This is a genomic window from [Clostridium] clostridioforme AGR2157, from assembly GCF_000424325.1.
In the GTDB taxonomy this organism is placed as follows: Bacteria; Bacillota; Clostridia; order Lachnospirales; family Lachnospiraceae; genus Enterocloster; species Enterocloster clostridioformis_A.
Genome location: NZ_AUJR01000030.1, coordinates 1 through 55,314 on the forward strand (window position 1 = coordinate 1; position 55,314 = coordinate 55,314).

Consider the following 55,314-nt stretch of genomic DNA (forward strand, 5'->3'; position numbering starts at 1 on the left):
TTCAATCCTGCGACCACGGCCTTTACTGTCTTCCATGGCAGCTTTCACGCCTGATTCCATATATTTTTTCAGGCAGAGCTTTACCGTCGGTCTCGAAATATCGAGTTTGTCAGCAATGGCTTCATCTGCCATGCCATCTGATTTTAATAAGAGGATTTTGGCTCTCCTGTGGACTCTGGCTTCAACAGTCCCCTTCTGTAGAATGGACTTTAAATATGACTTATCATCATTGGAAAGAAAAATAGGCGTAGCACTCTTTGGCATCATTTTACCTCCTGAAATGGTCTATAAGTATTATACCATTTCAGGATAATAATGTAAACTTATTAAAATCGAGTTATACTAGTATATCACTTCCTCCATGTCTTGAAAAAGTTTGTTACGCAGCAAGCTGCGGGGAATTAAACCCTCTTTTTGATTAAAATAAAGGCATTCTCTGCATTGTCTCGAGGGTATGAAAAAAAGTCTGTAAATTGAAATCTTCTATGATAGGTTAATGAGAAAGGTAGGTGGCTGTCGTGACCACCTACCTTTACTAGGCTACACAACAGAATTTCTCAGCACTTCAGCCATAAAAATGTCCTCAGGCGTCGTAATCTTAATATTGGCATAACTGCCCTTTACCATATGGGCCTTCACCCCCATCTGCGCCTCCACCACCATAGCGTCATCCGTTATACCGGTACAGTCCTCCTTCATCTGGCGGGTAAATGCCTCCACAATAAGAGGCACGGAAAATACCTGGGGCGTCTGTGCCTGCCACACCATGCTGCGGTCCGGGCTGGACTCAATCATCCCCTCCTGGTTCACCAGCTTGATGGTATCCTTTACAGGCATGCCCACCACGCAGGCATTATACCTGCACACTGCCCCGTATGCCCGTTCAATGATTTCGCCGGTGACAAAGGGACGGGCCCCGTCATGGATAAACACGTATCCATCCTGTCTGTCCCTGACCAGGGATTCCTTCTCCCCCTCTTCCCGGTCCATAAGGGTGCAGAGCGCCTTCCATACGCTCTCATACCGCTCGCCGCCTCCGGCTCCTATGGTACTCACCTTTTTCAGGCCGTACGCCTCCACAATCTCTGTTTTGGCATACTCTATATGCCCCGCATCTGTCATGAGTATGATTTCATCTATCACCGGAGATGCTTCAAACACCTCAAGCGCATAGGCCACCAGCGGTTTGCCGCCGATTTCCATGTACTGCTTTGCCGTATTCCCGCCCATGCGGCTGCCTTTCCCTGCTGCCAGGACAACAGCCGTACAATATTTCTTTTCCATTGCAGACCTCCTCCCTAGTATAACCCACACTAAATACCTTACTGTTTCGCTGGTCTGATTTTCCGATAGCACAGGTGCAAAATACTCAGCGTAGAGCCCACTACGCCTCCGTTTTTGCACCTGCACTCTCAAAAAATCATCCTCACCGAACCAGCAAGGCATTTAATGTGGGTCATACTAGTCCTTCCCAGACCGGAGCACGTTTGATCATTCATCCCCGCCATCTGTACGCCCTAACGCAATTTTCAAACACACCCTAACGTTCACCCAGCTTCAGATTGGGAATGGCATTCAAATCCCATCCGGATATATTTCCCTTTAAATACTCATAGTAGGCAGCTGTCCCGATCATGGCCGCATTGTCCGTACAGAAAACAGGGGACGGATAATAGAACTGAATCCCGTCCTTCTCACAGGCCTCTGCCATGGCCTTTCTCAGCGCAGAGTTGGAGGCAACGCCGCCGGCTATGGCCAGCTTCTTATATCCAAATTCATGGGCTGCCAGTATGGCGCGGCTTACCAGAGACTCCACCACGGAATTCTGGAATGAGGCAACCAGGTCAGGTACATGGATTTCTTCCCCTGTCATGCGGGCGTGGTTAATGTGGTTCAGCACAGCTGACTTCAGCCCGCTGAAACTGAAATCATAGGGAGCCCCCTCCACCTTGCCCCTGGGGAACTGGATGGCGTGGGGATTGCCCTCCTTTGCAGCCTTATCAATCTTAGGCCCGCCGGGATATCCCAGGCCCACGGACCTTGCCACCTTGTCAAATGCCTCTCCGGCCGCATCGTCCCTGGTCCTGCCGATGATCTCAAATTCCCCGTAGTCCTTTACAATCACCAGATGAGTATGGCCTCCCGACACAATGAGGCACACGAAAGGCGGTTCTAAATCCTGGTTCTCAATAAAATTAGCGGAAACATGCCCTTCTATATGATGCACTCCAATAAGAGGCTTCCCTGCCCCGTAGGCAATGGCCTTTGCCTCTGCCACCCCCACCAAAAGAGCGCCTACCAGACCGGGTCCGTAGGTCACACCGATTGCCGTGATATCCCGAAGAGCTGCCTGCGCTTCCGCCAGGGCCCTCTCAATCACATAATTGACCGCCTTTATATGCTCCCGCGACGCAATCTCCGGAACCACGCCCCCATAAACCGTATGGGTGGCAATCTGGGATGAAATCACATTGGACAGCACGGTCCTTCCGTTTTTCACCACTGCCGCGGCTGTCTCGTCGCATGAGCTCTCAATTGCCAGTATCAAAACATCCTCTGATGCCTGTCCTATCATAGTATCCTCTCCACTTCCATGTATCCTCCGGTACACCGTACCGTTCTATCAGTCCTCATCAAATTCCAGCTCCGCCGTCCATCCGTCCCTGGCAGCCTTTGCCCTTGGGAAAATAGACCTGACTTCCTCCATATACTCCTCCGGCTTGGTAAGGGAGGGGCTGTAGTGGGTAAGCCACATCTGTTTTGGATTAGCCTGCTTTGCAAGGGCCGCCGCTTCATAAAACGTCATATGCTTATATTCCCTGGCCTTAGCCGCTTTTTCCTTTTCCCCATACATTCCTTCACAGATGAAAAGGTCTGCACCGGCTGCATACTCTGCAATCACCGGCACCGGCCTGGTATCTGTGCAGTATGTCACCTTAAGACCTCTGCGGTCCGGTCCCAGCACCATCTCCGGCGTCAGGATCCGTCCCTCATGCTCTATCTCCTCGCCCTTTTGCAGCCTGCTCCAGAACTTCTGGGGAATCTCCTGGGACCTGGCCCTATCCACGTCAAAACGTCCTGTACGGGGGATGGTGATGGAGTAACCGTAACACAGCACATTGTGGTTTACCCTGTAAGCATCAATCACATAAGGGCCCATCTGCATCCGTTCCCGGTTCTCCGTAAGCTCCACAAACCGCAGTTCAAAGGGCAGCTCCGGCGCAATGGTGCGCAGCGCTCCCACCACCCGTTCCAGCCCCTTGGGACCAATCAGGGTCAGCGGCTCCACCCGCTCCGCATTGCCCATGGTGAGCAGAAGGCCGGGAAGGCCGCTTATATGGTCCGCGTGATAATGCGTAAAGCAAATCACATCTATGGGCTTGGGACTCCATCCCTTTTCCTTCAGGGCCACCTGGGTCCCCTCACCGCAGTCAATAAGCAGGTTGCTGCCCAAGCACCTTGCCATCATGGATGTGAGCCAGCGGTACGGAAGAGGCATCATGCCTCCTGTTCCTAACAAACATATATCCAACATACTGTAATCCTCATTCTCTCAATAACTTAACTCACAAAATCATATCACACTTTCCTCTTAATAATCAAGTATCGCCGGAAAATAACATGGCAAACACAAAAGTTAGATACAGGCAGCCAGACACAAAAAGGAGCTGCCGCAGCAGCTCCCATATTTATCTTATATAAATCCTGTCCCGCGAAAGGCTGGATGCCACCAGCTTCATGACCGGCATGAAGTTTTCCCCAAAGCTTTCCTTTGGAAGCACAAGGGCCGATGACTCCTCTATATAAAAAGCAATGTCCTTCGGAGTGGAGACAGCCTTCTGTACCGTATTCCAGCCATATGTCCTGACCTGTTCCCCCAGCTTCTCCTCGATGCCATTTTCATCAAATCCGTACTGTATCTCGGAATCATACCTGGGCTGTCCCATCATCCGTCCCGCCTGAAGCCTGAGATTAATGGGCGTAAACATGAGAATCATCACGCCGGCCGCAACATACGCAAACGCCTGACGGAGCTGTATGGTCTGATTCTTAAGCAGGAAGCCTCCTGTGATAATAACCGCAAGGCCCAAAAGATTGACCAGGAAGCCGGATAGCTTTGAATACGTATGGAACAGCAGCAAATCATAGATAAACTCTGCCTTCATCCTGACCTTCACATATACCTTCATTCAAATCATCCCTCTCTCAAATCACGCTTTTCCTGCAGCCCATCCCTCCGGGGAATAGATACCCTTCTTATTTTTCCTCATCCAGCCGTCAAAAAAGGCAGTGATGAACGGGCATAAGAACAGCGTTATGATGGATGCAGTGGCACACTGGGCAGTAGCCATATCCACATAGGGTTCCATGGACGGGTCAGCCTGGGCAACTGCCGCAGGCGTCATGGCCGAGTTTAACGCAGTGGTGCCCACTGCCGCGCCCATGGCGTTGCGTTCCTTTTTAGGCAGCAGAAGGTTGAATACGAAAAAGAACACTACGGCCGTTGCCGTGGATATCAGGCCCAGCACGATGCCTGAGGCGCCTGCCGTGACCAGTGTGGACACATCCGTCTTGGAACCAATGGAAATGGTCATGAAGAATGTGACAATGGGCTGGGCCGTTGCGCAGGCACTGCGAAAGCCCTTATCCATATTTCCCCAGATAAATCCGATGAGCAGGGGAATCAAAGTAGCCACCAGAGCCTTAAATGGAATGGATGCCAGTCCCGTGGCCCCCAGGGCCACCAGGGTAAAGAATGGGCCGTCATTTAAGGACAGGATAGAGATAGCGCCCGTATCCGTGGCATTGCCAAACTGGGATGACAGTGATATGTACAGTGAACCATTGGAATTGGTGATGGCTGCAATCAATACAAAGGGTGTCAGCCCCAGTATACCTGCGGGTCCGCATAACTTTCCCACCAGAAGTCCCACGGCAACTCCCAGAAGAAGCTTGATGCCGGTCAGCGTGACACCTTTATATAAAGGCATGCCCACCTGGCGGATATTGATAGCGGATCCGCACACAATAAGGAACAATCCCATCATGGCCGAATTCCCGTCATAGAATAGGGCTGTTACATATCCCCCAATCTGAAAGGCCTGGGGGAAAAATGTGGCTATGATAACTGCCAGAACCAGCGGTATGATGACCAGTCCTCCGGGCAGCTTTTTCATTTTATTCAGTATGTCAAAATCTTTCCTGTTATCTTCCATAAAAAACCTCCACCTGATTTATTTCATTTAATATTGCGGTCTGCCGGTCGCGGCATCCCCCTACATTTCCCTGGCTGCCTCTCTAAACAAGCGGTCTACAATGTCAACAGCAATGGTGTCGTATCCTGTCAGTCCTCCCTTTCCAATGATGGGAAGCCCCTGGTATGTCCCCACCATCCGTCCCACGTCGGTCTGCGCAATCACGTAATCCAGCACCTCAATGCACTCCACCCCCAGCTGAAAGCAGACATTCACCATGGTATCCCCTCCGGTGGTATATAACCCGGCAATCCGTTCCCGGCCAGCGCGCTCCAGCACCTTCTGCACAATGGTCCCCAGTCCTGCATTAATCCGGTTGGCGCTCATGCCGTCCGCATATCCCCTTTTGGCGTCTTCCTCTGCCAGGTTCAGAATCGGTCCGTTACGCCTGACGGCTGACTCTGCTTCCTCTGTGGCCTCCCAAGCCCCGTCGATCAGCGGGATGGGGTCCACACTGACCTGTACATGGCGCTGGTCCTCCAGCAGGATTCCCAGCTGCCGCTTTGTCACAGGGGTGGCGCTTCCGGCCGCAACCAGTACGGTCCTGCCTGTGCCGTCCAGTGTCTTTACCGGAACATTGGGCCGTTCTTCCTCAGTCAGCCCACGGCAGTATGCCAGCTTTGCCGTAAACGCCCCCGGGTCCACTGCCAGCACATTCCAATCCAATGAAATGCAGGCATGGGCTGTCTCCTGGATATCCTCCAGGGTTATGGCGTCCACCACAATAATCCTGTTTCCTCTCTCCCTCTGCAACTTAAGGGCACAGGCTATCTCCTCCCGCCCCTGTAGGACCGTTTTCAGCGTGACCAGGCCGGTCGCCTCCCCTGTCTGCCTGCCCAGAAGCTGGGGCACATAGCTCTCATGCACCGGGGTGCGCACATCCTGGGCCACCGGTGTCTTTGTCAGGGCAATGCCGTCAATCACAGAGAAGCCGCCTACCACAATCCGCCTGGACTGGGGCATGGAAGGTACCACCACTGCCACCGCATCCCCGCCAATCACATCCATCATAGCCTTGATTTCAGTGCCGATACCGCCTCTTAACGTAGTGTCAATCCGTTTGCTGAAATATCTGACTCCCATCCGTTTTAATGCCTGGGTGGCGGAGCTTACCTTTTCATAGGCTTCCTCCGCCGGCAGCGCCCTGCTGTTGCTGCTCACCAGTATGGCGTCCAGGGTCTCAGCCTCCCCTTCCCGCTCCGCGGCCTCCTCGTTGAAAAAAACGGCAGTCCTTGCCTTGGACCTGGCAAGCAGCACGCCGGTGGTGGTGGCTCCGGTCAAATCATCTGCCACTGCTCCTATTAACGGCATAGTATATTCCCCCTTTTTTGTTCCCCTGGTTATTGATCCATTTTTCCGTGCATGAGCGCCGCGTATTCAGCCACCACCTTTGTGGACTCAATCAGGCTGATGCTTCCCGCAATCCCCTTGCCGGCAATATCAAAGGCAGTTCCATGGTCCACCGAGCTTCTGATAAAAGGAAGCCCAAAGGTGAGGGTTACGGATTTTTCAAAGTCCAGGGTCTTGCAGGCAATGTGGCCCTGGTCATGGTACAGAGACAGGATAGCGTCGTATTTTCCGGATTTGCCGATATGAAATACTGAATCAGCCGGCACAGGCCCCACTGCGTTGATTCCCTCAGCCCTGGCCGCCTCCACTGCCGGAATCAGATGTTCTATTTCCTCTGTTCCAAAAAGACCGTTATCCCCTCCGTGAGGATTCAGGGCAGCAACCGCGATGAGCGGCTCCACGATACCTGTTTTCCTCAGTTCCTTGTCAATATTCTCCACAAACTCCAGCACCCGTTCCTTCGTGGCATACCTGCATGCATCCACCAGGGACATGTGGCGGCTTACAAAAAACACCCTCAGCTTGTGGCAGGAAAACATGGTAAGAGCATAGGGTGAATGCGTCTCGTCCTGATAGATTTCCGTGTGACCCGGCTGCTTTACCCCTGCCAGCTTAATGGCCCTTTTATGTATGGGAGCAGTGGACACCGCGTCAACCCTGTGGTCCATGCCCAGTTCAATGGATTTCATAATCCAGTCCACGGACATCCTGCCAGCCAGCTCCTGAACCGCTCCCCACTGGATGGAATCCGTATCGTAATCTCCTGTCTCCAGCACATCCACGGTCCCGTACTGATAGAGAGCTTCCGATGGACCCTCAATCCTGTTATACCTTAACTCCTTACCCAAAATCTTTGCCGCCCTGTCCAGGATGGCAATGCTGCCAATGACGAAGGGCCTGCAGCACTCGTGAATCCCCTCATCCAACATGGTTCCCACTACGATTTCCGGACCGATTCCTGCCGGGTCTCCCATGGTAATCGCTGTTACAGGTTTGAACTTTTCGTTCACTTTCTTTCTCCTTTGTATTTGTTTTTGTTTTTATTTCGTTTTATTTATCTATCTAACACAATGATAAACGGTAATTAACATTTTTTCAAGTATTTTTTACATTTTTGCTAATTCTAACAATTATGCTCTCGGTTTTTAACACTATTTCACAATTATGTTTTCTTTTTTATTTCTTTTTATCTTTCATTAGAAAGTTAATAGCATTATATTCAGGCACGGATATGCAAAAACCGCCTCACAGCCATAAAACCGTGAAGCGGTCACCCATACCATTTTGTATATTCACTTTTACTGCTAAACCACGTCTATATAAACATGCTGTTTTTCCGCCTCTTCCAGATACTCCGTTTTAATCCCGTCATCTGTGATGATACGGCTTATATCGTCCAGGGAACACACCACCATCACATACCCCCCGCCAAACTTACTGCTGTCAGCCAGCACATATGCCTGGTCGGAAGCAGCCAGAATCGCCTTCTTCACCTGCATCTGGGGCGAACCGATGGAGGTAAGCCCCACGGAAAAATTGATTCCATGGGCACTGATGAAAGCCTTATTGGCCCGAAACCCCTTTAATGTATTGACTGCCACATCGCCTACGGTGGATGCCAGCTTTCCTCCCACCTGTCCCCCCAGAAGGAACAGCTCTACATGGCTCAGATGTGACAGCACCCCTGCGCCGGCCAGGGAATTGGTGATGACCAGAAGATGCTTGGAGGAATCATCCCTGATACACTGGGCCAGATAATAGCAGACAGAGGAATCGTCCAGGATAATTGTGTCCTGGTCCTCAATGTATTCATATGCCTTCTGTGCAATCCGGCGTTTCCTGCCGCTGTTCTTAAACACATTCCCGGCGTCAAAGGGCACCATAAGCTGTCCTCCCGCCTTTACCGCGCCGCCGTGAATCCGCTTTGCAAGGCCCTTTTCCTCCAGCTTCTGTATATCACTGCGAATGGTCACCTCTGAACAGTTTAGCTCCCTGCTCAGCTCCGCTACCTTTACGCTGCCTGTACTGTCCAGGCGGGCGGCAATGTATTCCATTCTCTTATTCGACATGACTTACCTCTCTTTACATACACGCCTCCGCTGTGCCGTCCTACACCAGATGGAGGGGAATATCTTTCTCAGCGATGAGCTCCTGCCATTCCTGGCTCAGTCCGTCATCTGTCACGATTTCATCAATCTCTTCCAGTTCAGCAAAATATCCCGGCCTTACCTGGCCGAACTTGCTGCTGTCCGCCACCAGTATCTTCTGGAGGGATGATTCCAGGGCAGCCTTTTTGGTGACCACCTCGTAATTGTGCGCGCAGGTCATGCCCAGCTTTTCATGGACGCCGGAGGCAGACACAAACATCTTGCTGGCCCTTGTCCTCCTTATAAGCCCGATTCCCTCCACGCTCTCAAACATCAGGTCGTTCCTGTGGAAATATCCGCCGGCAAATATCAAAGAAAGCTTCTCATTGCCCTGAAGCTGGGACAGGATATGGTAATTATAGCAGAGTACCGTCAGCTGCATCTGTTCCGGTATATATTTGGACAATACGCCTGTGGTGGTTCCTGAATCCAGAATCAGGATATCTCCCTCCTCAATCATTCCCGCCGCAAACCGGGCGATTCTGTCCTTTTTATCAAAATTGCGGATCTGCTCCGAAGAGTACAGATATTCGTCATGTTCCCGCGCCGCAGGCTCTGAAGCCTGATTTTCGTAAAACAGACGGTTTTCTTTTAGATAATCAATATCACGGCGGATGGTCATTTCCGAGACCTGAAAACGGTCCGCCAGCTCCTTGATTGATAATACGGGCGATTCCTTCAGCGTATCCAAAAGCGCGTAAATCCTGAGATCCCTTTTTCCCATAACTTCTGTTTCCCCTCCTGTCGCAATCCTGCTGCGGCCCATGGGTGCACAGCGTTACGAATCTGACTGTAAAATATTATAATTGTATTTTCAGAAAATGTCCAGATGTTCCTGACCACGCGAAAATGTTATATAGTGTTTTAAAAATGTTATTTTCACATCTAATTTCACATTTTTTTGATAATATATCTTGATTTTTACATTTTAAAATGTTAATATATGCTCATAATAACATTAATTAACATTTTTAACATTATGGAGGTCAAAATATGAGAACAATTGTAATTGGGTGCGACAATGCTGCTGTACATTTAAAAAATGAACTTATGGCATTTATGGAGAAAAAGGGATATACCGTGGAGAATATGGGATGCGACAGCACTGAGGACTCTACCTATTATCCCTATGTGGCGGAGAAGGTGTGCCGGGGAATCATAAACAGCGGTTATCAGAAGCACGGCGTGCTGATCTGCGGCACAGGATTGGGCATGGCCATGACTGCCAACAAATTCAAGGGCATCCGCGCCGGCGTCTGCCATGATATCTTCTCGGCGGAACGTTTAAAGCTGAGCAATGACGGCAATGTGATCTGTATGGGCGAGCGGGTGATTGGAGCCGAGCTGGCAAAGCGGATTCTGGAAAAATGGCTGGAACTGGAATTCGTGGACTGTGCATCCACATCCAAGGTGGAGGCCATCAAAGAAATCGAAGGCGAAAATCTCAAATAGCGGAGGCGGCCTGATGGAAAAACTGAACCGGTTGTATCTTGGCACAAACACAAAGATGTACAAAACCATTGGGGACACAGCTTCATTTCTGACACAGCTCCGCCAACTGACAGAGGACCTGGCGGACAGCCCCCTTACCCTGTTTGTCATCCCTTCCTTTACCTCCCTGGAGTCCGCCAACAGGATTACATCCGGATCCCACATCCGGCTGGGAGCCCAGAACATGTGCTGGGAGGACCAGGGACAATTCACCGGTGAAATCTCGCCGGTCATGCTTAAGGAAGTGGGGGTAAGCGTAGTGGAAATCGGCCATTCGGAACGCCGCCACGTTTTCAGGGAGGATGACTTTGACCAGGAAAAAAAGACGGCTAAGGCAGCGCAGTCCGGTTTCACTCCTCTGCTGTGTATAGGAGAGACCCTGACCCAGAGGGAGTACGGCCTAAGCGGGGAGACCCTGAGCACCCAGTTAAAGGTGGGACTTCATTCCATCACCGTAGAACAGGCGGATAATCTCTGGATTGCCTACGAACCTGTATGGGCCATCGGCGTGAACGGCATCCCCGCGGACAGTGATTATGTGGCTGCGCGCCATGAAGGCATCCGGCGGATTCTGTGCCAGCGCTTTGGCGGGGAACAGGGAAGCCGCATCCCCATTCTTTACGGCGGCAGCGTAAATCCCCAAAACGCTCAGGAGCTGATTAAGCTTCCTGATGTAGACGGCCTCTTTATCGGGCGCAGTGCCTGGGACGCCTCTCAGTTCAACCGTATCATACGCCAGGTCATGCCTTTATACATGAATAAATAGCAGGAGGGAAATCACGGATGCACAATCTGCTTGTGGCCCAGTCCGGCGGCCCCACATCCGCAATCAACGCCACCCTGTCCGGAGTCATCACAGAAGCCATGATTCAGGGCGGCATTGACCGGATATATGGGGGACTCAACGGCATTGAGGGCATTTTACAGGAAAAAATAATAGATTTGCTGGATTATATCAATAACACAATGGACCTGGACAAACTGGCCCAAACCCCTGCCGCTGCCCTGGGTTCCTGCCGCTTCAAGCTGGCCGGGCCGGAAGAGGACGCTGCCCAGTACCGGGTTCTGATTGATATTTTTCGGAAATACGATATCTCCTATTTCATATACATAGGCGGGAATGACTCCATGGACACAGTGGATAAGCTGGCCAGGTACTGCCGTTCCCAAAAGCTTGAGGATATAAAAATCATCGGAGCGCCAAAGACCATTGACAACGACCTGATGGAGATTGACCACTGCCCTGGTTTTGCCTCGGCAGCCAAATATATTGCCACCACCTTTGCGGAGCTGGAGAGGGATGTGGCTGTCTATAATTCCTTCGGAGTCACCATCGTGGAAATCATGGGACGGAATGCAGGCTGGCTCACCGCCGCCTCGTCCCTTTCCAGGGTAAACGGCAACCGCGGGCCCGATTTTATTTACCTCTGCGAAGTCCCCTTTTCCATCAGCCGGTTTCTGGACGACATACGAAGCCGTCAGTCTGAAAACAGGAATCTGCTGATTGCTGTCAGCGAGGGCGTCCGGGATGAAAATGGTACTTATCTGTCCGAACAGACTCCCGGCAACAGTCCCGACCGGTTCGGCCACAAGGATATTGCAGGGACCGGAGGCGTCCTGGCTCAGATTGTCCGGAATGAGCTCGGATGCAAGACACGCTCCCTGGAGCTCAATCTCATGCAGCGCTGCGCCGCCCATCTGGCCAGCCGCACCGATTTAAACGAATCCCGGCTTCTGGGAACAAAGGCAGTTCAGTGCGCAGTCCAGGGACAGACCGGAAAAATGGCAGCCCTTCGGCGCCTGCCCTCAAAGGACCGTTACCGGATTCAGTTTACCGCCGCGGACGTGTCTCTGGTTGCCAACCGCGAAAAAACAGTACCCCGCCAGTGGATTAATCCAGAGGGCAACGACATCACCCGGGAAATGACGGATTACCTGACGCCCCTTATCGAGGGAGAGGTTCCGGTGCTGTACCGAAACCGCTTTCCTGAATATTTCACCATATCCCTTGCATGAAAAACAAGGGCACATATTAAGGAGAACCGCTTTGGCAGTTCTCCTTATCCCATCCTACAGAAATTCAATCTGTTCTTCCCTGTCCACAGGTATCTTGAAGCCGGAAACCAGTTCATCATAACATTCTTCACACAAATCAAAATGATGGACCTGTCCGTCCTTCTCAGAAAAATAATCCCATGCATGGTCAATACTGATACATCCTTCCCGGATAATTCCCTGCTGCACCACCAGCTTCTTTCCGCAGCAATTGCATATTATTGTTTCCAGCTGTCCATTTTTATTGTACCTTTTCATATGAACCCTCGCCTTTCTCTGTCATCGTATCCTTTCATTCATTCCCTTATCTTCCCCTTAAAGAAAAAAGGAGAGGAATGTCCGGTTCCTCTCCATTATATACATAAAATATTCACATTTTAAGTGGTAATTCTTTCATATTGTCCGGTTCCACATGATGATGGCATCCTCGGCAGGGTTATGATAATATCCCTTCCTGACAGCCTCCTGCCTGAAACCATAGGAATCATACAGGTTTCTGGCTCCCAGGTTGCTCTCCCGGACCTCCAGGGCAATGGCCCGGACCCCTCTGGCCCTGGCAAAAGTCACCATGGCATCCATGAGTTCCCGTGCGATTCCCTGACGCCTGTAATTGGGATATACCCCTATCCGCTGTATCTCCCCCTCGTCCGCCAGAATCCGCAAAACCGCGTATCCCAGGATGGTTCCGTGGTCCGCATAGACAAAATACGTATCCAGCCTGCTGTCCAGACCCATGCGTATCAGATTCTCAGACCAGCTCTCCGAAAAGCATACCTGCTCCAAATCCGCCACCTGCTCAATGTCCTGACCTGTCATGGGGCGCACCCCGCGAATCAGCTCCATTTCCCTGCTCCTTTCTGTTGCCGCAGCAGTTCAGACCGAGTATCAGACTGTGTATCTGCTGCCATTAATAATCTCCCGGAAGCTTTGCGGCAGCTCCCAGGGCAGACTGCTCCGCCTCTCTCTGGCGTTCAGCCTGGGGCTTTCTCAGATAATCCGGCGTGAACTCCGCCGCTGTCACCACCCGGGCATTATGCCAGCCCTCTGCATCCAAAAGCGCGTTCATCCCCAGGGCAGCCACGGAGGCAGCCCTCTGCCGGTTCATCTGGGCCGGCGCAAAGGCATGGGGCACGGTGAGCATTTCCCTGATAATATCCTTATATACAGGCACACCGTCTCCCAGGAATATGACCCGCTCTCCCTTTTCATTGAGAAGTCCTGCCAGCTTTCGCATATCCATGGGCTGCTGCTCCATCACCACCTCCAGGCCGCCTCTGGTATGGTATAGCCCCGTATAGACCTGGCTGCGTTTTGCGTCCATGATAGGACAGATAAGCCCCTCTGCCCCCCACATATTATATGCCATGGCATCCACGGTAGGAACATGGACCAGAGGCTTTTTAAGAGCCAGTCCCAGCCCTTTTGCCGTGGCAGCGCCTATGCGCAGCCCGGTAAAGGAACCCGGGCCGCCGGCCACTGCTATGGCGTCAATGGTATCCATATCCAGCTCCAGAAGCTTTACTATCTCATCCAGCATAGGAAGCAGTGTCTGTGAATGAGTCTTTTTAAAATCCACCGTATACTCTGCTGTCAATATGTCATCTGTCACCAGGGCCACGCTGGCCACCAGGGACGAACTCTCTATTCCCAGTACTCTCATCCTCTATCCTCCACGCTAATCCGCCTGTAATCAAATCCTTTTTCCAAATCCTTTTCAATGGTCACCCAGGTCACCCTCTCAGGCAGTATCTCCTCAATCAGGCCGGGCCACTCGATGAGGCAGACGCCGTCTCCGAAGAAACAGTCCTCATAGCCGATTTCGTCCATCTCGCTCACATCACCGATGCGGTACACGTCAAAATGGTACAGCGGAAGCCGTCCGTCCTCATACTGCTGCAAAATCGTAAAGGTGGGGCTGTTCACCGGCCCCTCTATGCCCAGGCCTGCCGCAAATCCCTGCGTAAACACAGTCTTTCCCACGCCCAAATCACCGCTCAGGCAGATTATCCGGCCCGGCTTCGCCTCCCTTCCCATCTTTCTTCCCAGCTCATATGTTTCTTCCGGTTTCCGCGTCTCGATTACCATTTCCTACCTCTTTCATCCTTACTTTACGCCCTTCATGGTCAGTGAAATCCTCTTCTTGGCCAAATCCACGCTCAAAATCTTTACATCAACGATATCCCCCACGCTGACAGCCTCCAGCGGATGCTTGATGTACTTGTCTGTCATCTGGGAAATATGTACCAGGCCGTCCTGATGAACGCCGATATCCACAAAGGCGCCAAAGTCAATGACGTTGCGCACGGTTCCCTTTAACACCATTCCCGGCTCCAGATCCTTCATCTCCAGGATATCGCTTCTGAGAATGGGCCTTGGCATCTCATCCCTGGGGTCCCTGGCAGGCTTCTCCAGCTCTCCCGCAATATCCCGCAGGGTAATCTCTCCTATGCCCAGATCCTGCGCTGTCCTCTTATAATCCTTAATCTTCCGGCTGATTCCCATAAGTCCCCCTCCGGACAGTTCCTCAGGCTTATAACCCAGCTTTTCCAGAAGCTTACCGGCTGCTTCATAGCTCTCCGGGTGGACGCTGGTGCCGTCCAGAGGATTCTCACCCCCGGTAATGCGCATAAAGCCGGCGCACTGCTCAAATGCCTTTGGTCCCAGCTTGGCCACCTTTAACAGCTGCTTCCTGCTCTTAAATGCCCCGTTCTCTTCCCTGTAGGCCACAATGTTCTTAGCCAGTGTCTTATTGATGCCGGACACATATTCCAGCAGGGAGGCTGAGGCTGTGTTCAGATCCACGCCCACCTTGTTTACGCAGTCCTCCACCACGCCTTCCAACGCCTCACCCAGACGTTTCTGGTTCATATCATGCTGGTACTGGCCCACGCCGATGGACTTGGGGTCAATTTTCACCAGCTCAGACAGCGGGTCCTGGAGGCGTCTTGCAATGGATACCGCGCTCCTCTGGCCCACGTCAAAGGCCGGGAATTCCTCGGTGGCCAGCTTGCTGGCAGAGTACACGGACGCTCCTGCCTCGTTTACAATCACATACTGGACCTGTTCCCTGATTTCCTTCAGCAAATCCACGATAATCTGCTCCGATTCCCTGGACGCTGTGCCGTTTCCCACGGATATAAGGGAAATATTATACTTTTTAATGAAATCCTTCAGTATTTTCTTGGATTCCTCCACCTTGTTCTGAGGCGCTGTGGGGTAAATGACCACCGTATCCAGCACCTTTCCCGTGCTGTCCACCACGGCCAGCTTACAGCCGGTGCGGAAAGCAGGGTCCCAGCCCAAAACCACCCGTCCCACAATGGGAGGCTGCATCAGAAGCTGTTCCAGGTTCTTTCCAAATACCTTGATGGCGCCTTCCTCTGCTTTTTCCGTCAAATCGTTTCTGATCTCCCGCTCAATGGAGGGACCGATGAGGCGGCCGTAGCTGTCGGCCGCCGCTTCCTTAAGAATTGGCGTGGTATATGGGTTGTCCCTGACAATGGTCTGCTTTTCCAGATACCCCAGAATCTGCTCCTCAGGAGCCAGAATCTTCACGGTCAGTATCTTTTCATTCTCGCCCCGGTTCAGGGCCAGGATGCGGTGGCCGGCAGCCTTCTTCACAGGCTCCTCATAATTATAATACATCTCATAGACAGACTGCGCCTTCTCATCCTTGGCAGAGGACTGGATAACGCCCTTGTTCATGGTTATGTTCCTGATATAGGTACGGAAGGCCGCGTTATCTGAAATGCGCTCCGCCAGTATGTCCCTGGCTCCCTGTATGGCCTCCTGGACGCTGGCCACTCCTTTTTCCTCCGACACAAAACCGGCAGCCGCCTTCTCAACAGGCTCGGCTGTCATCTGCATGCTGATAAGGTCCGCCAGGGGTTCCAGCCCCTTTTCCCTGGCAATCATGGCCCTTGTCCGGCGTTTGGGCTTGTAGGGGCGGTAAAGGTCCTCCACCGCCACCAGGGTCTGGGCCTCCATTATCTTAAGCTCCAGCTCCGGGGTCAGCTTCTCCTGCTCCGCAATGGAGGCAATGACCTGGCTCTTGCGGTCTTCCAGGCTGCGCAGGTATTTTAACCGCTCATCCAGGTTGCGCAGTACCTCGTCGTTCAAGGAGCCGGTTGCCTCCTTCCGGTATCTGGCAATAAATGGAATCGTATTTCCCTCATCAATGAGTTTGACGGCTGCTTCCGCCTGATGGCGTCCGATATTCAGCTCTTCCGCCAGTTTTTTAATAATATCCATGGTAAACCTCGCATATCTGTAATCTAACTAACTGTTATATTATAGTGCATCCCAACCGCTTATGCAAGTTCTGGCCGAAAGTTCCCCGCATATGGAAAGCTTCTTCATCTGGACAGTGCCGGTAATTCGTGATAAAATAGCCAGGATAGCAGTCACCATATTTCGGCACAGCATGAGCTGCTGCGCCTGACTAAAGAAAGGTTCTTATTCAGAATGATGAATGATACTCATAACAACCAGAAACCGCATTCAAACAAGCAGGGAAAGAACTTTACGTCCTCCGAACGCCTTGCCACCTGTTCCATGATAGCAGGCATCATCGGAATCGTGTGCAGCCTTTTCTATCTGCCCATGTCACTGGCCTATAACCAGACCGCCATGCCCACAGGTCTTGTCTGCGGCGTCATCGGCATCATACTTGCCCTCATGGCCAGGAACGCTGACATGAGTCCCAGGAAGTCCTTTAATGCCAGGGCCATTGCAGGACTGGTATTAAGCGCCATTGCCATCTCCCTTACATTTTTCTTTTTCTATGCCCTGGCCTGCTACTATGAGGCTCTCAGCGACCCGGTGACCGGACCTCAGATTAATGAGTTCATCAACCGGCTCCAGGAACAGCTGAACCAGCAGATGCAGCTGCCTAAGACCACCGGCTTCCTTTGGTTCTGATGCCGTTCCCGACGCCGGTTCTGATAACGGTCCGCTCCCGGTTCCGGCTCCATTCATATGAATCAGCGCGGCCAGAGGGGAAGCAGGTCCACGCCTCTTACCACCAGCATATAGTTCTTGTACACCCAGTTCACCAGCGCAATGGCTGCACCGATGTAAACCAGCAGTTTCTCATGCCCCAGATAATATCTGGGGTTTTTTGCTGCCCTGGACACCGCAAAGCTTACCAATTCAGCTGCCAGTACCACTGCCATATAGGCAACCAGGGGATGGTACCGGATGCTCAGGAGTAGATTGCCTGCAAGCAGCGCCCGAAACGCTCTGGTGCCGCCGCAGCCGGGACAGTAAAGTCCCGTTAAAAGATGAAACAGGCAGGGAAATCCCTGCCTTGTAATCTCACCGATAATCCGGCTTATGACCGATGCCATATGCTACAGCACCGCACGTATCATCTGCTTGATACCGTATTCAGACCGCTCCCGTTCCCTGGCGTCATAGGAAACAGCCCCTTTCTTAAATTCTCCTTCTGTCATCTGGGCGGTGAGGAACGCAAATTCATCCATTCCGTAGAGCTCGATTACCTCCACCTGGCCAAAGGCGTTCTTTACATCCTGCTCCTTATTGCGGCAGGAACCGGCCACCCTGACAAAGTACCTGAACTGTGCCTGGTCCATGGATTCAATGGCCTGTTTTTCGTCCGTCCAGCCCATGGGCACGTTCTTTTTGAGATTCCGGGCCGCTTCAATGATATCAGCCACCACCGCGCTTCCCGTCGGAAGCTTTCCCGCGCCGCTGCCATAGAACATGGAGGTCCCCAGCATATTGCCCTTCACTAAGATGCCGTTGAATACATCGTTCACAGAGTACAGGGGGCTGGTCTTATTAATCATCACCGGAGCCACGTAGGCCAGAACCCTGCCGTCCTTTATACGGCTGGTTCCGAACAGCTTCACCGATGTACCCATCTTCTCCGCATATTTAAAGTCGATATCCGTGATCCGCGTGATGCCCTCGGTGTAGATATCCTCATAATTCACTTCTTTCCCTGTTGCCATGGCTGTGAGAATAGCAATCTTACGGCAGGTATCGTGGCCTTCCACATCCGCCTCGGGATTGCGCTCCGCATATCCCAGGTTCTGGGCTTCCTTCAGGGCATTTTCAAAGGACTCCCCCTCTTTGTCCATCTTGGTCAGGATAAAGTTGGTGGTTCCGTTTAATATACCGGTAATTTCCTCAATGCGCTCTCCCATGAGACAGCGGTAAAGAGGACGTATAATAGGGATACCGCCTCCCACACTGGCCTCAAAGAAGAAATTCACATGCTTCTTCCTGGCAATAGCCAGAAGCTCCGTGCCATGGGCCGCCACCAGGGCCTTATTGGAGGTGACCACATGCTTGCCCGCCATGAGGCAGGCCTTCACGAAAGGATAGGCAGGATTCAGTCCGCCCATGGTCTCCACCACAATCTTCACTTCCTCGTCCTGCTCAATCACCTTGAAATCGTGGACGATCTTATCTGCCACCGGACTGTCCGGGAACTCCCTTAAATCCAGGACATACTTTAACTCCACTTCCTGTCCTGCCTGGCTTGCTATTACATCCCTGTTCTTGTCAAGTATCTCCGCCACGCCGGAACCAATGGTACCATACCCCATAACCGCTGTCTTAATCATAATTTTCCGCTCCCTGTGTTTTATTTTCCTCTGATATTGAAAGGCACGATCCGGCCATCACTCCCTGGCAAGTATTTTGACGTAATGAATTCCGTCCAGTACTTCCAGTTCCTCTATCATGCTGGATACATTGCCTGTATTCTCCCTTACCTCCACGCTCAGCGTAAGCGTTGCCACGCCGTTGACCGGAATGCTCTGGTGAATGGTCAGTATATTGGCCCTGTACACAGCCACCACGTGAAGCAGGTCGCTGAGAAGTCCCTGTTCATCGTCCATCTGCACCACCAGGGTAATGGTTTTCCCCTTGGTGTTGTCATAGAAGGGAAATATGTCATCCTTGTACTTATAAAAAGAACTCCGGCTGATTCCCACCTTATCCGTGGCTTCCTGCACCGTAATGGCCCGTTCTGTCTCCAGAAGCTTCTTGGCCTCCACAACCTTTAAAAGAACCTCGGGCACGGCCTTCTGCTTCACCACAAAGTATTTGCTTTTGTCTTCCATTGTTCAATCCTTTCGTAGGCCCAGTGTATGTCCGCATTGGAAATACATCTGTGCTCATGAGGAAGATATTAACACATTTTCATTTTAAATGCAACTGTTTTTTCTCTAATTTTTCACGATACACAGGATACACAAAGGACCGGAAGTTTCCGGTCCCCTGCGCGTTGGTTCTATTCTTATGCCTCATCTTCCCTTACATTCTTATCAGGGCATCCCAGACTCATCCAGCGGAGATAGGCACTGATAAAGTTATCAATTGCCCCGTCTAACACAGCGTCCACGTTACCGCTCTCCTCGCCTGTACGGTGGTCTTTGACCATGGTATAGGGCTGCAGCACGTAGGAACGGATCTGGCTTCCCCATCCGATATCCTTCACATCCCCGCGGATGCCTGCTGCCTTGGCCGCCTGTTCCTCCTGCTTTACCATAAGGAGCTTTGCCTTCAGCATCTGCATGGCCTTCTCCTTGTTCTGGAACTGGGAACGCTCATTCTGGCAGGTCACCACGATTCCCGTGGGAAAATGGGTGATTCGGATGGCTGAGGACGTCTTGTTGATGTGCTGTCCGCCGGCGCCGCTGGACCGGTAGGTGTCCACGCGGATATCGTCGGGATTCACCTCAATATCTATGTCCTCCTCAATATTCGGCATGACGTCGCAGGACACAAAGGATGTCTGGCGCTTGCCCGCGGAGTTAAACGGCGATATACGCACCAGACGGTGCACCCCGTGCTCAGAACGCAGATATCCATATGCATTCTCACCGTCAATCTGAACGGTGACAGATTTGATTCCAGCTTCCTCGCCATCCAGGAAATCCAGCACATGGGCCTTAAAGCCCCTGCTCTCAGCCCAGCGGCAGTACATGCGGTAAAGTATGCTGCACCAGTCACAGGACTCGGTTCCCCCTGCCCCTGCGTTCAGGCGCAGGATGGCATTATTGGAATCATACTCCCCGGAGAGCAGAAGCTTCATCCGCATATTCTCCAGCGTTTCCTTAAACTGTTCCAGCATCTCCTCAATCTCAGGAATCAGGGAGGAATCATTTTCCTCGTATCCCATCTGAATCATTACCTGGATATCCTCATACTGCTGTTCCAATGCCCGGTAGGTATCCACCTCATCCTTCAGGTTCTTGGACTCCCTGACCATCCTGGTGGACTGCTCCGGATCGTCCCAGAAGCCAGGCTCCTCCATGGACTTATCTAATTCCGCGATTCTTCTGACCTTGTTGTCCAGGTCAAAGTGAATCCCTCACTTCCACTAATGGTTTGTCATACGTTGATAACGTATACTTAAAATTATCTAATTCTACCACAGCTTCACCCACTTTCAATCTATATTTTGTGAGCCCCGGCTCAGGGCTGTTTCATGGCTATATGCAGCCATTTTCATAAAGGCCGGTGTTCAGATGATATCACACCGGCCCTGGTAATACGCGATTATTTAATTCTTCCGTGGCACTGTTTGTACTTCTTGCCGGAACCGCATGGGCATGGGTCGTTGGGGTATATCTTCTGCTCCGCACGCTTCTTGGGAGCGCTTGGGGCAGAGGCGTCCTTGTTCGTGCCGGTGACCTTGGCAGCCGGTTCACGCTCCACCTTCTGCTCTACGCGGATATGGAACAGAATCCGGATTGTCTCCTCCTGGATGGAAGCCATCATGGACTCATACATCTCGTAACCCTGCATCTTATATTCAACCACCGGATCCCTCTGGCCGTATGCCTGAAGGCCGATGCCCTCACGCAGTGCGTCCATGTCATCCAGATGCGCCATCCACTTGTTGTCAATTACCTTCAGCAGTACCACGCGCTCAATCTCACGAATCTGCTCCGGCTCCGGGAACTCAGCTTCCTTTGTCTCATAAAGCTTGATGGCCTCTTCCTTCAGATTGTGCTTAAGCTCATTCTTTTTCATGGACTTCTTCTGTTCGTCGGAAAGAGTTACCGGCTTCAGAGGAATGACCGGAAGAAGGAGGTTGTTCAGTTCCTGTAAATCCCACTTATCCGGGGTCTGGTCATCGGACACGGAGATATCCACCGCGTTCTCCACAATGTCCGTAATCATCTTAAGGACAAGGTCGCGCATGTTGTCGCCGTCCAGCACCTTGCGGCGCTCCGCGTAGATAACCTCACGCTGCTCGTTGTTGACCTCGTCGAATTTAAGGAGCTGCTCACGGATACCGTAGTTGTTGCTCTCTATCTTCATCTGTGCCTTCTCAATGGCATTGGACAGCATCTTATGCTCAATCTGCTCTCCCTCCGGCACACCCATGGCCTCAAACATGGCCATAAGACGGTCTGAACCAAAGAGCCTTAAAAGGTCATCCTCCAGGGACAGGTAGAACCTGGATTCACCCGGGTCTCCCTGACGTCCGGAACGTCCGCGCAGCTGGTTATCAATACGGCGTGACTCGTGACGCTCCGTACCGATGATCTTAAGGCCTCCCAGAGCCTTGGTTTCCTCGTCCAGCTTAATATCCGTACCACGGCCCGCCATGTTGGTGGCAATGGTAACAGAACCGTGGACACCTGCATCTGCTACGATTTCAGCCTCCAGTTCATGAAACTTGGCATTCAGTACCTTATGGGGAATTCCCCTTTTATTCAGCATCTTGCTCAGAAGCTCGGAAGTCTCAATGGCAATGGTACCCACCAGGACAGGCTGTCCCTTCTCGTGTGCTCTCTCCACCTCATCCACAACCGCTTTGTATTTTTCTTTCTTTGTCTTATATACAGCATCCTCCAGGTCCTTACGAATCATTGGCCTGTTGGTGGGGATGACGATGACGTCCATGGCATAGATGTTGCGGAACTCTTTTTCCTCGGTCTGGGCAGTACCCGTCATACCTGCCTTCTTCGCATACTTGTTGAAGAAGTTCTGGAATGTTACGGTAGCCAGGGTGCGGGACTCGCGGCGCACATTTACATGCTCCTTTGCCTCGATTGCCTGATGGAGTCCGTCGGAATAACGGCGGCCAGGCATAATACGGCCTGTAAATTCATCTACAATCAGGACCTCGTCATCCTTTACAACATAATCCTTATCCCTGAACATCAGGTTGTTGGCGCGCAGGGCCAGGATAATATTATGCTGGATCTCCAGGTTCTCAGGGTCTGCCAGATTTTCAATATGGAAGTACTCCTCCACTTTCTTGACGCCCTGTTCTGTCAGGTTGACCACCTTATCCTTTTCATCCACAACGAAATCGCCGGTCTCCTCAATCTCCTCGCCCATGATGGCGTCAATCTTGGAAAATTCCTTGGATACGGTGCCCCTCTCTAACTGGCGGGCCAGTACATCGCACACCTCATAAAGCTTGGTGGACTTGCCGCTCTGGCCTGAAATAATAAGAGGCGTTCTGGCCTCGTCAATCAGCACAGAGTCAACCTCGTCAATGATACAGTAGTCCAAATCCCGCAGCACCAGCTGCTCCTTATAAATGGACATGTTATCACGCAGGTAATCGAAACCCAGCTCATTATTTGTCACGTAAGTAATGTCGCAGGCATATGCCTCCTTACGCTGTTCGCTTGTCATGTCGTTCAGTACAACGCCCACGGTCATACCCAGGAATCTGTGCACCTGACCCATCCACTCGGCATCACGCTTTGCCAGATAGTCATTGACCGTTACGATCTGGACGCCTTTTCCCTTCAATGCATTCAGGTATGCGGGACAGGTGGATACCAGCGTCTTACCCTCACCAGTACGCATCTCGGCAATACGGCCCTGATGCAGTACGATACCGCCAATCAGCTGTACAGGGAAATGCTCCATATTCAGAGTTCTTCTTGCCGCCTCACGGACAGTGGCAAATGCCTCCGGCAGAACGTCATCCAAAGTGGCGCCGTCTGCAAGCCGTTCTCTAAAGATTCTGGTCTGGTCACGCAGTTCCTCATCAGACATGGCCATCATCTCGGGACGCAGCGATTCAATCTTTGTCACGATTGGCCTTATTATCTTCAGTTCTCTTTCACTGTGAGTCCCGAACACCTTTTCAATCAAGTTCATGGTATACTCTCCTAACTTCTTCCTATATAATGGAAACTAATTTTCAACCAGCGCCTGTATCTGCAGCATCTGCCTTATCATCTATTATCTGTCTGCTGATTCCTGTCTATTCCTTGCCTTTCCGCAATGCCTTTCATTGCGGACCTTTCGGATAAAATACTACAAATACTACGCCTATGATACAATCTTACTTATTGTAGCACTTGAGAAAGATTAATTCAACGGGTTAATGAAAAATTAACATTTTGTCCATATACTCAATGATTCCACGTTGATTTACGTGATTTTCGCATTTTCACCCTGCTCACCGCTTTATGAAACAGAAGCCATCCGCTCTTTCTTCGAAGCCGTTTTCCTCAGACTTATGGTCAACCAAGCAGATTGCACAAAAAATGTGTTCGATTTTTTACCTATCCACATTATCCCCAGCAGTTTATACACATTACCCCCAAAGTTATCCACATCACAGTTTGTCCATTTTAAGGCAAAAAATAGTTATACACCAACTTATCCACATTATCCACAAGTTTATAACTTTTCATTTGCTCTTCCCATTCAGACTTTACATTTATTTTATTTTTGTACACTTCTGATAAACTTGAAAAGTACGGAAGAAAAAACAGGGTTTTCTCTTGACATTTCAAGAAATCCGCTATTAGGAATGCAATAGCCTTTTACTGCATCTGAAACAAATTTTTATAAAAAATTAAGATAAATTGTTAAACAATTCTTAGGTTCTGATTGTAATTTTACAATAAATATGATATAATGTCACTATCCCAAGAAAAGGAGTTGATGTTTATGCGTTATACCATAACAGGACGAAATATTGAGGTAACTCCAGGTTTGAAGGCTGCCGTTGAAAAGAAGATTGGCAAGCTGGAACATTTCTTCACTCCGGACACCGAAGTAATCGTAGCGCTGAGCGCACAGAAAGACCGACAAAAAATCGAGGTGACTATCCCAGTCAAAGGCAATACCATCCGCGCGGAGGAATCCAGCTCCGATATGTATGTATCCATTGATCTGGTAGAGGAAATCATTGAGCGCCAGATCCGCAGATATAGAAAGAAACTCATTGATAAGAAACAGGCCGCCATCTCTTTCTCCCAGGCATTCATAGAGGAAGAGGACGAAATACAGGATGACGAGATTCAGATTGTCAAGACAAAGAAATTCGCCGTCAAGCCAACCATTCCCGAGGAAGCCTGCCTCCAGATGGAGATGCTGGGACACAATTTCTACGTGTTCCTGAACTCAGATACGAACCAGGTTAACGTGGTCTATAAGCGTAAGAACGGAACTTACGGACTGATTGAGCCGGAGTTCTAAACCACCTTTCAAGCTGAATATTTTTCTTATAATAAGTACAAGCCCGCAAATCTGCGGGCTTGTTTTTATATGTGGATAATTATTTTAATCCAAAAACGTCACTGCCTTACAGGGCGTCCTGTAATTTGCCGGTGTGATGCAGATACCCGTGGCGGGATTGCTGGCATGGATAACCTGCCCGCCGCCGATGTAGATAGCCACGTGGTTAATGTAATCGCCGCTGGCATAGAACAGCAAATCTCCCGGCTTGGCATCGCTGACCGGTATGGACTTTCCTCTGGCAGCCTGGTCCCTGGAGCTTCTTCCCGTACTGATGCCAAAATGGGCAAATACGCTCTGGGTAAATCCGGAACAGTCAGCTCCGCTTGTAAGGCTTGTCCCGCCGTACACATAGGGGTTACCCAGGAACTGTTTTGCGTATGCCACCACTGCGTTACGGGTAGCGGAGGCCACCTCTGTGGAGGTTCCTCCCGGAGAGCCCGGACCCTTGCTGTCCACGGTCTCAGGCGCCTTTGCCGTTGTGGGAGCTGCAACCGTACTGTCCTTGCCGTTCTCAGGATTGGCAGCGATAGTGGTGACGGCATCGGTTCCCTTTGTCTCCTCCTTCTTGGGAGCCGACGTGGCAGGCGCCTGCGTGGTTTTCTCAGCCTTCGTGGTGCCTGCCGTGGTCTTCTTGGCAGCATCTGCCTTCTTCGCATCCTCCAGAGCCTTCAGAGCCTTATCCGCCTCTTCCTTGCGCTTGGCCTCCTCTGCCGCCTTGGCTCTCTCCTCTTCCACCGACACAGCCTTGTTGAATTCCACGCTGGTCTTCATATATTCCTTAAACACATAGCCTTCCAAATCCGAATCCACCTGAACCTTCAGGAAATCCCCTTCCTCGCCCGTAACCACATAATGGGCGCCCTCTGACAGCAGTGTCAGCGTCTTTCCTTCCATGTCAGGGCTCTGTCTCAGACGCAGGCTGGGGGTGCCCACTATGGTGCCATAGGTGGTTCCTACCTGCTTGGCCCTGGATTCTGCCTGCTGTCCTGTAACAAAATAATCTGCTTTTATGTAGCCGGTAACGGAACCGGACTGAATCTTGTACCATTTGCCGCCCTCTCCATCCACCGTATCCAGGATGGTTGCCGCACAATCATTGTTAATCTTGCCGGTCACGCCGCTGCTGGTGTTGGCCTCTGTACGGATGTTTACCGTGCCGTTTATCTTTGACACGGCAATGTTATCATACGCTGAGGACTTTGGTTTGGATGCGGTCTCCTGGGCAGCCTTTTCCTTACCGGCGTCTCCGGATGCACTGCCGGACTGGCCGCTTCCCTTATTATGGCTGCCCTGGCCGCTGCCGGAACCGCTCTTGGCGGAACCCGCGGCTGTATTTGACTGGGCCGACTTGTTTTGTATGTTGGAATAAGATGAAGCCAGCTGCTTTTCCGGCTCTGTGTTACCTGCATAATAATTATTCAGTGCAACGGATATACCAGCCAGAGAAGATCCTGTCTCCAGGTTTGTGGACGCAAAGGCGTTCACAGAAAGCGCACAGCTACATAAACCGCTGAGCACGATTACTTTCTTCCAGTTATTCATCTGTAGCCTGCCTCCCCTAATTCTCTACCAGATACCGCTCCACACTGGTTATCGCGTTTGCCCCGTCCGCGGCAGCCGTGATAATCTGGCGGAGCGGCTTGGTCCTCACGTCACCTGCCGCAAATATACCGGGGGCCGATGTCACAGTGTCTTCCCCGGCCCTGATATAACCATGGTCCATATCCACCAAACCCTCAAAGGCCTTGCTCTCCGGTGATATGCCCACTGCAATGAACACGCCCTGCACTTCCAGTTCCCTTTTCTGTCCGTCCTTTACATTGGTCAGGGAAAGGCTCTTTACCATTCCGTCCCCATTGATACTGTCAGCCACTGTATCCCAGATTACCTCCACATTATCCAGGGACAACAGATTCTCCTGCAGGCTCTTGGCTGCCCGCAGTTCATTTCTCCTGTGAATCAGATATACCTTGCTGCACATACGCGCCAGGAAAATGGCATCCTCCACAGCCACATCGCCGCCTCCGATGACAGCCGTGACCTTATTGCGGAAAAATGCCCCGTCACAGGTGGCACAGTAGGACACCCCGGCCCCTGCCAGTTCTTCCTCGCCCGGCACGCCCAGCTTCCTGTGGACAGCTCCTGTGGCAAGTATAAGGGCCCTTGCCTCATAGGTGTTTCCCTGACACACCACGCCCTTGACGGCGCCCCTGCCTCCATCCTCGATATTCAGGACCTCGTCCTCCGCGAACTGGGCTCCCAGACGGTCCGCGTGTTCCCTAAACTTAAGCCCCAGGTCGTATCCGCCGATGCCGGGAAGTCCGGGATAGTTATCCACCTCATATGTGGTCAGGACCTGGCCTCCGCTGACCATGGCCTTCTCAACCACAAGCGTATCCAGCTTTGCCCTCTGGGCATAAACAGCAGCTGCAAGACCTGCCGGTCCGGAGCCGATAATAATTAAATCATAAATATGAGACATAGTTTCACCTTTTCCTTGTATTCAATTCAATGTTCTTACTATTTTGTTTCAATCCACTCTCGGTAATTTAACAGAGTACGACCACATCTTATACAGATGCGTGGTTTAACCTCATGTCAGTGGAGGACACCGATTTCTCTCCGCCTGCCACTGCCGTTAAGTTTGGTTCTGGCAATTCATCCCTCCACCTGTAGAGGCGGGGGAATTTTTGCTTCTTTTGTTAAACAATTTGTAATTATTATATCACAGATAATTTATTTATTACAATTCAATTTCTTACAATTCTATCATTGGTATGGTAAAATATGTTATAATCCATAACAGAAAGGATGTGTATCTTATGCCGCGTAAAACCGTACTGGTCACCGGAGCCTCCAGGGGCATCGGCAAGGCCGTAGCAGTTAAGTTTGCAAAGAAGGGCTATAATGTAGCTATCAGCTGTGTCCGCAGGGAGGAACAGCTGATGCAGACCCGGAAGGAAATCGAATCCTTCCAGGTCCCCTGCCTGGCATACAAAGGAGATATGGGGGACATGGCATGCTGTGAGGAGCTGTTCCTTAAGATTAAGAAGATGTTCGGAGGTGTGGACGTCCTTGTGAACAATGCCGGCATCTCCTATATCGGGCTTTTGCAGGACATGTCCACGGAGGACTGGGAGCGCTTGCTGCGCACGAACCTGACATCTGTTTTCAATTGCTGTAAGCTGGCAGTACCCTATATGGTTTCTCAGAAGCAGGGGAAAATCGTCAATATATCATCTGTGTGGGGCGTTGTGGGCGCGTCCTGTGAGACAGCCTACTCAGCCACCAAGGGCGGAATCAACGCCCTGACAAAGGCCCTGGCAAAGGAGCTGGCCCCCAGCAATATCCAGGTCAACGCAATTGCCTGCGGAGCCATTGACACGGAGATGAACCAGTGGATGGACGAGGACGACCTTATCGCCCTGGTGGACGAAATTCCCGCCGGCCGCCTGGGCCGGGCTGAGGAGGTGGCTGATTTGGTTTACCATCTTGGTTACAAGGAATCTTACCTTACCGGACAGGTCATCGGGCTGGACGGGGGATGGATTTAGGCCGGTGGATTTAGGCCAGGAGCCCATTATGCATCCCGAACCTTTCCGAAACTTTTCCGTATCCTTACGAAAATATTAACTGTATTGACCTTGGAGCCGCTCCATGGTTTAGAATTTACTCAGAAAAGCAATACACTAATATAAATCGCTAGGAGGCATGCTTCTTATGAAAAAGAAATATTTAGTAATCGCAGCTCTCTCCATGGCCCTGGTCGCAGGAAGCGCCATGACATCATTTGCAGCAGGATTCGTCCAAACCTCTCAGGGAACAAAATATCAGTGGGGTTCCGGGGATTACTGTACCAATAACTGGGTGAACTACAAGAACCACTGGTTCTTCTTCGGGGAGGACCAAATCATGCGTACCGGATGGATTCAGAGGGACGGCACCTGGTATTACGCCGCCGATACAGGCGAGCTCCAGAGCGGCATCATGAAGATTAACGGCAATGTCTACTACTTCGACAGCAACAGCTGTAAGTTAAAGACCGGAGAACGCACCTACAATGGTCAGACCCACGCCTTCACCGAAAACGGAACCACCGACGGCGGTCCATATGTTTATACAGAGTGGAACAGCAACGGAACACTCCGACGCGGTACCAAATTCGGGGTACGGTAATTCGTAAATTGCATATCACATACAAGATCAGGGATGCCTGAGCCGGAAGGTTCAGCATCCCTGTTCTAATGATATCAAAATGGCAGAATGAGTTTGACGGTGGTTGTTTTGCCGGAGCCGTTGGGCCCGATTAGCCCCATAATATATCCTTTTGGCAGGGTAAAGCTGAGCTTATGAAGCTGGCAACTGTCAAAGGATTTCGACAGATTTTTTACCTCTAAATAATTAGTCATCTGTGTTTGCCTTATACCGGTCACGCCGGCTCTTGCTTTCCCGCTCAAGGATGTCGGCTATGTAACTCCTGAAAACACGCTATACGAGTTTTCCTCGTTATCGCGGCATTCGCCAAGGTTTCGAGCAAGCTCGAACTTTGGCTCATTGCTTACGTAAAAAGAGTGGGGATTTTTGCGTCCCCACTCTTATCATTTTAAGACATGAAACTGTTTCACTCACTCTGTATCCCACAGGGTAAAGGTATCACTAAGGATACCTGCCAACTCATCCGGACGGTTGTACTTTGCTTTCGCGTAATGTCCATCGTAATCTTGCTGTTCTCATGACCTGCAAGATACTGAACAGTCTTCGGATCAACCGAGGCATGGATCAGATTGGTAATGTAAGTGTGCCGCAGCAAGTGCGGTGTCACTTCAAAGTCCAACTGTAAACCACATTTCCATTGTGTGCTGCTTTTTCGCCCAGCACCGGCTTTACGGTATGCTTGACCCTTCGGCCATCCTCATAGCAGTAATAGCTCCGCTCTTTCACTGTTCTTGTTACGATATACTGCCACAGCCGTTTGAACTGCGTGTACGATAGAGGTTCACCATCGCTGTTCGCAACAACATAATCCGATGTGGAAGCCTCTTTTGCTTCCTTCAGACATTCCGTCAGGCAGTCCGGCAATGGCACATCACGGTGTGCAGCCTTCGTTTTCAGCTCTGTCATAATCACCGGACGATTATGCTCTGTATGCCAAGCTCTGCATACCGTCAAATACGGTGCCGGGCCATCCAGATGAACGGAATCCCACTGGAGTGCGAGAATCTCTTCTCGCCGAAGTCCGGCACACACTCCGATCATAACAAATACATACGGCGGAAGCCCTTTTATCGCATCCAGCAACCTTGCTACCTATTCATCTGTCAGCGGGATTTTGTCTTTCTGCGCCACGCCGCCATTCTTAGATGTCAGGTAAATTGTCGGATTGTCTTGAATCACTTTGCTTTAAGCCGATTTTTTTGAAACCGGAACCAATGATCTGCGGAATGTGTTGTCCTCAATCTGTTCCCTTGCCGCTATAACCTTATCATATAATTCCTCACGAGTGCGTCCATAGAGTGCCACCCGCTTTCCGTCAGCGTCCTCAATACGGGTTCGGTAATACTCCGTACCAGCCATAATCACTGTCCCGTACCGAGGAATCGCATATCTTTTTCTTGCCACCTTCGACACCTCCAAATCTTTAGCTGATACCTCAATTATTACGGATTGTCCGTCAATACTCAACGATGTCGAATTTCACGGCTCACTGCTCGCTGCTTTCGGAAGGTAGGATTGCTATCATACCGGATGACGCAAATCTTGTCACAGGTGTCGAGCTGTTCTGCCAGCACCATGGAAGGCTTCGCCAGTCCCTTTGCCTTTCGGAGAAAGTAGTGTGTTGGTTGCCTTCGTTTTTTCTCGATTTTGGATGTCAGCGGAACAATCGTGATGGTCGGCGTATAAAAATTACCGACATCATTTTGAAGAACCACAACCGGGCGGACACCGCCCTGCTTTGATCCAACCGGAACACCGAGATTGGCGAGGTACAAATCACCTCGTCGATAAACCCAGTTTTCTTTCATTAGCTGTTGTCTCCAATCTCCATACACTGATATGGATAAAGACTGCCGGATGAACAACATAGATTGTGCCTTACGACAGTGCTTTCTGAAAATATGGTTTCTCTGTACTTTTTCTTAGAACCCAGAGATGTAGGATTTCTCACAGGCGGCAGTGTGCTGCACTGCTCCATTGGAATTTGGCCATCCCGCCTTCCTTATGGCCGGACCGCGAATTACGGAAGTATCATTGTCCCTGTCTGGCTTTGGCAACACCGCCGGTTGCAATCCGGCATTTGCTTCTGTGAAACCGCTATCGCCCCGATGGGCTTCATGGCGTGCAGTCGAAGGCTCGACCAAACAGGAATGTACCTGAAGAATGAGTATTCAGTTTTCAAGGAACATCAGCCACATTTCCTTGGCTGTAAGAAAAGTATAGCTGATTGTGAAAAAGATTTTTACGGCCTATCAGACAGGATTTTCTGTCTTAAAGACAGAATCCCCAAAGAGAAATTCTCCTTTATCAAATGGATGTTGAAAAAGTCATAAATATGTGTTTTATATCGTTGCATCGGGAATTTATTTTCTGAAAGTTGATATATAACTTGATATTTCTGTTTTTTCGGCGTATACTATAGGAAGAGAGGAGGCGTAAGAGCATGTTATGCCAGTTTACATTTCAAAATTTTAAGTCCTACAAAAGCGAAACCACTTTGGATTTTCAGGCTGCTATGCTTCCTGAGTTCAAAGAATCTTTGATTTGCGAAGATCACGCATCTGATCTTCTTCCCGTCAGTGTAATATACGGTCCAAATGGTGGCGGAAAATCAAATCTGCTTCAGGCTCTTTCCTGCGTAATATCCACCATTGTAAAACCGGTTAATGAATTAGGGAAAAACAGGCAAAATCTCATTCTTCAGCAAAAAGTGGATGCCATTCCATTCCTCTTTGATGAAACTTCCAAGGAAGAGCCAACGGAATTTCGTATGTTCTTCCGCATTGGCAAAAATGAATACTGCTATTACCTTGCATTAAAGAATGACGAAATCATTTCCGAATCGCTTTACCGGAAAGCCATCACAGGTAAAAAGACCGCCACAATCTTTGAACGCGGCTCAAATGGAATTTCGCTTGGATATACAATCAGCAAGAAAAGCCTTAATACCAGCGTCAATCCAAAAATGCCATACCTTTCCTTTCTTGCCATCAATTATGATATTCCTGTTATCAGCGAAGTGATGACATGGTTTGAAAGCTGCATTATTCGCAGCTATGCGAATCCCATGGTGGAGCACCAAATTATGCTTGCCAAAGACGCTCCATACAAAGAGCAATTTATCCGTGCACTCAATGATATGGACATTGATATCACAGATTACCGTTATGATGACGATACGCATCAGCTTTTTATGAAGAGAGCTTTGGGTACTCATGAATATGAGCTGCCCTTTTCTCAGGAATCCGACGGCACCAAAAAGCTAATTGCAGCTCTTCCGGTCATTTTGCTTGCCCTCCGCGAAGGGCGTATGGTTATCATTGATGAGCTGGATGCAAAGCTTCATCCAAAGCTTTTACGCTATGTCATTTCCTTGTTCAAGAACAAAGAAATCAATAAGTATGGAGCGCAGCTTTTATTCACATCTCATGATATGTACACCTTAAAGAATACGGTGTTCCGCCGTGATGAAATCTGGTTCGCAGCAGAAACCGCTGCTCATGAAAGCGAAATCTATTCTTTGCACGAAATCCGTGGTGAAGATAACGACAGAATCAAGAATACTGCTGCTTACGACAAGCAATATTTGGAAGGCCGTTATGGAGCAGACCCTTATATCTCCAATATGCTTGGAGGTGACTTCGCTGAGCCTAAAGCCTCCTAAAAAAAGTGACCTTGATAAAAGCTGGATGAAGGCCCGCCGCGATAAGCCAAAGAAGATTCAGCTGAGTATCATTTAATTGTTACCGAAGGAACTGATACGGAACCTGCATACTTTGGTGCAATGAGGGATGTCATTAACAGCGCATATCCCGATAGAATTCAACTTAGCATCCACGGAGCCGGTGACAACACCCTAAATTTATTTTCAGAAGACCAAACAGCTTGCATCTGCATCTGCGAATGGCTATAAACACGTTTGGGTTGTTTACGATACGGATGACTTTCCAGCTGACCACATTAACAAGACAGCTGAACTTTGCGCATCCGAATCTACAGAAGATACCACCTATCATGCTATCTGGTCTAATCAGTGTATCGAATTATGGTTTCTTCTTCACTTCAGCTTTATGCAATCTGATCTGCACAGAAGCTCCTACTGGCCTAAGCTAACAAAAATCCTTTCCTTTCAGGGACTTGGTGCCTATGAGAAGAATCGGATTGATATGTACAGGATTCTATTACCATACATGGAGGCTGCCATTGCAAATGCTGAAAAATTGGAGAAAATCAATGCTGGAAAACTACCGTCTGATTCTGCTCCGGGAACCAAAATTCATGTACTCGTAAAAAAACTAAAGCCCTATCTCAAATAGTCACTTTGAGTAAAACACCCTGTCATTTCTGCGATTCACAGATTTGGCAGGGTGTTCGTATATTCCATCTGATTCTATTTTGAGCTTTCGATCTTAGACCGAATCTTATGCCGAAGTATTTCCGTTGCCGGTTCCTTTCCCATTACCAGATAGTCCAAGGAAACATGGAAGGTCTCAGCAATCTCAATCATAAGATCAATCGAGACGCCCTTGCTTCCTGTTTCAATTTTTCCCATGTGTCCGGCCGATACATTGAGCTTATCTGCCAATTCCTCCTGAGTAAATCCGTGCATTTTTCTCAGTTTTCTGATTCTCTCTCATGATTTCAAAAGCCCTGCCGGAAAGCCAAAAAAAGCCACCGGCAAGGCAGACTCCAATCAATGGATATAGAAATCCCGTCTTGCCAGTGGCCTCTCATGTATATCTGGTTTAACTCACTGGTTCTCAGACATATGACCTGAAATCGGATTTACGCAGCCTGTTTCATCTCAACCGTTTCGTCGTTATGCCATTTATTCTATTGTTGCGGTGTTAATAGGAACCGTAGTCCTCTGTTTCTTCAGCAATACATAAGGTCACCTGACCTGCCGGAGCATAAATATCTATCCGGTTGTGTCTCCGTCCCTTGATCGTTCTTACCATCACTGCATGGCATCTGCTGCATTGCATTTTAATTCCCCCATTGCTACCCCGATAACCGCAGATCTTCTCTCCACAGTTTGGTCAATAGCAGTAATAGGGTTTCCATGCTTCAGGCGATGGCGATGATTTGGGTGTTCATGGCTTCACCTCATTTCTGATTGTTGCTGTTGTTTCTGGTTCAATTATTCAAATTTGGTCAAACTATGCGAAACTGCCATCGTAAAAATCAAGGGGGAGAAACGGGCTTAAAATCGCCTCTGAAACACCTCGAAAACAGGGCTGCGGTTGTCCTATTTTTTAACCACTAAGCCTGTTTTTTGCCCCCTTTTTTGCCGGTTGTCCTATATTTAACCACTAAAAATTGGGTGAAAACGGCTCTTGTTTCGCCAAATCAGGTCAAACCATATCAGACCTTTCGGGTATAGGAAAACCCCGGAAAACCTTGATTTTCCGGGGTTTTTGAGCCATTTTGATACAGTTTGAACAGCCAATTAACGCTTGCTGAACTGCGGAGCGCGACGGGCTGCCTTGAGACCGTATTTCTTTCTCTCTTTCATTCTTGGGTCTCTTGTTAAGAAACCAGCTTTCTTCAGGGCTGGTCTGTAATCAGCGTCTACCTGAAGGAGAGCTCTGGAGATGCCGTGACGGATTGCACCGGCCTGTCCTGTTGTGCCGCCGCCGCGAACATTAACCATTACATCGAATTTATCAGTAGTCTCAGTAGCTACTAATGGCTGGCGAACAATAACCTTTAAAGTCTCAAGACCAAGATACTCATTGATATCTCTCTTGTTGATGGTGATGTTGCCGGTACCTGGTACTAAATATACTCTGGCGATGGATTTTTTTCTTCTGCCTGTTCCGTAAAATTTTGCGTTAGCCATGATACTTTCTTCCTCCAATCCTCATTAAAATGTTAAAACTTCTGGTTTCTGTGCTGCCTGCTCATGGTCTGGGCCTGCATATACATGAAGCTTGCCGAACATGCTTCTTCCCAGAGGTCCCTTTGGAAGCATACCCTTAACTGCTAACTCGATAACCCTCTCAGGCTTCTTAGCCATCAATTCACGCAGGGTTGTCTCTCTCATACCGCCTACGTAATCAGAGTGATTGTAATAAATCTTCTGATCTAACTTCTTGCCGGTTACTTTAATCTTCTCAGCGTTCACAACGATTACATAATCGCCGCAATCCATATGAGGTGTGAAAATCGGCTTGTTTTTTCCTCTTAAAACCTTTGCTATCTCTGAAGACAGACGTCCTAATGTATATCCTGTAGCATCAACTACATACCATTTTCTTTCAATTGTCGCTGGACTAGCCATAAAACTCTTCATTGGTTAACCTCCTGTTAATCTCAACCTTGTTATGCACCTGACATCCAACGGATGCCCGCTATATGCCTGATAAATATGGGAAGTATTTATCAATCAAAGTGCTCACTCCGGGGCTTTGGATGAGCATTCTTTGCTAATGTCACAGTTTTATATTATATAATACCAAACACTCCCTGTCAACCACTTCGCAAAGAAAAAATGCCGAATAAACAAAGATAATCCGGCATTTACAGCTCATATTTCATTTCTATCAGTGTAAGCCCCCTGGCAGGCGCCGTGGGTCCTGCTGCCCGCCGGTCCTTTGCCTCCAGAATGGAGGGCATATCCTCTGCCCGTATGCGGCCTGCTCCCACGGCCATCAGGGTCCCGGCAATGATGCGCACCATATTATACAGAAAACCGTTGCCGGTCACGCGTATGGTAATGATATCATCGTCATTTCTCGTTACATCAATCTTATAGATGGTCCTTACCGTATCCGTCACCTGGGTGCGGACACTGCAGAAGCTTTTAAAATCATGTTCTCCGGCCAGCATATTTGCAGCAGCCTGCATCCTGTCCACATCCAGCTTATAATAACAGAAATGGGAGTACAGGCGCTCCATGGGCATGTTGATTCTCCGGTTTAAAATCCTGTATTCATATGTCTTGATACAGGTACATTTCCTGGGATGCCAGTCAGAGGGCACCTCCTCGGATACCTGAACCCGGATGTCCTCCGGAAGCCTCTGGTTCAGGGCCATGCAAATCTTATCCGGCGGCATCTGGCTTTGTGTGTCAAAGACAGCCACATTTCCCCTTGCATGGACTCCTGAATCTGTCCTGCTGGCACCTATGACCTGGATGGGCTCCCTCATAAGCTGGGTAAGGGCTTCATTCAGAACAGATTCTATGGTCACTGCCCCCGGCTGTATCTGCCAGCCGTGATATTGTGTGCCGTCATAGGCAACCACAAGCCGTATTCGTTTCATTCATCCTACCTTCCTGTTTCTGCAGCGCAATGCTCGTTTTAGAGATAAACCCTGGACGCTATAATGACCACAAAATACAGAGCATATATCATATAGGCATCATGGTCCGCCTGGCGGTACTGAAGGGGTTTCATCTTTGTGCGGCCGTCGCCGCCGCGGTAACAGCGGGCTTCCATAGCCATGGCCAGGTCTGTGGCCCTGCGGAAGGCGGAAATAAACAGCGGCACCAAAAGAGGCACCATGGCCTTTGCCTTCTGTATCAGATTGCCGGTCTCAAAATCAGCTCCCCTGGCCATCTGGGCCTTCATGATTTTATCGGTTTCCTCCACCAGAATCGGAATGAATCTGAGGGCAATGGACATCATCATGGCAACCTCGTGGATCGGCACCCCGAACCGCTTCAGGAAGCCAAGGCCCTTCTCCAGACCGTCTGTCAGCTGGTTCGGCGTAGTGGTCAGCGTCATGACGGATGAACCAACAACCAGATAGATAAGCCTCAGACCCATAAAAAAGGCCATGCGCACGCCCTCAAAGGTTATCTTGAAAATCCAGAACTTAACCAGTATGCGCCCGTCTGTGAGGAACAGGTTAAAGCTGACACTGATCAGCAGCAGAATCACGATAGCCTTCAGGCCCCTGAGTATAAAACGCACCGGCACCTTGGTCAGCTTAATCACAGCTGCCAGCACCACCGTGGCAATGACATAACCCCATATATTGTTTGCAACAAACAAGGAGGCTATGAACACCATAGTACCAAAAAGCTTTGTCCTGGGGTCCAGTCTATGAACTGCCGAGTCCACCGGATAGTACTGGCCCAAAGTAATCTCTCTAAACATTTTTATCCCTGCTGCTTTCTGTCAGTTTATTCCTCAGCGCCAGAATAGCCTCCCTGGCCTCTGCTACTGTGGTAATACCATCGTCAATATCAATGCCCCTGGCCTTCAGGTCATGGACCAGATAGGTTATCTGGGGCGCAGCCAGTCCCATGGTCTCCAGTTCCCTGTAATGGCGGAATACCTCCTTTGGCGCACCGTCAAACACCTTCTGCCCATGGTTCATCACAATAAGCCGGTCCGCATACCTGGCTACATCCTCCATGCTGTGGGAAACCAGTATGATGGTCATATGGCGGTCCCTGTGAAGCCTGTCAATCTGGTCCAGAATCTCATCTCTTCCCCTTGGGTCCAGACCAGCCGTTGGCTCGTCCAATATAAGGACCTCCGGATCCATGGCCAGCACGCCGGCTATGGCCACCCGCCGTTTCTGACCGCCGGACAGCTCGAAGGGAGACTGCTTATAATAAGAAGGATCCAGCCCCACCTGCTCCAGGGCTTTCTCTGCCCTGGCTTCAGCCTCCTCCCTGCTCAGTCCCTGATTCTTAGGTCCAAAGCATACATCTGTCAGCACATCCACTTCAAAAAGCTGGTGCTCCGGATACTGGAACACCAGGCCCACCTTGCTCCTCAGCTGCTTCATGTCATAGCCCTGGCTGTAGATATTCTCCCCATTGTAGTAGAGTTCGCCTGCGCTGGCTCTTATCAGCCCGTTTAAATGCTGAATCAGGGTGGATTTTCCCGATCCTGTATGTCCAATCAGTCCTACGAATTCCCCGTCCTCAATCTCCAGATTCACGTCAAACAGGGCATGCTGTTCAAAAGCCGTGCCGCCGCCATATACAAAATTCAAATCAACTGCTTTTATTGACATCCTTTATCTCCTTCTCTCTATCTCAGAAGGGGTACCAGCTGTTCCACCAGCTCTTCCCTGCTAAGGATTCCATCTGTAAGGGGCATCCCTGCCTCCCTAAGCTCCTCGGCCAGTTCTGTCACCTGGGGCACGTCCAGCCCATGGCTCTTCAGCTCTTTGACCCTGGAGAATATCTCCCTTGGCTGTCCGTCCATGACAATCCTGCCGTCGTCCATGACGATGATTCTGTCAGCTTCAATGGCCTCCTCCATATAATGGGTAATCAGCAGGACCGTGATGCCTTCTGTCCGGTTTAACTCATGTATGGTCCGTATGACCTCCCTGCGGCCGTTAGGGTCCAGCATGGCAGTGGGCTCGTCCAAAATAATACACTCCGGCTTCATGGCCATGACGCCTGCTATGGCCACCCTCTGCTTCTGGCCTCCGGAAAGCTTATTGGGGGACTGGAGCCGGTAGGCGGTCATTCCAACTGCTTTCAGGCTCGCCTCCACACGCTTCCATATCTCTTCCGTGGGCACGCCTATATTCTCCGGTCCAAAGCCCACATCCTCCTCCACGATATTGCCAATGATCTGGTTATCCGGATTCTGGAACACCATGCCGGCGGTCTTGCGCACATCCCAGATATGTTCCTCATCCCTGGTATCCATATCTCCCACCCATACGGTTCCCTCCGTGGGCAGCAGGAGACCGTTGACATGTTTGGCCAGAGTAGACTTGCCGGAACCATTATGGCCCAGCACAGCCACAAAATCTCCCCTTTTTATATCCACATCCACACCGTCAATGGCCCGGTTCACTTCTTCTATATTTTCTTCCTCATCGCGCCTGATATACTCATATACCAGCTTTGCAGCTTTAACGATTCCCATATGCGTCCTTTCAAAACCTTCGTACTGCTACGTTTCTCAATTTTAGTTGATATTACTATAGAAGTCAAGAGCAGCGGCGCAATAATCCCATTCCAGGACCATGGCTGCGGCAAAAACCAGCGTCAGCTGCAAAACCGGGCCCGGGCGGAAGGATATCCATATGGTAAAAAAATCCCCTGAGAGTTTTTAAGCTCACCGGGGATTCGCTTTGTGACAAAATGTATACAGCGTATTTTCTTTTCTTGTTACTCTATCTGCCGCTTTTCCATATCCAACTATCTGTGCGTCACTGCACCCAGGCCCCGTCATCCCCCACATAATACCCATCCGGTGTGGTGGTGTCATAATACATGGCTCCGTCGTCTCCGCAGTAATACCATCTCCCGTTCCAGTCAATCCAGCCCGTTACCATGTATCCCGCAGCATTGAAGAAATACCACCTGTCATCAATATATTGCCAGTTATTCACCGTATAACTCTTATCCGCATTGCAATACCACCAGCCCACCGTATCCCTGAGCCATGCGCCTTTGTAATTGGATGAGGATGAGCCGTATGTCCTTCTGCCATCGTTGATTTCATCCGCTTCCTCAGATGAGACATACCAGGAATCGGATTCCTCCCAGCTTCCCTTGTCAGAGGAGCTGTACACGGCCCTGACCTTAAACATATAGTCACCGCTTTTTGTTATATAACCGGAAAAATCATAACTGGTATCCGAGGTTGTAAGTACGGAGGTCACGGAATTATCGTTGCGGTAAAGCCTTACCTCGTATTTCCTTGCGTCCCCGCTGTCCTCCCATGAGGCCATGCCGTCGGATTCATCCCATTCCAGCCCGTAGACATCCAAATCATATCCGCTGTCACTGCCGTCCAGGGAATCCAGAGTAATGTATACAATCAAGGTGCTGCTCTTTCTGGTAACAGATGTAACTTTGCCCTCTGCCCCTCTTAAGTCCACATCATTTTTAGACAGACCGGAAGAAAAGTAATAATCCTCCTCTGCCTCCACCGTGACCTTAAGCTTTGGCTTATCGCCGTCATCCCATCCATTTTTAGGCTCATTGGTTATCTCTATATCGTCCACATAATAGTCGCCGGAATCGCAGGTCACATCCACATCGCCGGAACTGTCACCTGCCTCAATATTCGACTCTACATCCAGGGATATACTGTCTATCTCTGTCCTTGTGGATGCCATGGCCGTCCCGCACATTAACATCAGCAGCGCCCCTGACATCCAAATGACTGCCTGCTGTTTCAGTCTCCTCATATCACACTCTCCCTTTCACTGCAAACCATAAACTGTACCTCTGCGTCAATGAATCCAGGCCCCACTGCCATCTAGTCCCATCCTGATAGGTAAAACGCCTTCCCTCCTGATAATCCCCCCAGGTACCGTCGGTAATGCCCGGTGCCCTCTGTGTCGTACTGGTTGGTAATCTCCAGCGTATATGTGGTTTTAGCCTGAGCACTCATGCTCAGGCCAAATACCATCAAGCAACGGCAGCAGCTGTAAAACAAAATCTGCTTCTTTTCATAGCATCTCCTTTCAACTATCCTTCCTTTATCTATGAAAAATGCCGTCATATCTCTTTTTGCCACAAATCGCAAACCGCTTACCTTAATGCTGCCATACTCCATTGGCGTCTAACTGGAAACCGCTGATGGATGTGCTCACAGCCTTCTGCCCCTGTCCCGGATAGAAGTAGTACCAATTATCCTGGACCTTGTACCATCCCTCTACCATGGCGCCGCTTTCATTCATGAAATACGTCTTTCCGTCAATGGTGAGCCAGCTGTTCTTTACCATGGCGCCTTCCGGTCCGTCCTGGTTGGGATTCATATAATACCAAGTGTTATTGGACTTTACCCAGCCTGTCTTCATGTCGCCGTTTTCACCCAGGTAGTACCATCCGCTGTTGGTCTGTTTCCAGCCCGTTATCATCTTGCCGGCCTCATCGAACAGATACCATTTATCATTCCATCTCAGCCAGCCGTTTTTCTGGTAGTTGCCGTCAGGATATTTAAAATACCATGTGTCGCCTTCCTTGCGCCATCCAACGTCCGTGTTTCCTCCGCTGGGAGTACTGCCGTTGCCGCCTTCCTGTCCGGTGCCGTCAGAGACCTCGTCCTCAGCGATATATAAGTCTCCTGCTTCTGTCCATTCGCTCTTCTTACCGCGTTTTTTTTCCTCCTCTGTGTGGGGAACGGTTCTTACCTTAAAGGAATAATCACCTTCCTTGGTCATGTAGGGATAAAAATTATAGGATGTTCCCTTGTACTCCTCCAGCTTCTTGACAACGGATGAGCCGCGGTATAAATATACGTCATAGTATCCGGAACCGCCGTTCTCCGGTTCCTCCCATCTGGCTCTGCCCCGGGTATTACCCCATTCCGCGTCTTCCGGCGGGTCGTAGGTTCCCTTGATGCCGCTGGCCCTGATTACCACCTTAAGGTCGCTTCCGCTTTTGGATGCAGACACAAAGGTTCCTCCGCTGACGCTGACGCTTCCTGAACTGTAGCTGCTGCGGAAACGGTAATCATAATTACTGTTGCTGGAACTCTCCGGCTCCAGCCATACGGTTATCTTTGGCGTGTCGCCAATAGTCACCTCCTTATCATTGGACCACTCTGCTGACTGAACCCTGTATTTGTTCGATGAAGTGTATACCTTGTTCCCGCTGTCGCTGGAATCCGTTCCCAGGCTGTCACCATCATTGATTTCATCCCCTGAATCCAGGTCTATATCCACCTTCAAAGAGATGTTCGTGATATACTTATAATCAGATGATGCCAGGGACTGGATGGGCATCGCTGTAATCAGCGTACCGGTGGCCAGGGCCAGACATAACAATCGCTTCATGCTTCTCATGAAATTCAACCTCCTCCAAGGATTCCCCCTTGCTGCACTTTCCTTGTTTCTTCTTTTCCTGGTTCTATTATAGACCAGGGGACAGTTTTGCGTCAACTTACGATATTCTTGCGATATTTTCACGATTATTTCAGGAACTAAAAAAACTGCAGACACGTTTACCGTATCTGCAGCCTTCTGCACGATTCCAATGGAATTATACTAACTCAATCAGAACTTCCATAGCGCCATCACCCTTACGCTGGCCAATCTTAACGATTCTGGTGTAACCACCATTACGGCCTGCGTACTTTGGAGCAACGTCGTCAAAAATCTTAGCTACCAGGTCAACAGACTTGGTATTTTTCTTCCTTCCAGCAGCCTCCGCCGGAACTTCGGTTACTCCGTAGAGAACCTTTAACATCTGCCTTCTGGCATGCAGTCTGGAAGGCAGATCCTTCTTGATTTCCTTCTCTACTTCATCGTATACGGTAACTTTCTTGCCGTCTACAACTTCCTTAACCCTCTTGCCGTCTTTGTCCTTGCGGGCAACCTTAGCGGTAACCTTTACAGTCTCGAAGTTGTCCTTCTCCTTAACTGCCATGGCAATCAGGCCTTCTGCAACCTTGCGGATTTCCTTTGCACGGGTCTCAGTTGTCCTGATGTGTCCATGATATAACAGTGCTGTTACCTGGCTTCTGATTAAAGCTTTTCTCTGGTCGGAAGTTCTTCCTAATTTTCTATATCCTGCCATTGTATTTTCCTCCATTATTGTGGAACACCTTCACCATGCTTCTTTGGACTTACTGGCATTGGCGTTTTCGCCCACTTATTCTATTTGGCTCTCTCAGTCATGCTTCTTTGGACTTACTGACCGGGAGTAAAGCTCCCTCACTGCAAACTCCGCTTCGCTGCGTCTGCGCAGCGCTCCCTCACTGCGTTCGGTCGGTACGGGAATCGCAAACTCCGCTTCGCTGCGTCTGCGCAGCGCTCCCTCACTGCGTTCGGTCGCTTAATTGTCGTCGCTTGGATTCAGCTGTAAGCCTAATTCCTTTAACTTAGCCAGCACTTCCTCTAAGGACTTGCGGCCTAAGTTACGAACCTTCATCATATCCTCTGAGGTCCTGTTGCACAGTTCTTCCACCGTGTTGATGCCGGCCCTCTTCAGACAGTTGTAGGAACGAACGGAAAGCTCCAGTTCGTCGATATTCATCTCAAGCACTTTCTCTTTCTCATTGTCTTCCTTCTCTACCATGATTTCAGCGGTCTTGGCATTCTCGGAAAGGTCAATGAACAGGTTCAGGTGCTCGCTTAATACCTTGGCGGCCAGGCTGACAGCCTCATCGGGAGCCAGGGTGCCGTTGGTATAAATCTCAAGTGTAAGCTTATCGTAGTCCGTCTGCTGTCCCACACGCGTATTGGCTACCGCCATATTCACGCGCTCCACAGGAGTGTAGATGGAATCAACTGCTATGACCCCGATTGGTAAATCGTCGTTCTTATTCTTATCGGCGCTGATATAGCCGCGGCCTTTGGTGATGGTAAGCTCCATATAGAACTTGCTGTCCGTGCCGCCGCTTAATGTGGCAATAATCTGGTCTGGATTCATAATCTCGATATCAGCATCTGCCTGGATATCAGCTGCAGTAATTACACCTTCGCCTTCAAATTCAATGTATGCAACCTTGGGCTCATCGGTATCGCTGTTGTTCTTAATCGCTAAGCTTTTGATGTTCATAATAATTTCAGTCACATCTTCCTTAACTCCGGGGATGGAACTGAACTCATGCAAAACGCCATCGATTTTCACCTGACTCACTGCGGCTCCGGGTAAAGAAGAAAGCATGATTCTCCTTAAGGAATTGCCCAGCGTAGTGCCGTAACCTCTCTCAAGTGGTTCAACTACAAACTTGCCGTATCTCTTGTCTTCTGAAATCTCTGCGATTTCAATGTTTGGTTTTTCAAAATCGAACACTAATAGCCCCTCCTTTTTGGGTTTCTATCAAATCTCGAGGGAAATAAAGCACTGCAAAGCAGTGCACTGCCCAAACACAGCCCAAGGCGTAAGTTCGGGTTTTTCATCCTGCAAAGTACGCCTGCCCCACAGAGGACAGGCATACCTTGTACAATTTATAGTCAATTGTAGGATTACTTTGAGTACAACTCGACGATAAGCATTTCGTTTACCGGAACATCAATCTCATCCCTGGTTGGCATTTCCTTAACTGTACCGCGCAGGTTCTCCTGGTCTACATCCAGCCAGGCCGGAACCATACGCCCGCCGGTTACTTCCAGGATGTCTTTGTATCTCTGTGCGGATTTGTACTTCTCCTTCACTTCGATGACATCGCCGACCTTAACGCGGTAGGATGGAATGTTAACCGGCTTGCCGTTAACCAGAATGTGCTTATGGTCAACAATCTGTCTTGCTTCCTTACGTGTACGGCCCAGACCCATGCGGAACAGCACGTTGTCCAGTCTGCACTCTAACAGGATCATCAGGTTTGTACCTACCATACCGTTCATCTTGGATGCCTTGGCATAGTAATTACGGAAAGGTTTCTCTAATACGCCGTAAATGAATTTGGCTTTCTGCTTTTCTCTTAACTGCATGCCGTATTCACTTAACTTTTTGTTTGTTCTCTTGGATTCTCTGTTGGACTTTTTATCAATTCCTAAATAGATTGGATCCAGACCAAGGGATCTACATCTTTTAAGAACAGGAACTCTATCTACTGCCACTTTAATTACCTCCTAATTAAAATCAATCAGACTCTTCTACGTTTTGGCGGACGGCATCCGTTATGTGGAACCGGTGTCACGTCCTTGATGCTGGTTACTTCCAATCCACATGCCTGAAGGGCACGGATTGCTGCTTCACGTCCTGAACCAGGACCCTTTACCATAACGTCTACGGATTTTAAGCCATGTACGAGAGCTGCCTTAGTAGCAGTTTCTGCCGCCATCTGGGCTGCATAAGGAGTAGATTTTCTTGAACCTCTAAATCCAAGACCACCGGCACTAGCCCATGAAAGAGCGTTACCCTGCGCATCAGTTAATGTAACAATTGTGTTATTAAAAGATGACTGGATATGTGCCTGTCCGCGTTCAACGTTTTTCTTTACACGCTTTTTTGTCACTTTTTTAGCTGTAGTGGACACTTTTTTAGCCATTTTAAACTAACCTACTTTCTCATTTTCTTGAATTCGCTCTTCCTGTTTTTAAAACATGTAAATCGAATTCGGTTACAATGTTACTAATTATTTCTTCTTGTTTGCTACTGTCTTTCTCGGACCCTTGCAGGTTCTGGCGTTGGTCTTTGTCTTCTGACCGCGAACCGGCAGGCTCTTTCTATGACGGATTCCTCTGTAGCATCCAATTTCCTGAAGTCTCTTGATGTTCATAGCAATCTCTCTACGAAGATCACCTTCAACAGTCTGAGTCTCAGCAATGATGTTAGCCAGCTTTTTTACCTCATCATCGGTTAAATCCTTAACACGCGTGTCTGGGTTAACGCCAGCTGCCGTTAAGATGCGGTTGGAGCTTGCTCTGCCGATACCGTAGATGTAAGTAAGACCGATCTCAACACGTTTTTCTCTTGGTAAGTCAACACCTGAAATACGAGCCATGTGTGTAGTACACCTCCTAATTTTAATTAACCTTGTCTCTGTTTATGCTTTGGATTTTCACAAATTACTCTGATACTGCCTTTTCTCTTTATGATCTTACATTTTTCGCAGATCGGCTTTACGGATGATCTAACCTTCACAGTAATTCTCCTTTCTATAGACCAACAAAGTTGCTAAAGCATTATATCAAACATTTACCAATAATGCAAGCACTTTTTATCTATTGTGTTTTATGTTCTTTTCCGGGGCAGCGCTCCAAAAAACGCCGCTTATTTATCTCTCCAAATGATTCTGCCCTTGGATAAATCATATGGCGACAGCTCAATGGTCACTTTATCTCCCGGCAGGATGCGGATATAGTTCATACGAAGCTTTCCGCTGATGTGTGCCAGTACCTGATGGCCGTTCTCCAGTTCAACCTGGAACATGGCGTTGGGTAATTTTTCAGTTACGGTTCCCTCAATTTCAATTACGTCTGCCTTTGACATTCTATTTTACCTCCTACTGCCTGCGGCTGCGGATGAAGCCTGCTATCTCCTCATCCCTCACCGCCGCGCCTTCTGTAAGCTTCTTCCTTAAGGTTTCATCGTGCTCATCTATGAGCTGCAAGTGCTTCCGGTTCTTGCGTTTCTGTTTACTTAAAGGGTGTTTCCTGCCGTCTGACAGATAAACATATTCCCCTTGGACACTGATTATGATATACAGTTCATTTTTGTCGTGACCTGCTAAGCTCTTTACCAGGCCGGCTTCCTTAAACTCTACCATAGGGCCACCTCAAACTACAGCGATAAAATCTCAGGTTCGCCATCCGTAATCAGGATGGTGTTCTCATAATGGGATGCCAGAGAGCCGTCCTCTGTCACAACGGTCCAGCCGTCATCCTCCCATACTACATCATAGCGCCCTGCAGTAATCATAGGTTCAATTGCGAGTGTCATTCCGGCTGCCAGCCTGATGCCTTTACGGCGCTGGGCAAAATTGGGAATCTCCGGTGCCTCGTGCATCTCCGTACCGATTCCGTGACCTACCAGGTCCCGGACCACTCCGAAGCCAAAGCTTTCTGCATATTCCTGAATGGCTTTGGAAATATCATTGAGATGATTGCCAGCTTTTGCGTACTTTATACCTTCAAAAAAGCTCTGCTGTGTCACCTCTACCAGTTTCCTGGCCTCCCCGCTCACTTCTCCAATCATATGGGTTCTGGCTGCATCGGACTGATATCCCTTCCATATAACGCCTGTATCCAGGCTGACGATATCCCCTTCTTCCAGATAGCGGTGCTTATCCGGAATGCCGTGAACCACCTCATCGTTAATGGATATACACACAGATGCCGGAAAACCCTGATAATTCAGAAAGGATGGAACGCATCCATGACTTCTTATCATATCCTCACACATCCGGTCGATTTCTTTGGTAGACATCCCCGGTACCAGGGTCTTGCCAAGCTCCTCATGGACCTTTGAAAGTATACGCCCTGCTTCCCGCATTAATTCAATTTCCCGTTCTGATTTAATCGTTACCATTCTTTATGCTCCTAAAATCCTGACAATGGCCTGGAATACTTCTTCCATATCCAATGTGCCATCTACCTCGGCTAAAACGCCTGCCTTTTTATAATACTCTATGAGAGGCTGGGTCTGGTCATGATAGACATCAAGACGCTTCTTAACAGTTTCAGGTTTATCATCATCCCTAAGTACCAGCTGCTGGCCGCATACATCACAGATTCCTTCCTTTTTAGGAGGATTGTATACGATGTGATATGTTGCGCCGCAGGAAAGGCATGCGCGGCGTCCGGACATACGGTTTATGATGTTCTCATCCGGAACATCCACATTGACTGCATAGTCAATGGCCTCACCCATGTCGCCCAGGGCCTTTGTAAGGCTCTCTGCCTGGGGGATGGTCCTTGGGAATCCGTCCAGTACATATCCGTTCCTGCAGTCCGGCTCATGAATGCGGTCGAGCAGCATGCCGATGGTGATTTCATCGGGCACAAGGCCGCCTGCATCCATATAGGACTTCGCTTTCATACCCAGCTCCGTGCCGTTCTTAATGTTGGCCCGGAAAATGTCCCCGGTCGAGATGTGGGGAATCTGATATTTTGCTGCAATCTTTTTTGCCTGAGTGCCCTTGCCGGCACCAGGTGCGCCTAACATGATAATCTTCATAAACCCAGTCCTCCTCATTATAAGCTATAAATACAACAAATCCGCCCCTGTGGAATACCACAAAGGCAGATCGATTGATTCAACTGTGGTTGTTAATCGTTCAAAAATCCCTTATAATAACGCACAAGCATCTGAGATTCTACTGCTTTGATTGTCTCAAGCACAACGCCTACGATAATAATCAGGGATGTTCCGGAAAACGAGATACGGCTCACATTGAGTAAACCGGACGCAAGAATCGGAACAACCGCAATGACTATCAGGCCGCATGCACCAATAAAAACAATATAATTCAATATCTTATTCAAATAATCGCTGGTTGGCTTGCCAGGACGGATGCCTGGGATAAAGCCGCCCTGCTTCTTCATGTTATTAGCCACTTCCAACGGATTAAAGGTAATGGACGTATAGAAGTAAGCGAACATAATCAGCAATGCAATATAAATCACCAGACCGATGGAGTATATAGGATACTCAGGCCTGCACCATGAACCCGAATTGAGCACCATCAGAATCTTACTGCCGATGGAGTTTGGGTCAATCGTAAAGAACTGAGAAATCACCACCGGGAATGACATGATGGAAGAAGCAAAGATTACCGGCATAACACCTGCGGTATTTATCTTCAGTGGGATGTTGGAAGCCTGTCCGCCAACCATCTTACGGCCAACCATCTTCTTGGAATACTGGACCGGAATTCTTCTCTCGGCATCGTTCAGCACGATGACGAAAACTACCATAGCCAGGATAACCAGGGCAATCACTACAACACTGAAAATCATCTTTGTGACCGTCTGTCCGAAGATAAAACGGTAATAAAGGGTTTTCATATCATCCGGCACACTGGACAGGATGTTGAATAACAGCACGATTGAGATACCGTTTCCAACGCCCTTTTCCGTAATCTGCTCGCCGATCCACATGAGCAGGGCGCTGCCCGTTGTCATGGTTACGATGGCGATGATGATGTTCCACGCGTTATAGTCTATAAGAAGTCCCTGACGTCCGAAGCCGATGGCCATGGCACTTGATTCAATCAGTGCCAGGCCCACGGTGGTGTAACGGGTGTATTCCTGAATCTTCTTTCTTCCGTCCTCGCCATCCTTCTGCAGCTCTTCCAGTTTAGGAATCGCAATGGTCAGCAGCTGGATGATAATGGAAGATGTGATGTATGGCGTAATGCTCAGGGCAAAGATGGACATAGATGAAAATGAACCACCTGTCATGGCATTAAAGAAGCCAAACACATCCGTTGTCTGTTTCGCAAACCAATTCGCAAAGAATGATGTCTCAATTCCCGGAATCGGCAGCTGGCTGCCAAAACGGATGACCACCAGCATCATGAAGGTATAGAGAATCTTAGTGCGAAGCTCTTTTACCTTAAATGCATTTCTGATCGTTTTAAACATTAGATCACCTCGCAGGTTCCACCTAAAGCTTCGATTTTAGATTTTGCACCTTCACTGAATGCATTAACCTTAACGGTCAGCTTTTTGGTTAATTCTCCATTTCCAAGAATCTTAACACCATCTCTTGGGTTCTTAACGATGCCAGCCTCGATTAAGGTCTCAACCGTAACCTCAGCATCATTATCGAACCTTTCCAGAGCGCTTACGTTAATACCAACAATGGTCTTAGAATTCATATTAGTGAAACCACGCTTTGGCAGACGTCTGTATAAAGGCATCTGTCCGCCTTCAAAGCCAGGTCTTGTTGCTCCGGAACGAGCCTTCTGACCCTTATGGCCCTTACCAGCGGTCTTACCATTACCTGAACCGTGGCCACGGCCTCTTCTAAAATTATCGCTGTGCTTTGAACCTGCAGCAGGCTGTAAATTTGATAACTCCATGACTGCACCTCCTAACTTTATCTGATTAGATTTCTTCCACTTTTACTAAATGCCGCACTGCTGCGACCATGCCTCTGACAGCGCCATTATCTGGCATCTCAACCGTCTTGTGCATCTTGGTCAGTCCAAGAGCCTTAACCGTTGCTTTCTGCTTTGGAACAGCACCGATAGGGGACTTGACTAATGTGATTTTTAATTTCTCTGCCATGTCTTTCTCCTCCTATTAGCCTACGATTTCTTCCACAGATTTGCCGCGCAGTCTTGCGAATTCTTCCGGAGTCTTTAAGGAAGTAAGGCCTGCAAGAGTTGCAAGGACTACATTTGTCTTGTTATTGGACCCTAAAGATTTTGTACGGATGTTCTTGATTCCTGCCATCTCCAGTACGGAACGCGCCGGACCGCCGGCGATAACACCAGTACCTTCAGGAGCTCTCTTTAACAGAACAGCTGCACTTCCGAATTTACCGATAAAATCATGTGGGATACTCTTATTCTCATCTACAGGAATCTCTACCAGATTCTTAATTGCGGCTTCTTTACCTTTGCGGATAGCCTCCGGAACCTCGCCGGCCTTTCCTAAACCTGCGCCAACGTGGCCATTGCCGTCACCAACTACTACCAGAGCGGAAAATCTCATGGTACGTCCACCTTTAACAGTCTTGGATACTCTCTTGATTGCCACTACTTTGTCATTCAGCTCCATCTGACTGGCATCAATAATTGTACGCTTCATGCTTGTTCTCCTCTCTATTAGAAATCCAGACCAGCCTCGCGGGCTGCATCTGCTAATGCCTGAATTTTGCCCTGATATATAAAGCCGCCTCTATCGAAAACAACTTCCTTGATACCTTTTTCAAGGGCTCTCTTTGCAATGACTGTACCTACATATGCTGCAGCTGCCTTATCGTTGGTCTTCTCCAGTTCAGCCTTTACTTCTTTCTCAACTGTGGAAGCGGCAACCAAGGTGTTACCAACCGTATCGTCGATAATTTGAGCATACATATGATTATTACTTCTAAACACTGCCAGACGCGGTCTCTCTGCTGTGCCAGCAAAACGGTTACGCATTCTGTTGTGTTTCTTTACGCGAATTTCGCTTCTTGACTGTTTGTTAACCATTTTTACACTCTCCTTAATTATTTCTTACCAGTCTTACCAACTTTACGTCTGATAACCTCGTCAGCATACTTGATACCCTTGCCCTTGTACGGCTCAGGTCTTCTCTTGTCTCTGATTTCAGCAGCGTATTGGCCAACTTTTTCTTTACTGATACCTTTAACGATAATCTTGTTCTGACCTTCCATAACGGTCTCAATGCCCTCTGGGTCTTCCATCTCTACCGGATGGGAATAGCCCAGGTTCAGGGTAAGCTTCCTGCCCTGCTTAGCAGCTCTGTAACCAACACCGTTTACTTCAAGAACCTTCTCATACCCTTCCGTAACACCATGAATCATGTTGTTAACCAGGGTTCTGGTCAGACCATGTAAAGATTTCATCTTCTTTAAATCGTTTGGTCTGCTTACGATAATCTGTCCGTCTTTCTGTTCAATGGACATCTCTACTGGGAGCGCTCTCTCCAATGTTCCCTTTGGACCTTTTACAGTCACTTTGTTTCCTTCTGCGATTGTAACAGTAACTCCTGCCGGAACCGCAACTGGCATTCTACCGATACGTGACATGCCTTTACCTCCTACTTAAATTCTCGGAAGGAACTGTGCGTTCCTTCTGTTTTCAGTTTCCTCTATCTCATCATTACCAAACAAATGCCAATACTTCGCCGCCAACGCCTAACTGACGTGCTTCCTTATCTGTAATCACGCCCTGGTTAGTGGAAATGATAGCGGTGCCAAGTCCGCCCAGTACCTTGGGAAGCTCTTCCTTGTTAGCGTATACACGCAGACCCGGTTTGGAGATTCTCTTGATACCGGAAATGATTTTCTCGTTCTTATCTTTGCCATACTTTAAGGTGATTCTGATGGTTGCGAAACCGCCGTCCTCTACCATGTCGTACTTTGCGACATACCCCTCTTTTACCAGGATGTCAGCGATAGCTATTTTCATCTTGGATGAAGGTACGTCTACTGTATCATGTTTTGCAGTATTTGCATTACGGATTCTTGTAAGCATATCTGCAATCGGATCGCTCATTGTCATTTTAAAATGCCTCCTTCTCTATAAATATTCTCCTGCTCCCCAATGCGTTTTATAGGGAGGATACTCCTCTCTGCGTTCAGAGTATCGGCTTTATCACTAAGCTCGTAAAGAACCTCGCCAAGTGATAAATGCCTACCAGCTAGCTTTCTTAACGCCAGGAATCTGACCCTTGTATGCTAACTCGCGGAAACAGATACGGCAGATGCCGTATTTTCTTAAGTATGCATGTGGACGGCCACAGATTCTGCAGCGGTTGTACTCTCTGGTGGAGAATTTAGCCGGACGCTGCTGTTTAATCTTCATTGAAGTCTTAGCCATGAAAGTTTCCTCCTAACTATTTTGCAAACGGCATATTGAATAATGTCAAAAGTTCACGAGCTTCTTCGTCAGTCTTAGCGGTGGTAACGAAGATGATATCCATACCTCTTACCTTGTCAACTTTGTCGTACTCAATCTCAGGGAAGATAAGCTGCTCTTTGATACCGAGCGCATAGTTTCCCCTGCCATCAAATGCGTTAGGGTTAACACCTCTAAAGTCACGTACACGGGGCAGTGCCAGGTTTACCAGACGGTCAAGGAATTCATACATCCTCTCGCCGCGCAGTGTTACCTTGCAGCCGATTGCCATGCCTTCACGGAGCTTAAAGTTAGCAATGGACTTCTTTGCCTTGGTGGTTACAGCCTTCTGTCCGGAGATGATTTCCAAATCCCTTACAGCAGAATCCAGAACCTTGGCATTTTCCTTAGCTTCGCCTACGCCCATGTTGATAACAATCTTATCAAGCTTCGGCACCTGCATAACGTTCTTATATCCAAATTTTTTCATCAGAGCGTCTACCATTTCGTTCTGATACTGTTCTTTTAATCTAGCCAACGTTTTTTCCTCCTCTCCTGAATTAGTCGATTACTTTGCCGGTTGTCTTTGCTACGCGAACCTTCTTGCCGTCTTTTTCTTCAAATCCGACTCTGGTTGCCTTGCCGTCTACTACCAGCATTACATTGGAAATATCAATAGGAGCTTCCTTGTTAACGATGCCGCCCTGTAGGTTTCCGGGAGTCTGCTTTGTGTGCTTGGTAACCATGTTGCAGCCCTGAACCAGAATTTTGTTCTTCTTTGTATCAACAGAGATAACCTTTCCCTGCTTATCTTTATCTTTACCTGCGATTACGACTACTAAGTCGTCCTTCTTAATCTTATTCACAGTAACACCTCCTTATAATACTTCGGGAGCTAAGGAGACAATCTTCATGAACTGTTTGTCTCTTAATTCTCTTGCTACAGGCCCAAAGATACGAGTTCCTCTTGGAGTCTTGTCGTCCTTAATAATTACTGCTGCGTTCTCATCAAATCTGATGTAAGAACCGTCTTTACGGCGTGCGCCCTTAACGGTACGTACCACTACAGCCTTTACAACATCGCCCTTCTTTACAACACCGCCTGGTGTTGCATCTTTAACGGAAGCAACGATAATATCACCGATATTTGCATATCTTCTGGTTGAACCACCTAATACACGGATGCAGAGAAGTTCTTTTGCACCGGTATTGTCGGCAACCTTAAGTCTTGTTTCCTGCTGAACCATACCTGTTACTCCTTCCTCATCTCATTATCTGGCTTTCTCGATAATCTCAACAAGTCTCCATCTCTTATCCTTGGACAGTGGTCTTGTTTCCATTACTTTAACTGTATCACCGATAGTACACTCATTCTTTTCATCATGAGCCTTTAACTTAACAGTCTTCTTAACAATCTTACCGATTACAGGATGTTTAATATGGTCCTCAATAGCAACTACGATTGTCTTATCCATCTTGTTGCTGACCACTTTACCGGTACGGGTCTTTCTCAAATTTCTTTCCACGGTAAATGTCTCCTTTCGCATTATGCGTTAGCCTTCTCAGTGATAACAGTCTGGATTCTGGCAATATTCTTGCGAACTTCCTTAATCCTGGAGGTGTTATCCAGCTGATTGGTTGCATTCTGGAATCTCAAATTGAACAGTTCCTTCTTCGCAGCTACTAACTCTTCATTCAGCTCATTTGCTGACTTATTCTTTAACTCTTCTACAAATTTATTAGTTTTCACTGTTATCACCGCCTTCTAAATCTGCTTTAGAAACAATCTTACACTTGCATGGCAGCTTGTGCATAGCAAGACGCAGAGCTTCTCTAGCTGTTTCCTCTGGTACACCAGCGATTTCGAATAATACGCGGCCTGGCTTTACAACTGCTACCCAGTACTCCAGAGCGCCTTTACCGGAACCCATACGGGTTTCTGCTGGCTTTGCTGTTACAGGTTTATCCGGGAAAATCTTAATCCAGACTTTACCGCCACGCTTGATGTAACGGGTCATGGCCACACGGGCAGCCTCAATCTGGTTTGATTTAATCCAACATGGTTCAGTGGAGACTAAACCGTACTCGCCGTTAGAAATCGTGTTGCCTCTTAATGCCTTACCGGCCATGGAACCACGGAACTGCTTACGACGCTTAACTCTCTTAGGCATTAACATTATTTATCGCTCCCTTCCTTGTTTCCTTTAGTAGGAAGAACTTCGCCCTTGTAGATCCATACCTTAACGCCAATCTTGCCATAGGTTGTATCTGCTTCTGCGAAACCATAGTCAATATCTGCTCTTAATGTCTGAAGCGGGATGGTACCTTCGCTGTAGAATTCGGTACGTGCCATATCAGCTCCACCCAGGCGGCCTGCAACTGCGGTCTTGATGCCCTTAACGCCAGCCTTCATGGTTCTGCCCATGGTGGACTTCATTGCACGGCGGAAGGAAACACGGTTTTCCAGCTGTCCCGCGATGGATTCTGCAACCAGCTGGGCATCCCTGTCAGGACGCTTGATTTCCTTAATGTCGATGAACAGCTTCTTGTCGGTCAGCTTCTGAACTTCCTTCTTCAGCTTCTCGATTTCAGAACCACCCTTACCGATAACCACGCCCGGCTTAGCGGTGTAGATGATAATCTTAACCCTGTCAGATGCACGCTCGATTTCAATCTTGGAAATGCCGGCGCTGAACAGTCTCTTTTTCAGGAACTTTCTCATATTGTAATCTTCAACCAGGCAGTCAGCAAAATCAGCTTCTGCATACCACTTGGAATCCCAGTCTTTAATAACACCGACTCTTAAGCCGTGTGGATTAACTTTCTGTCCCATATTTGCCTCCTATCTCTCATTCAGAACAACAGTGATGTGGCTCATTCTCTTCTCGATTCTGTAAGCACGTCCCTGAGCTCTTGGTCTGACTCTCTTCATGGTCGGGCCCTGGTTAGCGTAGCACTCTTCAACATAAAGCTTTGCCGGGTCCATTCCGTTATTGTTCTCAGCATTTGCTGCTGCTGATTCCAGTAACTTCTTGATTAAGCTGGAAGCGTATCTGGGATTGTAAGTTACAATACCAAGTGCGGTCTGTAAATCTTTGCCTCTGATGGCATCTAATACAAAGCAAGCCTTCTGGACAGACACTCTTGCGTAAGATAATGTTGCGCTTGGTCTTGTGTCCTTCCGGGCATTTCTTTCTCTCTTGACTTGGGATCTATGTCCTTTTGCCATTGGTAAAACCTCCTTTCAACTCTGACGCCCCTTCTTTTCCGGGCATAATGGTATACCCGAAGGGTATTTCAATTTACCGTGGATTACTTTCTCACGCCGGACTTCTTCTCGTCTTTACCGTGACCTCTGTAGGTTCTGGTTGCTACGAATTCGCCCAGCTTATGTCCTACCATATCTTCGGTTACATATACCGGAACGTGTTTCCTGCCGTCATGAACTGCAATTGTGTGACCAACCATCTGTGG

The 55,314-nt window shown here is 49.0% G+C and carries 69 protein-coding genes and 2 pseudogenes (1 of these 71 only partly in view); 9 read left to right on the plus strand and 62 right to left on the minus strand.

Going from position 1 to position 55,314, the window contains the following annotated elements; all coding sequences use genetic code 11:
- From G614_RS27450 to G614_RS0113325, 10 genes are all read right to left on the minus strand, one after another.
- Positions 1–267 (minus strand): helix-turn-helix domain-containing protein (locus G614_RS27450; RefSeq protein ID WP_242828088.1); only part of this gene is annotated, 267 nt, incomplete at its 3' end.
- Between the two features lie 273 nt (positions 268–540).
- Positions 541–1,284 carry a 2-C-methyl-D-erythritol 4-phosphate cytidylyltransferase gene (gene ispD, locus G614_RS0113285; RefSeq protein WP_027642342.1) on the minus strand — a complete coding sequence of 248 codons (744 nt, stop codon included), beginning with the start codon at positions 1,282–1,284 and terminating at the stop codon, positions 541–543.
- A gap of 256 nt (positions 1,285–1,540) precedes the next feature.
- Complete coding sequence (gene tsaD / locus G614_RS0113290) at positions 1,541–2,575, minus strand: tRNA (adenosine(37)-N6)-threonylcarbamoyltransferase complex transferase subunit TsaD (protein ID WP_027642343.1); 1,035 nt, start codon at positions 2,573–2,575, stop codon at positions 1,541–1,543.
- 48 nt (positions 2,576–2,623) lie between these two features.
- Positions 2,624–3,535 (minus strand): ribonuclease Z, encoded by a 912-nt coding sequence (locus G614_RS0113295; RefSeq protein WP_027642344.1) that lies wholly within the window; start codon positions 3,533–3,535, stop codon positions 2,624–2,626.
- Positions 3,536–3,689: 154 nt separating this feature from the next.
- Positions 3,690–4,190: a YcxB family protein gene (locus G614_RS0113300; RefSeq protein WP_027642345.1), complete on the minus strand. Its 501-nt coding sequence runs from the start codon at positions 4,188–4,190 to the stop codon at positions 3,690–3,692.
- A 21-nt stretch (positions 4,191–4,211) separates the two neighbouring features.
- Entirely contained in the window at positions 4,212–5,216 is a 1,005-nt protein-coding gene (locus G614_RS0113305) for a 2-keto-3-deoxygluconate permease (protein WP_027642346.1), read from the minus strand.
- 60 nt (positions 5,217–5,276) lie between these two features.
- Complete coding sequence (locus G614_RS0113310) at positions 5,277–6,566, minus strand: four-carbon acid sugar kinase family protein (RefSeq protein ID WP_027642347.1); 1,290 nt, start codon at positions 6,564–6,566, stop codon at positions 5,277–5,279.
- A 29-nt stretch (positions 6,567–6,595) separates the two neighbouring features.
- A complete protein-coding gene (gene pdxA / locus G614_RS0113315; protein WP_027642348.1) occupies positions 6,596–7,615 on the minus strand; it encodes a 4-hydroxythreonine-4-phosphate dehydrogenase PdxA in 1,020 nt (339 codons plus the stop codon).
- A 294-nt stretch (positions 7,616–7,909) separates the two neighbouring features.
- Positions 7,910–8,674 carry a DeoR/GlpR family DNA-binding transcription regulator gene (locus tag G614_RS0113320; RefSeq protein WP_027642349.1) on the minus strand — a complete coding sequence of 255 codons (765 nt, stop codon included), beginning with the start codon at positions 8,672–8,674 and terminating at the stop codon, positions 7,910–7,912.
- Positions 8,675–8,714: 40 nt separating this feature from the next.
- A complete protein-coding gene (locus G614_RS0113325; protein WP_027642350.1) occupies positions 8,715–9,476 on the minus strand; it encodes a DeoR/GlpR family DNA-binding transcription regulator in 762 nt (253 codons plus the stop codon).
- 269 nt (positions 9,477–9,745) lie between these two features.
- Between G614_RS0113325 and rpiB the strand changes: the two genes are divergently transcribed.
- From rpiB to G614_RS0113340, 3 genes are read left to right on the plus strand one after another with little or no spacing between them, the layout of a single operon-like run.
- Complete coding sequence (gene rpiB / locus G614_RS0113330; RefSeq protein WP_027642351.1) at positions 9,746–10,204, plus strand: ribose 5-phosphate isomerase B; 459 nt, start codon at positions 9,746–9,748, stop codon at positions 10,202–10,204.
- 13 nt (positions 10,205–10,217) lie between these two features.
- On the plus strand, positions 10,218–11,009 hold the full coding sequence (locus tag G614_RS0113335; protein ID WP_027642352.1) for a triose-phosphate isomerase family protein: 792 nt from the start codon (positions 10,218–10,220) through the stop codon (positions 11,007–11,009).
- A gap of 17 nt (positions 11,010–11,026) precedes the next feature.
- Positions 11,027–12,259: a 6-phosphofructokinase gene (locus G614_RS0113340; protein WP_027642353.1), complete on the plus strand. Its 1,233-nt coding sequence runs from the start codon at positions 11,027–11,029 to the stop codon at positions 12,257–12,259.
- Between the two features lie 54 nt (positions 12,260–12,313).
- Here the strand turns inward: G614_RS0113340 and G614_RS0113345 are convergent, their stop codons facing one another.
- From G614_RS0113345 to G614_RS0113365, 5 genes are all read right to left on the minus strand, one after another.
- Positions 12,314–12,556 carry a hypothetical protein gene (locus G614_RS0113345; protein WP_027642354.1) on the minus strand — a complete coding sequence of 81 codons (243 nt, stop codon included), beginning with the start codon at positions 12,554–12,556 and terminating at the stop codon, positions 12,314–12,316.
- Between the two features lie 135 nt (positions 12,557–12,691).
- A complete protein-coding gene (gene rimI, locus G614_RS0113350) occupies positions 12,692–13,141 on the minus strand; it encodes a ribosomal protein S18-alanine N-acetyltransferase (protein ID WP_027642355.1) in 450 nt (149 codons plus the stop codon).
- A 64-nt stretch (positions 13,142–13,205) separates the two neighbouring features.
- Positions 13,206–13,958, minus strand: coding sequence for a tRNA (adenosine(37)-N6)-threonylcarbamoyltransferase complex dimerization subunit type 1 TsaB (gene tsaB, locus G614_RS0113355; RefSeq protein WP_027642356.1), 753 nt, complete (start codon positions 13,956–13,958; stop codon positions 13,206–13,208).
- The gene (tsaE, locus tag G614_RS0113360) at positions 13,955–14,383 is read right to left on the minus strand and encodes a tRNA (adenosine(37)-N6)-threonylcarbamoyltransferase complex ATPase subunit type 1 TsaE (protein ID WP_027642357.1); all 429 of its coding nucleotides are present in this window, start codon (positions 14,381–14,383) and stop codon (positions 13,955–13,957) included. The genes tsaB and tsaE overlap by 4 nt, the downstream gene beginning before the upstream one ends.
- An 18-nt stretch (positions 14,384–14,401) precedes the next feature.
- Entirely contained in the window at positions 14,402–16,549 is a 2,148-nt protein-coding gene (locus G614_RS0113365; RefSeq protein ID WP_027642358.1) for a Tex family protein, read from the minus strand.
- 213 nt (positions 16,550–16,762) lie between these two features.
- Here G614_RS0113365 and G614_RS0113370 point away from each other — a divergent pair, with 213 nt between their 5' ends.
- Positions 16,763–17,218 carry a DUF4190 domain-containing protein gene (locus tag G614_RS0113370; RefSeq protein ID WP_027642359.1) on the plus strand — a complete coding sequence of 152 codons (456 nt, stop codon included), beginning with the start codon at positions 16,763–16,765 and terminating at the stop codon, positions 17,216–17,218.
- A 62-nt stretch (positions 17,219–17,280) separates the two neighbouring features.
- Here the strand turns inward: G614_RS0113370 and G614_RS0113375 are convergent, their stop codons facing one another.
- The 5 genes from G614_RS0113375 to secA form a co-directional block, all read right to left on the minus strand.
- Positions 17,281–17,646 (minus strand): DUF2752 domain-containing protein, encoded by a 366-nt coding sequence (locus tag G614_RS0113375; protein WP_027642360.1) that lies wholly within the window; start codon positions 17,644–17,646, stop codon positions 17,281–17,283.
- Positions 17,647–17,649: 3 nt separating this feature from the next.
- Entirely contained in the window at positions 17,650–18,891 is a 1,242-nt protein-coding gene (locus G614_RS0113380) for a homoserine dehydrogenase (RefSeq protein WP_027642361.1), read from the minus strand.
- A 57-nt stretch (positions 18,892–18,948) separates the two neighbouring features.
- A complete protein-coding gene (locus G614_RS0113385; protein WP_002566467.1) occupies positions 18,949–19,392 on the minus strand; it encodes an ACT domain-containing protein in 444 nt (147 codons plus the stop codon).
- A gap of 176 nt (positions 19,393–19,568) precedes the next feature.
- A protein-coding gene (prfB, locus tag G614_RS0113390) for a peptide chain release factor 2 (protein WP_420341526.1) occupies positions 19,569–20,709 on the minus strand; the annotation gives its coding sequence in 2 pieces (ribosomal slippage) (positions 19,569–20,645 and positions 20,647–20,709; 1,140 coding nt in all).
- 124 nt (positions 20,710–20,833) lie between these two features.
- Entirely contained in the window at positions 20,834–23,407 is a 2,574-nt protein-coding gene (gene secA / locus G614_RS0113395) for a preprotein translocase subunit SecA (protein ID WP_027642363.1), read from the minus strand.
- 801 nt (positions 23,408–24,208) lie between these two features.
- Here secA and hpf point away from each other — a divergent pair.
- Positions 24,209–24,739: a ribosome hibernation-promoting factor, HPF/YfiA family gene (gene hpf / locus G614_RS0113400; RefSeq protein ID WP_027642364.1), complete on the plus strand. Its 531-nt coding sequence runs from the start codon at positions 24,209–24,211 to the stop codon at positions 24,737–24,739.
- A gap of 84 nt (positions 24,740–24,823) precedes the next feature.
- On the opposite strand, the gene G614_RS0113405 is transcribed toward hpf, so the two are convergent.
- The gene (locus G614_RS0113405; protein ID WP_027642365.1) at positions 24,824–26,323 is read right to left on the minus strand and encodes an NlpC/P60 family protein; all 1,500 of its coding nucleotides are present in this window, start codon (positions 26,321–26,323) and stop codon (positions 24,824–24,826) included.
- Positions 26,324–26,339: 16 nt separating this feature from the next.
- On the minus strand, positions 26,340–27,263 hold the full coding sequence (gene trxB, locus G614_RS0113410) for a thioredoxin-disulfide reductase (RefSeq protein WP_027642366.1): 924 nt from the start codon (positions 27,261–27,263) through the stop codon (positions 26,340–26,342).
- Between the two features lie 340 nt (positions 27,264–27,603).
- Here trxB and ymfI point away from each other — a divergent pair, with 340 nt between their 5' ends.
- A complete protein-coding gene (ymfI, locus tag G614_RS0113415) occupies positions 27,604–28,335 on the plus strand; it encodes an elongation factor P 5-aminopentanone reductase (RefSeq protein ID WP_027642367.1) in 732 nt (243 codons plus the stop codon).
- Between the two features lie 166 nt (positions 28,336–28,501).
- On the plus strand, positions 28,502–28,957 hold the full coding sequence (locus G614_RS0113420; protein ID WP_027642368.1) for a hypothetical protein: 456 nt from the start codon (positions 28,502–28,504) through the stop codon (positions 28,955–28,957).
- An 83-nt stretch (positions 28,958–29,040) separates the two neighbouring features.
- Here the strand turns inward: G614_RS0113420 and G614_RS30020 are convergent.
- The 3 genes and pseudogenes from G614_RS30020 to G614_RS27460 form a co-directional block, all read right to left on the minus strand.
- Positions 29,041–29,190 (minus strand): annotated as a pseudogene (locus G614_RS30020) (ATP-binding cassette domain-containing protein); the annotation flags it as partial.
- Between the two features lie 216 nt (positions 29,191–29,406).
- Positions 29,407–30,400, minus strand: a pseudogene (locus G614_RS27455) (site-specific integrase).
- A gap of 59 nt (positions 30,401–30,459) precedes the next feature.
- Positions 30,460–30,804, minus strand: a complete 345-nt coding sequence (locus G614_RS27460; protein ID WP_044917758.1) for a type II toxin-antitoxin system PemK/MazF family toxin — start codon at positions 30,802–30,804, stop codon at positions 30,460–30,462.
- Between the two features lie 635 nt (positions 30,805–31,439).
- Between G614_RS27460 and G614_RS0113440 the strand changes: the two genes are divergently transcribed.
- Positions 31,440–32,660 (plus strand): AAA family ATPase, encoded by a 1,221-nt coding sequence (locus G614_RS0113440; RefSeq protein ID WP_027642370.1) that lies wholly within the window; start codon positions 31,440–31,442, stop codon positions 32,658–32,660.
- 196 nt (positions 32,661–32,856) lie between these two features.
- A complete protein-coding gene (locus G614_RS34445; RefSeq protein ID WP_242828090.1) occupies positions 32,857–33,312 on the plus strand; it encodes an RloB family protein in 456 nt (151 codons plus the stop codon).
- 74 nt (positions 33,313–33,386) lie between these two features.
- On the opposite strand, the gene G614_RS0113450 is transcribed toward G614_RS34445, so the two are convergent.
- From G614_RS0113450 to rpsS, 37 genes are all read right to left on the minus strand, one after another.
- Positions 33,387–33,623 (minus strand): helix-turn-helix domain-containing protein, encoded by a 237-nt coding sequence (locus G614_RS0113450; RefSeq protein WP_027642371.1) that lies wholly within the window; start codon positions 33,621–33,623, stop codon positions 33,387–33,389.
- Between the two features lie 822 nt (positions 33,624–34,445).
- Positions 34,446–34,838 (minus strand): 30S ribosomal protein S9, encoded by a 393-nt coding sequence (gene rpsI, locus G614_RS0113460; protein ID WP_002566476.1) that lies wholly within the window; start codon positions 34,836–34,838, stop codon positions 34,446–34,448.
- Positions 34,839–34,862: 24 nt separating this feature from the next.
- Positions 34,863–35,291 carry a 50S ribosomal protein L13 gene (gene rplM / locus G614_RS0113465; protein ID WP_027642372.1) on the minus strand — a complete coding sequence of 143 codons (429 nt, stop codon included), beginning with the start codon at positions 35,289–35,291 and terminating at the stop codon, positions 34,863–34,865.
- 227 nt (positions 35,292–35,518) lie between these two features.
- A complete protein-coding gene (truA, locus tag G614_RS0113470; protein ID WP_027642373.1) occupies positions 35,519–36,262 on the minus strand; it encodes a tRNA pseudouridine(38-40) synthase TruA in 744 nt (247 codons plus the stop codon).
- A 38-nt stretch (positions 36,263–36,300) separates the two neighbouring features.
- The gene (locus G614_RS0113475; protein WP_027642374.1) at positions 36,301–37,101 is read right to left on the minus strand and encodes an energy-coupling factor transporter transmembrane component T family protein; all 801 of its coding nucleotides are present in this window, start codon (positions 37,099–37,101) and stop codon (positions 36,301–36,303) included.
- Positions 37,094–37,972, minus strand: a complete 879-nt coding sequence (locus tag G614_RS0113480) for an energy-coupling factor transporter ATPase (RefSeq protein WP_027642375.1) — start codon at positions 37,970–37,972, stop codon at positions 37,094–37,096. Before G614_RS0113480 ends, G614_RS0113475 begins: the two co-directional genes overlap by 8 nt.
- Positions 37,973–37,989: 17 nt before the next feature.
- Positions 37,990–38,844 (minus strand): energy-coupling factor transporter ATPase, encoded by an 855-nt coding sequence (locus tag G614_RS0113485; RefSeq protein ID WP_027642376.1) that lies wholly within the window; start codon positions 38,842–38,844, stop codon positions 37,990–37,992.
- A gap of 286 nt (positions 38,845–39,130) precedes the next feature.
- Positions 39,131–40,117 (minus strand): hypothetical protein, encoded by a 987-nt coding sequence (locus G614_RS0113490; protein WP_027642377.1) that lies wholly within the window; start codon positions 40,115–40,117, stop codon positions 39,131–39,133.
- Positions 40,118–40,188: 71 nt separating this feature from the next.
- On the minus strand, positions 40,189–40,449 hold the full coding sequence (locus G614_RS31740; protein ID WP_162142760.1) for a hypothetical protein: 261 nt from the start codon (positions 40,447–40,449) through the stop codon (positions 40,189–40,191).
- A gap of 19 nt (positions 40,450–40,468) precedes the next feature.
- The gene (locus tag G614_RS0113500) at positions 40,469–41,719 is read right to left on the minus strand and encodes an N-acetylmuramoyl-L-alanine amidase family protein (protein ID WP_027642379.1); all 1,251 of its coding nucleotides are present in this window, start codon (positions 41,717–41,719) and stop codon (positions 40,469–40,471) included.
- 196 nt (positions 41,720–41,915) lie between these two features.
- On the minus strand, positions 41,916–42,452 hold the full coding sequence (locus G614_RS0113505) for a bL17 family ribosomal protein (protein ID WP_027642380.1): 537 nt from the start codon (positions 42,450–42,452) through the stop codon (positions 41,916–41,918).
- 258 nt (positions 42,453–42,710) lie between these two features.
- Positions 42,711–43,673, minus strand: a complete 963-nt coding sequence (locus G614_RS0113510) for a DNA-directed RNA polymerase subunit alpha (RefSeq protein ID WP_002566486.1) — start codon at positions 43,671–43,673, stop codon at positions 42,711–42,713.
- A gap of 173 nt (positions 43,674–43,846) precedes the next feature.
- A complete protein-coding gene (gene rpsD, locus G614_RS0113515) occupies positions 43,847–44,440 on the minus strand; it encodes a 30S ribosomal protein S4 (protein ID WP_027642381.1) in 594 nt (197 codons plus the stop codon).
- A 26-nt stretch (positions 44,441–44,466) separates the two neighbouring features.
- Positions 44,467–44,871, minus strand: coding sequence for a 30S ribosomal protein S11 (gene rpsK, locus G614_RS0113520; RefSeq protein WP_002566488.1), 405 nt, complete (start codon positions 44,869–44,871; stop codon positions 44,467–44,469).
- Between the two features lie 87 nt (positions 44,872–44,958).
- Positions 44,959–45,327: a 30S ribosomal protein S13 gene (rpsM, locus tag G614_RS0113525; protein WP_002576420.1), complete on the minus strand. Its 369-nt coding sequence runs from the start codon at positions 45,325–45,327 to the stop codon at positions 44,959–44,961.
- Between the two features lie 26 nt (positions 45,328–45,353).
- Positions 45,354–45,467 carry a 50S ribosomal protein L36 gene (gene rpmJ / locus G614_RS30035; RefSeq protein WP_003497809.1) on the minus strand — a complete coding sequence of 38 codons (114 nt, stop codon included), beginning with the start codon at positions 45,465–45,467 and terminating at the stop codon, positions 45,354–45,356.
- Positions 45,468–45,596: 129 nt separating this feature from the next.
- The gene (gene infA / locus G614_RS0113530) at positions 45,597–45,815 is read right to left on the minus strand and encodes a translation initiation factor IF-1 (protein ID WP_027642382.1); all 219 of its coding nucleotides are present in this window, start codon (positions 45,813–45,815) and stop codon (positions 45,597–45,599) included.
- Positions 45,816–45,828: 13 nt separating this feature from the next.
- The gene (locus G614_RS0113535) at positions 45,829–46,092 is read right to left on the minus strand and encodes a KOW domain-containing RNA-binding protein (RefSeq protein ID WP_027642383.1); all 264 of its coding nucleotides are present in this window, start codon (positions 46,090–46,092) and stop codon (positions 45,829–45,831) included.
- 14 nt (positions 46,093–46,106) lie between these two features.
- Positions 46,107–46,853, minus strand: coding sequence for a type I methionyl aminopeptidase (gene map / locus G614_RS0113540; RefSeq protein ID WP_027642384.1), 747 nt, complete (start codon positions 46,851–46,853; stop codon positions 46,107–46,109).
- A 3-nt stretch (positions 46,854–46,856) separates the two neighbouring features.
- Positions 46,857–47,501, minus strand: a complete 645-nt coding sequence (locus G614_RS0113545) for an adenylate kinase (RefSeq protein ID WP_027642385.1) — start codon at positions 47,499–47,501, stop codon at positions 46,857–46,859.
- Between the two features lie 92 nt (positions 47,502–47,593).
- A complete protein-coding gene (secY, locus tag G614_RS0113550) occupies positions 47,594–48,910 on the minus strand; it encodes a preprotein translocase subunit SecY (protein WP_027642386.1) in 1,317 nt (438 codons plus the stop codon).
- Positions 48,910–49,350 (minus strand): 50S ribosomal protein L15, encoded by a 441-nt coding sequence (rplO, locus tag G614_RS0113555; RefSeq protein WP_027642387.1) that lies wholly within the window; start codon positions 49,348–49,350, stop codon positions 48,910–48,912. The genes secY and rplO overlap by 1 nt, the downstream gene beginning before the upstream one ends.
- A gap of 25 nt (positions 49,351–49,375) precedes the next feature.
- The gene (gene rpmD, locus G614_RS0113560; RefSeq protein WP_027642388.1) at positions 49,376–49,558 is read right to left on the minus strand and encodes a 50S ribosomal protein L30; all 183 of its coding nucleotides are present in this window, start codon (positions 49,556–49,558) and stop codon (positions 49,376–49,378) included.
- 15 nt (positions 49,559–49,573) lie between these two features.
- Positions 49,574–50,083 carry a 30S ribosomal protein S5 gene (gene rpsE / locus G614_RS0113565; RefSeq protein ID WP_002566497.1) on the minus strand — a complete coding sequence of 170 codons (510 nt, stop codon included), beginning with the start codon at positions 50,081–50,083 and terminating at the stop codon, positions 49,574–49,576.
- A 17-nt stretch (positions 50,084–50,100) separates the two neighbouring features.
- A complete protein-coding gene (rplR, locus tag G614_RS0113570; RefSeq protein ID WP_027642389.1) occupies positions 50,101–50,469 on the minus strand; it encodes a 50S ribosomal protein L18 in 369 nt (122 codons plus the stop codon).
- A 17-nt stretch (positions 50,470–50,486) separates the two neighbouring features.
- Entirely contained in the window at positions 50,487–51,029 is a 543-nt protein-coding gene (rplF, locus tag G614_RS0113575; RefSeq protein ID WP_027642390.1) for a 50S ribosomal protein L6, read from the minus strand.
- A gap of 73 nt (positions 51,030–51,102) precedes the next feature.
- A complete protein-coding gene (rpsH, locus tag G614_RS0113580; protein WP_027642391.1) occupies positions 51,103–51,504 on the minus strand; it encodes a 30S ribosomal protein S8 in 402 nt (133 codons plus the stop codon).
- A 132-nt stretch (positions 51,505–51,636) separates the two neighbouring features.
- On the minus strand, positions 51,637–51,822 hold the full coding sequence (locus G614_RS0113585) for a type Z 30S ribosomal protein S14 (protein WP_002566501.1): 186 nt from the start codon (positions 51,820–51,822) through the stop codon (positions 51,637–51,639).
- A 16-nt stretch (positions 51,823–51,838) separates the two neighbouring features.
- The gene (gene rplE, locus G614_RS0113590) at positions 51,839–52,378 is read right to left on the minus strand and encodes a 50S ribosomal protein L5 (RefSeq protein WP_027642392.1); all 540 of its coding nucleotides are present in this window, start codon (positions 52,376–52,378) and stop codon (positions 51,839–51,841) included.
- A gap of 22 nt (positions 52,379–52,400) precedes the next feature.
- Entirely contained in the window at positions 52,401–52,706 is a 306-nt protein-coding gene (gene rplX, locus G614_RS0113595) for a 50S ribosomal protein L24 (RefSeq protein WP_027642393.1), read from the minus strand.
- Positions 52,707–52,718: 12 nt separating this feature from the next.
- Positions 52,719–53,087 carry a 50S ribosomal protein L14 gene (rplN, locus tag G614_RS0113600; RefSeq protein WP_002566504.1) on the minus strand — a complete coding sequence of 123 codons (369 nt, stop codon included), beginning with the start codon at positions 53,085–53,087 and terminating at the stop codon, positions 52,719–52,721.
- Between the two features lie 24 nt (positions 53,088–53,111).
- A complete protein-coding gene (gene rpsQ / locus G614_RS0113605) occupies positions 53,112–53,366 on the minus strand; it encodes a 30S ribosomal protein S17 (RefSeq protein WP_027642394.1) in 255 nt (84 codons plus the stop codon).
- A gap of 20 nt (positions 53,367–53,386) precedes the next feature.
- Complete coding sequence (rpmC, locus tag G614_RS0113610; RefSeq protein ID WP_002566506.1) at positions 53,387–53,590, minus strand: 50S ribosomal protein L29; 204 nt, start codon at positions 53,588–53,590, stop codon at positions 53,387–53,389.
- Positions 53,580–54,017 carry a 50S ribosomal protein L16 gene (gene rplP / locus G614_RS0113615; RefSeq protein WP_002566507.1) on the minus strand — a complete coding sequence of 146 codons (438 nt, stop codon included), beginning with the start codon at positions 54,015–54,017 and terminating at the stop codon, positions 53,580–53,582. The genes rpmC and rplP overlap by 11 nt, the downstream gene beginning before the upstream one ends.
- The gene (gene rpsC, locus G614_RS0113620; protein ID WP_027642395.1) at positions 54,017–54,673 is read right to left on the minus strand and encodes a 30S ribosomal protein S3; all 657 of its coding nucleotides are present in this window, start codon (positions 54,671–54,673) and stop codon (positions 54,017–54,019) included. Before rpsC ends, rplP begins: the two co-directional genes overlap by 1 nt.
- Before the next feature lie 9 nt (positions 54,674–54,682).
- A complete protein-coding gene (gene rplV / locus G614_RS0113625; protein WP_027642396.1) occupies positions 54,683–55,069 on the minus strand; it encodes a 50S ribosomal protein L22 in 387 nt (128 codons plus the stop codon).
- An 83-nt stretch (positions 55,070–55,152) separates the two neighbouring features.
- A protein-coding gene (gene rpsS / locus G614_RS0113630; protein ID WP_002566510.1) for a 30S ribosomal protein S19 crosses the window boundary here: on the minus strand, positions 55,153–55,314 show its 3' portion. The gene runs 123 nt beyond the window's last position; 162 of the gene's 285 nt are visible here — the last part of the coding sequence; the start codon falls outside the window, past its right edge; its stop codon occupies positions 55,153–55,155.

Bases quoted from the DNA above. Each gene is read 5' to 3' on its own strand.
- G614_RS0113345 (WP_027642354.1), bottom strand. From the start codon at position 12,556: ATGAAAAGGTACAATAAAAATGGACAGCTGGAAACAATAATATGCAAT.
- G614_RS0113585 (WP_002566501.1), bottom strand. From the start codon at position 51,822: ATGGCTAAGACTTCAATGAAGATTAAACAGCAGCGTCCGGCTAAATTC.
- rpsK (WP_002566488.1), bottom strand. From the start codon at position 44,871: ATGGCTAAAAAAGTGTCCACTACAGCTAAAAAAGTGACAAAAAAGCGT.
- G614_RS0113480 (WP_027642375.1), bottom strand. From the start codon at position 37,972: ATGTCAATAAAAGCAGTTGATTTGAATTTTGTATATGGCGGCGGCACG.
- trxB (WP_027642366.1), bottom strand. From the start codon at position 27,263: ATGTCTCATATTTATGATTTAATTATTATCGGCTCCGGACCGGCAGGT.
- ymfI (WP_027642367.1), top strand. From the start codon at position 27,604: ATGCCGCGTAAAACCGTACTGGTCACCGGAGCCTCCAGGGGCATCGGC.
- rpiB (WP_027642351.1), top strand. From the start codon at position 9,746: ATGAGAACAATTGTAATTGGGTGCGACAATGCTGCTGTACATTTAAAA.
- rplF (WP_027642390.1), bottom strand. From the start codon at position 51,029: ATGTCACGTATCGGTAGAATGCCAGTTGCGGTTCCGGCAGGAGTTACT.
- secY (WP_027642386.1), bottom strand. From the start codon at position 48,910: ATGTTTAAAACGATCAGAAATGCATTTAAGGTAAAAGAGCTTCGCACT.
- rplR (WP_027642389.1), bottom strand. From the start codon at position 50,469: ATGGTTAACAAACAGTCAAGAAGCGAAATTCGCGTAAAGAAACACAAC.
- rpsC (WP_027642395.1), bottom strand. From the start codon at position 54,673: ATGGGACAGAAAGTTAATCCACACGGCTTAAGAGTCGGTGTTATTAAA.
- G614_RS0113300 (WP_027642345.1), bottom strand. From the start codon at position 4,190: ATGAAGGTATATGTGAAGGTCAGGATGAAGGCAGAGTTTATCTATGAT.
- rplO (WP_027642387.1), bottom strand. From the start codon at position 49,350: ATGGAGTTATCAAATTTACAGCCTGCTGCAGGTTCAAAGCACAGCGAT.
- G614_RS0113375 (WP_027642360.1), bottom strand. From the start codon at position 17,646: ATGGCATCGGTCATAAGCCGGATTATCGGTGAGATTACAAGGCAGGGA.
- G614_RS0113385 (WP_002566467.1), bottom strand. From the start codon at position 19,392: ATGGAAGACAAAAGCAAATACTTTGTGGTGAAGCAGAAGGCCGTGCCC.
- tsaE (WP_027642357.1), bottom strand. From the start codon at position 14,383: ATGGTAATCGAGACGCGGAAACCGGAAGAAACATATGAGCTGGGAAGA.
- hpf (WP_027642364.1), top strand. From the start codon at position 24,209: ATGCGTTATACCATAACAGGACGAAATATTGAGGTAACTCCAGGTTTG.
- tsaB (WP_027642356.1), bottom strand. From the start codon at position 13,958: ATGAGAGTACTGGGAATAGAGAGTTCGTCCCTGGTGGCCAGCGTGGCC.
- G614_RS0113370 (WP_027642359.1), top strand. From the start codon at position 16,763: ATGATGAATGATACTCATAACAACCAGAAACCGCATTCAAACAAGCAG.
- G614_RS0113335 (WP_027642352.1), top strand. From the start codon at position 10,218: ATGGAAAAACTGAACCGGTTGTATCTTGGCACAAACACAAAGATGTAC.
- G614_RS0113340 (WP_027642353.1), top strand. From the start codon at position 11,027: ATGCACAATCTGCTTGTGGCCCAGTCCGGCGGCCCCACATCCGCAATC.
- rpsH (WP_027642391.1), bottom strand. From the start codon at position 51,504: ATGACAATGAGCGATCCGATTGCAGATATGCTTACAAGAATCCGTAAT.
- rimI (WP_027642355.1), bottom strand. From the start codon at position 13,141: ATGGAGCTGATTCGCGGGGTGCGCCCCATGACAGGTCAGGACATTGAG.
- ispD (WP_027642342.1), bottom strand. From the start codon at position 1,284: ATGGAAAAGAAATATTGTACGGCTGTTGTCCTGGCAGCAGGGAAAGGC.
- G614_RS0113305 (WP_027642346.1), bottom strand. From the start codon at position 5,216: ATGGAAGATAACAGGAAAGATTTTGACATACTGAATAAAATGAAAAAG.
- G614_RS0113500 (WP_027642379.1), bottom strand. From the start codon at position 41,719: ATGAGAAGCATGAAGCGATTGTTATGTCTGGCCCTGGCCACCGGTACG.
- G614_RS0113320 (WP_027642349.1), bottom strand. From the start codon at position 8,674: ATGTCGAATAAGAGAATGGAATACATTGCCGCCCGCCTGGACAGTACA.
- G614_RS0113310 (WP_027642347.1), bottom strand. From the start codon at position 6,566: ATGCCGTTAATAGGAGCAGTGGCAGATGATTTGACCGGAGCCACCACC.
- rpsE (WP_002566497.1), bottom strand. From the start codon at position 50,083: ATGAAGCGTACAATTATTGATGCCAGTCAGATGGAGCTGAATGACAAA.
- map (WP_027642384.1), bottom strand. From the start codon at position 46,853: ATGGTAACGATTAAATCAGAACGGGAAATTGAATTAATGCGGGAAGCA.
- G614_RS0113485 (WP_027642376.1), bottom strand. From the start codon at position 38,844: ATGGGAATCGTTAAAGCTGCAAAGCTGGTATATGAGTATATCAGGCGC.
- G614_RS0113440 (WP_027642370.1), top strand. From the start codon at position 31,440: ATGTTATGCCAGTTTACATTTCAAAATTTTAAGTCCTACAAAAGCGAA.
- G614_RS0113535 (WP_027642383.1), bottom strand. From the start codon at position 46,092: ATGGTAGAGTTTAAGGAAGCCGGCCTGGTAAAGAGCTTAGCAGGTCAC.
- rplP (WP_002566507.1), bottom strand. From the start codon at position 54,017: ATGTTAATGCCTAAGAGAGTTAAGCGTCGTAAGCAGTTCCGTGGTTCC.
- G614_RS0113505 (WP_027642380.1), bottom strand. From the start codon at position 42,452: ATGGCAGGATATAGAAAATTAGGAAGAACTTCCGACCAGAGAAAAGCT.
- truA (WP_027642373.1), bottom strand. From the start codon at position 36,262: ATGAAACGAATACGGCTTGTGGTTGCCTATGACGGCACACAATATCAC.
- G614_RS27460 (WP_044917758.1), bottom strand. From the start codon at position 30,804: ATGAAAGAAAACTGGGTTTATCGACGAGGTGATTTGTACCTCGCCAAT.
- G614_RS0113380 (WP_027642361.1), bottom strand. From the start codon at position 18,891: ATGATTAAGACAGCGGTTATGGGGTATGGTACCATTGGTTCCGGCGTG.
- tsaD (WP_027642343.1), bottom strand. From the start codon at position 2,575: ATGATAGGACAGGCATCAGAGGATGTTTTGATACTGGCAATTGAGAGC.
- G614_RS0113365 (WP_027642358.1), bottom strand. From the start codon at position 16,549: ATGGATATTATTAAAAAACTGGCGGAAGAGCTGAATATCGGACGCCAT.
- G614_RS0113325 (WP_027642350.1), bottom strand. From the start codon at position 9,476: ATGGGAAAAAGGGATCTCAGGATTTACGCGCTTTTGGATACGCTGAAG.
- G614_RS0113295 (WP_027642344.1), bottom strand. From the start codon at position 3,535: ATGTTGGATATATGTTTGTTAGGAACAGGAGGCATGATGCCTCTTCCG.
- G614_RS0113475 (WP_027642374.1), bottom strand. From the start codon at position 37,101: ATGTTTAGAGAGATTACTTTGGGCCAGTACTATCCGGTGGACTCGGCA.
- rplM (WP_027642372.1), bottom strand. From the start codon at position 35,291: ATGAAGAGTTTTATGGCTAGTCCAGCGACAATTGAAAGAAAATGGTAT.
- G614_RS0113420 (WP_027642368.1), top strand. From the start codon at position 28,502: ATGAAAAAGAAATATTTAGTAATCGCAGCTCTCTCCATGGCCCTGGTC.
- G614_RS0113545 (WP_027642385.1), bottom strand. From the start codon at position 47,501: ATGAAGATTATCATGTTAGGCGCACCTGGTGCCGGCAAGGGCACTCAG.
- infA (WP_027642382.1), bottom strand. From the start codon at position 45,815: ATGTCAAAGGCAGACGTAATTGAAATTGAGGGAACCGTAACTGAAAAA.
- G614_RS0113405 (WP_027642365.1), bottom strand. From the start codon at position 26,323: ATGAATAACTGGAAGAAAGTAATCGTGCTCAGCGGTTTATGTAGCTGT.
- rpmD (WP_027642388.1), bottom strand. From the start codon at position 49,558: ATGGCAGAGAAATTAAAAATCACATTAGTCAAGTCCCCTATCGGTGCT.
- rplN (WP_002566504.1), bottom strand. From the start codon at position 53,087: ATGGTTCAGCAGGAAACAAGACTTAAGGTTGCCGACAATACCGGTGCA.
- rpsI (WP_002566476.1), bottom strand. From the start codon at position 34,838: ATGGCTAACGCAAAATTTTACGGAACAGGCAGAAGAAAAAAATCCATC.
- G614_RS0113490 (WP_027642377.1), bottom strand. From the start codon at position 40,117: ATGAGGAGACTGAAACAGCAGGCAGTCATTTGGATGTCAGGGGCGCTG.
- rplV (WP_027642396.1), bottom strand. From the start codon at position 55,069: ATGGCAAAAGGACATAGATCCCAAGTCAAGAGAGAAAGAAATGCCCGG.
- secA (WP_027642363.1), bottom strand. From the start codon at position 23,407: ATGAACTTGATTGAAAAGGTGTTCGGGACTCACAGTGAAAGAGAACTG.
- rpsM (WP_002576420.1), bottom strand. From the start codon at position 45,327: ATGGCTCGTATTTCAGGTGTTGACTTACCAAGAGAAAAACGTGTTGAG.